We start from the raw sequence: 57,671 nt of genomic DNA on the forward strand, positions 1-57,671 counted from the left end.
TGTCAAAGGCTGCGCCACGCTCCTCAGCGGATCCGGTCATGGTATTGCGCAGTCTGGCATCGTCGCGACGAGGGTCGTAGCAGGCTCTCATCGCAATACGGATGGCATCTTCTTCATCGGCAGAACTGGTAAATGAAATTTTGCTCAGGGCCGGCTCCGGCAAAAACTGACCCGCCTTCTTGCGAACCGGCAGCCCCAAAAAGTGGCTCAGGGCCTGGTAGATCATTTCGGTTCCCTGAACCTTGCCTTCCAGGCTATATCCGGCGATGTGCGGTGTTGCCAACCAGATCCTTTCAACCAGCCCGGGGTGAATTCTGGGTTCCTGCTCCCAGACATCCAGGGCCACAGTGGGCGGGTTGGGCTGTTCAAGGCGGGCCAGCAGCGCTGACGAATCAATCACTTCTCCCCGACCAGCATTGATCAGGAGCTGATTCGAATTCAGGGCCGCAAGCTCGGACTCGCCGATCATATGCAGCGTGGGATGATCCCCCTCGCGGGTCAGCGGAGTATGCAGGGAAACCACATCACACCTCATGGCTTCCTCAAGCGCCACAAACTCCTGATCGCCCTCTTCCCGATCCGCTCTGGGCGGATCGCAGAGGCGCACATCGAAGCCCAGGCGTTCCAGTTTGTGCGCCAGCTCACCGCCAACATTCCCGACGCCGACGATACCGACGCTGAGCTGGGACCAGTCGGCAAGTCCACGCCGTTCAGCATGCAGGGATAACACGGACAGCACATACTCAGCGACACTGTTGGCGTTGCAACCCGGCGCCGCAGAGAACCGGATCCCCGACTGCTCGAGCCAGTCGAGATCAACATGATCGGTACCGATGGTGGATGTGCCCACGAAACGGACCCGACTGCCCTCCAGAAGCTCACGGTTTACCTTCGTGACGGAACGGACCAGCAGTATGTCAGCATCACGGACATCCGCGTTCGACATGGTACGACCGGAGACCCGATGAATCTCTCCGATATCGCCGAAGAAGCAATCCAGTAAGGGAATATTCTCGTCTGCTACGATCAACATGATGGTATCCGGCCCTGTCAGTTCCTGCGCTGACGCTGATTACGACCACCCTGACCACGGCCGCCTGAACCCTGTGGTCGTCGGCCACGTTTGCGGGTAATCGGCGGGTTCTCCATGGGCGCCATAAGCGCCTCATCGGGCACCGCAGTCTTGAGCTTCTGGCTGATGTAGGTCTCGATGGCCGGGAGCGCGAACGAATCATCCTCCCCGGCAAAACTGATGGAAACCCCATGCTTGCCAGCCCTGCCCGTACGCCCGATACGGTGCACGTAATCCTCGGCGTTATCCGGCAGATTGTAGTTGAAGACATGGGTCACGCCGTTCACGTGAATGCCACGGCCGGCCACATCGGTAGCAACCAGCACCTGGATACTGCCCTTCTTGAACTGGTCCAGGGTTTTGAGGCGTTTGTTCTGGGCGATCTCGCCAGACATCAGAGCCACCTTTACGCCCTGATTCCTCAAGTCCTCTTCCAGGTCGCGGCACTGGTCCCGGCGGTTGGCAAACACCAGCGCCTTTTCCACTTCCGGCCGTTTCAGGAAATTAACCAGGACCGGAAGCTTCTCATCGTCGCCCACCAGGTACACGGTTTGTTCAACCCGCTCCGCTGTTTTCTGTTCCGGCTCGATTTCCACGAACTCTGCGTTACTCGTCCACATGGAGGCCAGATTGAGCACGTCCTGGTTGAAGGTGGCGCTGAACAACAGGGTCTGACGCTCCTCCTTGGGGGTACACTTGCGGATGATCCGCTTCACATCGGGGATAAAGCCCATGTCGAGCATTCGATCAGCCTCATCCAGAATCAGGATGTCGAGCTGGTCCAAGAATACATCCTGGGATCCTAGAAAGTCGATGAGGCGCCCAGGAGTCGCAACGAGAATGTCGACGATCTCATTCTGCAACTGGTCCCGCTGCTTGTCATAGTTCATGCCGCCAACGACGGTCACCACATTGTGCCCGGTGTGCTGGCACAGTTGCTCGGCATCCTTTGCAATCTGCATCGCCAACTCCCGTGTCGGCGCCAGGGCAAGTACCCGGGGTTCGGAAGCAAAACGATCTTTCTCGGGAACCGGGGTTTCCAGCAGACTCTGGATGGCCGTAATCAGAAACGCAGCGGTTTTACCAGTGCCGGTCTGTGCCTGACCAATCAGGTCTTCACAGGCCAGTGTCCAGGGCAGTGTTTCGGCCTGGATGGGTGTGCAGTATTCAAAACCAATGGCCGTAATGGCATCCAGCAAACGCTTGTCGAGGTTCAGATCACTGAACCTCAGGTCACCGGTGTGTTTTGGGTCAGATGTCATAGAGTTTCAGTTTTCCTGGGAATGTCCTGATTCAGAATAAGACGGAGCGATACGCCGGGCATCTTCAAGCCAGCGCTCTTCAAGGTTTTCTCCGGTACCATAAAATGTTGCCAGCGCATCAAAAAATGCCTGGGCCCGGCGCGGCAAACCCCGCACCAGATACTCGCCTGCCTGGCTCCGGACGTTGTGTCTGAAACGCGCTTCATTGGCGGCGCCAACTCCGGAGAGGTTGTCCACGCTGATGTGGAAACGGGAACCTGCAGCCACCGAAAACAACCATTCAATGGCTTGCGGTTTAACCTCGACCTGCTCGAAAGCCTCTTGCTGTTGCAGTGTTCGGCCATCCGGACAGTACCAGTAACCATAGTCATGAAGTGTGCGCCGGTGCTCACCAGCAATACACCAGTGGCTTATTTCATGCAAAGCGCTGGCATAATAGCCGTGAGCAAAAATAACCTGAGCGAGGCCCTCGGGCCCGCTGGCAGGCAAGTATTCAGGTTCATCGCTGCCTTTGACCAGAACTGTCCGGTATGCTTCCCGGAAAAGGTCATTGAACAGCATGATAAGATCATTCGGACTGTGATTCATTGGGTGGCTATTGTGCGACTTTACTGCCCCCAATACCAGAGGGAACTTTGATAGGCCCCTCGTGTCCATTGCTGGCGTTGGCCGGCAGCGATTTTGCTGTAACAGTCCGCTTTTAAAAGACTCTGATTAAAGAGACATTAACCGGGAAATCATACAATCGATGATGGCTTTCGCTGCAGTATCAAAGATGAAACGCCAATGGGCGAAATCGCTTGGCCTGTTTCTCGCATTTACCCTCACGCTGTGGGCCTCGGCTTCCTGGGCCCTTGGCAGTAATGGTAGCTCCCTGTTTGGCGGCCAGGGTAACGAGTTCCTGCCGGTAGACGAAGCACTGCCCTTCAGCTTCACCACCGATGCCGACTCCGTGGTTCTTTCCTGGGATATCACTCCCGGGCACTATCTCTATCGAGAACGAGTCAGCATTACCGCCAAAGACTCTAATGTCGCTCTCGGCGAACCGGTTTTCTCGGCGCCGGGAACGGTGACTGAAGACGAATTCTTCGGCAAAACCACGGTGTTTTTCGACCCCATTGAAGCCCGTGTTCCGGTCTCCCTTCCTGCCGGCATCCGGGAAGCTGAGCTGCAGGTAACCTATCAGGGCTGCGCCAAGGCGGGACTGTGCTACCCGCCCCAGACACGAGATGTACTTTTCTATCAGGGCAGCGGCGGCTCAGGCTCGCAAGCCGCCTCGGCAGCCGGCTTTTCCGGGGGCCAGAGCGTCCCCGTGGACACCGAGACCGCCACCGGTCTTGCCGGTTTTCTCGCTCAGCAATCTACCCTCGTAATCGCAGGCGTGTTTCTGCTGCTGGGGCTGGGACTGACCTTTACCCCCTGCGTCCTGCCCATGGTACCGATAATTTCATCGCTGGTTTCTGGCAGGAACACCCGAACCACCGGTCATGCCCTGCTCTTGTCCGGCAGCTACGTTCTGGGCATGGCACTGACGTACGCCGCAGCCGGGGTGCTGACAGGCTTGCTCGGCGCCAGCTTCAACCTTCAGGCACAGCTGCAGTCACCCTGGGTTTTGAGCGTCTTTGCCCTGCTGTTCGTTGTATTCGCCCTGTCGATGTTTGATCTGTTCGAAATCCAGCTTCCCCGCTTCATTCGCGAACCACTCAATGACGCCAGCCATCGCCTCACCGGTAGCCGGGTGTTCAGCATCTTCGGTATTGGCGCCCTGTCTGCCCTCATCGTATCGCCCTGTGTCTCGGCGCCGCTGGCGGGCAGTCTGCTGTATATCTCCACCACCCAGGACGCCGTAATCGGTGGTGTCGCGCTTTTTGCACTAGGTCTGGGCATGGGCATTCCTTTGATTCTGGTAGCCGTGGGAGGGCGGAAACTGCTGCCAACAACCGGCCACTGGATGACCGCGGTGAAACACTTCTACGGGGTAATGTTACTGGCGGTGGCCATCTGGCTGGTTGAGCGTCTGGTCCCGGGCTGGCTGGCGCTGACATTGTGGGGTCTTCTTGTTGCCATCACCGGCGTGCAGCTGGGCGCCTTTGATGCCGCAAAGGCAGGTTGGGAGCGTACCCGTAAAGGACTTGGCCTGGTTCTTTTCGCCTACGGCCTTGCTCTGCTCGCCGGCGCTGTGGGCGGCGCCAACGACCCGCTGAAACCTCTGGCACCCTTCACGATAGCCTCGGCGTCATCCGGCGCCGTTGGCACCTCAGGTCTTCAGCACGCGGATTTCGTGCGCGTCGAACAGCCCGCTGAAATCCGGACAATGTTGCAGCAGGCCCGGGAACAGGGCAGGCCCGTTGTGCTGGATTTCTATGCCGACTGGTGTATCTCCTGCAAGGTCATGGAGCGCAACGTGTTCAGTAAACCGGATGTAATTCAGGCGCTTGCACCCTACACCTTGCTGCAGATCGACATGACCGACAATACACCGGAACAACAGGCAATGCTGGACGAACTTGGCCTCTTCGGACCGCCGGCCATACTGTTCTATGGCACCAATGGAGAAGAGCTGCCCCAGCGAAGGGTACTGGGCGAAATGGATCGGGAGGAGTTTCTGGGGCACCTCCGGACGCTACGCCCGGAGGTTTAACCAACGAGCAGCTCTTCTATCGCCCCCGGCGTATCAGGTAGACAAACAGGTCATCATCTTCGACCTTATTAATCAGCTCGTGGCCGAGGAACTGGCAGAATCTCGGTATATCCCGGGTGGTGGAAGGATCAGTGGCCACAACTCGCAACACGCCACCGGGCTGAACATCGTTTATCCGGTTATGCAGCATCATGACCGGCTCCGGACAGAAAAGGCCGCGGGCGTCCAGCTCCAGGTCGTATTCGGTTGAGCTCACACTAGTTCTCCTGTCATTGAACCTGATTTTTCGTAAAAACCTGCTAAATTATTGTTTATAACCATTAAAACACTTGGAGGTTTGCCATGATCCGGGTTCTGATTGAACGTCATATTGCCGAGACTCTGGAAGAAGCTTACGAAGAACGTTCCCGCAAGGTTCTGCAGCAGGCTGTGAGTGCACCCGGCTTCATTTCCGGAGAAACCCTGGCAGACAGCCATGACCCCAATCACCGGTTTACCCTGGCCAATTGGCGATCCGAAGCGGATTGGGACCGCTGGTTCCACTCCGACGAACGTCGCGAGCTCATGCTGGAACTCATCCCCATGATGGACGAAGACGAGCACATCACCGTCCTGGAACAGAGCGTCTTTTAGCCAGTCCGTTCAATAAAACAGGTGATCTCCTCCCTGTCATGATACAAGTGGCGGGCCTTGAGACGAAAGCCGATGCCCGCCTGGCTCAGGCCATTCACGAGGATATCACGACAGGTTAGCCACTCGTCGTACCGCTTTTTCATCGGCAATTTGAGATTGAATACCGTGTAACGACAAAGGCCTTCGCCGAGCCAGGTCACCGCCAGCTTTGCAGTTTTCCGGGGCTGGTCCACAATATCGCAAACCATCCAGTCGATCCCCCGCCTGGGACGCCAGCCATAACCATCCGCTTCCACATGCTCCACCTGCCCCGACGCCATCAGTTCGGCCTGCATGGGACCGTTATCCACGGCCGTTACCATCATACCCTGGCGTACAAGCTGCCAGGTCCAGCCACCGGGTGCGGCCCCCAGGTCTGCGGCTTTCTTGCCACCACCAAGGTATTCAAGTTCTTGTTCCGGTGGTAAAAACACCTTCCAGGCCTCTTCGAGCTTGAGCGCAGACCGACTGGGCGCTGATGCTGGCAGCCGCAGCCGCGGAATACCACCAACATAACGGGCCCGGTTATCCGTGAGGCTGAAACCGACAACCGCCGAAGAGAAGTCCTGCAGAAGAATTTCCAGACGCGCCGGAGCCTGGGCATTCTGGTCGGCCTTGAGCAGGCCGGCTCCGCGCAGGCCCCGAGAGAGCGGCGATACCCACTTTCGGGCAAAATTTCCAAGATCGCTGTCAGCATTGTTTTCTGGCAACCTGACCTCAAGCCGCGCACATCCGGGATAGCCTCGCCCGAGATCCCGAAGCCCCTCTATGACGGCACCCACCCTGTCAGTTTCGGGCAAGCTGAATTCTCCGAGCACGACGATCCAGTCCCGAATAAATACCAGCTCCTCAAGCATGAGGCGGGCCATCACATCTTCCGCGGTTTCGGGCGCAGCCGGATAAAAACGCACCAGTCCCTGATCTTTAACAGGCTCGAAATAGCCGAAAATACCCTTTTCCGCGGCTGAGTCAGTCATTTCACGGCCGGCTTCGGTTTCAAAGCCAGGCCGGCAAAACACGAGAATCTGTTCCATGCATTTCCTGAAAGAGGGCTGAAAACCAACCCGTAAAAGTTGAATCTGTTTAACAGCGCGGATTGTCCTCTCTGGCTACACTTCCCGCTCTGATAGACGCGGGAAGCCATGAATGACGTCCGTTTTGCGCTTGATTGCCATTCTCAGCCTTTTGCTGATCCCTGCGCTGGCACTGCCAGACGCAGGATCCCGGCCGTCTGGCTGCCCCACACTCGATGCGACCGATCCTGCTACCCGCGCGTCACTGATGCAATACGTTTGCTATTACAGCGCGCCGCCGGGCGCACCCGGCCATCAGGCAAAGGATCCGACCGAGCTTCCTGAAGATCTCGAGTGGACGCCAGCGAACGGGCGGGACCTGGTTTTCAGTCACACCAAATCCGTTTATTGGGTCCACCTGGAAGTCAGGAACCCCGGAACTGAACGCTCCGCCTGGTACCTTAAGGTCAACTATCCCCTGCTGGACGAAGTGACCTTCTGGCAAACGGGCGACGGAATTACGGAAACCCTTGCTACCGGTGATCAGCGGCCTTTCGCATCACGAGCGGTAGACTACCGGTATTTTCTACTCCCCGTCACCCTGGATGGCGGCGAGACACGGTCTTTAACAATCCGGATCCACAGCAATGGCGCTCTCAACGTGCCGCTCAGCTTTGAAACTGCTGCAGAAGTGATTGCCCGCAGCAATCACCTGACACTGACCCACGGGCTTTTCTACGGAGCCCTCCTGGTATTCGCGGTTTTCAACCTGCTACTCTTTTTCAGTTCCGGGACCGGCTATTACTTCTACAACGCGTTCTACCTGGCGGCACTGGGGCTCTTTCTGTTCGCCATGGGCGGCTTTGCGAATCAGTACTTCTGGCCAGACAACGCCAGCTTTGCCAACACTTCAATCCCTCTATCTTTGTCGCTTTGCGCCCTTGCCATGATACTTTTTGGCCGTTCGTTCCTGGAAGTGGAAAGGCGAACCATCTCCGAGACCGTGCTCAAGGGGCAGGCCTGGTTCTGCATCGGGTTTCTGCTTCTCACACTGATCCTGCCCTACAACAAGACCATTCTGCTGAACACGGTGCTGGCGATGACGGTTATTTCGAGCCTGTTCATCATTGCGGCCGTCCGATGGAAGCAGGGCTATCAACCCGCCATCTGGTACCTGATGGCGTGGCTGATCATGCTGGTGGGAGGACTGATCTACGCCCTGGCCGCATTTGGCTATCTCACAGACTTCCTGGCAAGGGAAGCCCTGATGCAATCAGCGGTTGGAGGACAGGTGATTCTACTGAACTATGCGATGGTCCAGAGATGGCGCCTGCTAAACCAAAAGCTCCTCGATGTGGAACACAATGCAAGGACAGAGCTGGAATTCAAGGTGCACGAGCGCACAGCGCAGCTGAGAAATACCATGAGGGAACTGGAAAAGGCCAACCGGAAATTATCGACAATGAGTCTCAACGACGCCCTTACGGGCCTGCATAACCGGAGACACCTGAACAACATATTCCCAGAGCTATGCGCCGAGGCCCGTCGAACCTCCCAACCATTGACCCTGGCCCTGGTCGACGCTGACCACTTCAAGAGCATAAATGACACCTGGGGCCACGGCTTCGGCGATACCTGCCTTCAATTTATAGCCGAAATGCTGACCCGGCATGTAAAGCGTCCGAGGGATGTCGCCATCCGTTTTGGCGGTGAGGAGTTTGCATTGCTGCTACCGGGAACCGATGCCGCAGGCGCCCTGAACGTCTGTTCGGCACTGCTGAAAGACATCGCCAGCACGCCGCTTCTGTCGCCGGATGGCACCGAGGTGAGAATGACGCTGAGTGCTGGAATCGCGTCGCTCAACCCCGGTGAGACCCAGAACCAGCTGTTCGAGCGAGCAGATGAAGCGCTCTATCGCGCGAAAAGCGAGGGTCGCAACCGCGCTCAGCTGTCTGACACGATCGCGGTGGAGTAACGCTCAGAATTCAAACCGCTCATCTACAAAGATCCGGGTTTCCCGGGCAGCCTGCGCAATCAGCTCACTCTGGGTCTGTGGCTGACTTTTCAGGGTCTGGAAATCGTGATTGCCGCCTTCCAGCCAGCGCAAATCGATGGCTTCGAGGTCCCGTTGGTGGTCCGCCAGCTCGTCGGGCTTGCCAAACGGGTCCCGCGTTCCCTGCAGCACCAGAATCGGGCAGTTCAGATCCCGGAAGTGTGCGGTTCGCCAACGGTCCAGCTTCCCCGGTGGATGGAAGGGATAGCCAAAACAGATCACACCATCAATATCGTCCCGACGGCTGGCGAGAATGCTCGCCATGCGGCCGCCCATGGACTTACCCCCAACCAGAATCAGACTGCCGCTTCCAAGCTCTGCCCGAACCCGGTCAATTACCCCGGAAAAGTACTCCAGCAGTACCGGCTCCCGGTCTGGCGGACGCTTCTTTCCATCCTGGCGACGTTTCTGCATGTAGGGAAACTCAAAGCGAATAGTTCCAATACCCTCACGCTCAAGAGCCGCAGACAGCTCTTCCATGAAGGTCGAGTCGGCCGGCGCTCCAGCACCGTGCGCCAGAATCAGCACGACTTTAGAATGACTTTCATAGCCTTTGGTCTTAATCAACTCCACAGAATTCACCTCATCCCTTTAAGCGACTATCATTGCTCTCAGGCAACACATATTCCCTACGCTTAAACAACTCCAATAACGGTACTGAAAAGGAAGCCATGTTGCTGATTTCGGCGCATTTGACGGATGTCAGGAGTTGACCTGAGTCATTGCAAACAGCTTACCGTTTCTCCATACTTGCGCCCGCATATTTCCCCACTATAAACCCATTGGTAAGGCTATGAGCACAGTAAATGCAAACCTGACATACAACTACAAGGTGGTGAGACAATTCGCCATCATGACAGTGGTATGGGGTATTGTAGGTATGGCGCTGGGTGTGCTGATTGCAGCACAGCTGGTCTGGCCGTCCCTCAACCTCGACCTGCCCTTTACCCACTTCGGCCGTCTCAGGCCGCTGCATACCAATGCCGTTATCTTCGGCTTTGGTGGAAGTGCCTTGTTCGCTACCTCGTACTACGTGGTGCAGCGCACCTGTCAGGCCCGACTGATTTCCGATGGGCTGGCTTCCTTCACCTTCTGGGGCTGGCAGGCGATCATTGTCGCCGCAGCAATTACCCTGCCGCTCGGCCTTACCTCTTCCAAGGAATATGCCGAACTTGAATGGCCGATCGATATTGCCATCGCCATTGTCTGGGTAACCTACGCGCTCGTGTTCTTCGGAACGGTCATGAAGCGCAGCACCCCCCACATTTATGTGGCCAACTGGTTCTACGGCGCATTCATCATTACCGTTGCATGCCTGCACATCGGTAACAACATGGCGCTGCCCGCCAGTGCTTTCAAGTCTTACTCTGCGTATGCAGGCGTCACCGACGCGATGATGCAGTGGTGGTACGGCCATAACGCGGTAGGCTTCTTCCTGACGGCCGGCTTCCTGGGCATGATGTACTACTTCGTTCCCAAACAGGCCAATCGCCCTGTTTACTCCTACCGTCTGTCGATCGTTCACTTCTGGGCTCTGATCGCCACCTACGTTTGGGCCGGTGGTCACCACCTGCACTACTCTGCACTGCCAGACTGGGCACAGACCGCAGGCATGGTTATGTCCCTGATTCTGCTTGCACCTTCCTGGGGCGGCATGATCAACGGCATGATGACCCTCTCGGGCGCATGGCACAAACTGCGTACCGATCCGATCCTTCGCTTCCTGGTGGTTTCACTGTCTTTCTACGGCATGTCCACGTTTGAAGGTCCGATGATGTCCATCAAGACCGTAAACGCGCTTTCCCATAACACTGACTGGACCATCGGCCACGTTCACTCCGGTGCCCTGGGCTGGGTTGCCATGATCAGTATCGGTGCCGTTTATCACCTGATTCCCAAGCTTTGGGGTGTTCAGGCCATGTACAGCACAGCCCTGATCAACGCCCACTTCTGGCTGGCTACAGTCGGTACCGTACTGTACATCGTTGCCATGTGGGTCAACGGCATTATGCAGGGCCTGATGTGGCGTGCGGTCAACCAGGACGGCACTCTGACCTACAGCTTTGTTGAAGCACTGGAGGCCTCTTACCCCGGCTACTTCGTCCGCTTCCTTGGCGGCGCTATCTTCCTGACCGGCATGCTTATCATGGCTTACAACGTTTACATGACCGTTCGCCAGAAAGATGCGATTGCGCAGGACAACGCGGCAACCCAGCCGGCGTAACGGGAGAGAGATCAGATGAAACACGAAATAGTTGAAAAGAACCTTGGTCTGATGATCGTGCTGATCGTCCTGACCATCAGCGGCGGTTTTCTCGCCGAAGTAGTGCCCCTGTTCTTCCTGAAGGAAACCAATGAACCGGTGGAGGGTCTTGAGCCCCTGTCGGCCCTGGAACTGGAAGGCCGGGATATCTACATCCGTGAAGGCTGCCACGTGTGCCATACCCAGCAGATCCGTCCGTTCCGGGCGGAGACTGAGCGCTATGGCCACTACTCCGTTGCGGGCGAGTTTGTTTATGACCGTCCGTTCCTGTGGGGTTCCAAGCGCACCGGTCCGGATCTGGCCCGTGTAGGCGGTCGTTATTCGGACGCCTGGCAGCGCCAGCACCTTTATGATCCGCGCAGCGTTGTGCCCGAATCGAACATGCCGGCCTTCCCGTGGCTGTTCGAAGACCGGGTAGATCACACCAAGACCGCCGCAAAAATGGAGACCCTCCAGACGCTGGGCGTGCCCTACACCGATGAGCAGATTGCCGAAGCGTCTGCCCAGGTAGAAGGCAAATTCGAAATCGAGGCTCTGGTCGCGTACCTGCAACAGCTGGGCACAGTGATTTCAGACAAACGGTGAACCCATGGATATTAATGAGTTACGCGGTATTCACACACTTCTGGTAATGGCGGTTTTCCTGGGAATCGTCTGGTGGGCGTACAGCGCCCACCGCAAGAAGGCCAACGACGAGGCAGCCCACCTGCCCTTCGACGATGACGACGTGGAAAAGCGTACGCTCGAACAGGAAAAAACGGAGAAAAAAGAATGAGTACCTTTTGGAGCATCTGGATCAGTGTGATCGTGCTCGGTACCGTATTCGGCTGCTGGTGGCTGCTTTGGGCGACCCGCAAGAGCCAGACGACCGATACCGAAACCGATCGCACCATGGGCCATTCCTTTGATGGCATTGAGGAATACGATAACCCACTACCCAAGTGGTGGTTCTATCTCTTTATCGCAACGTGCATTTTTGCACTTGGGTACCTCGCGCTCTACCCGGGCCTGGGTAACTGGAAAGGCCTTCTGGGCTGGACCGCCGTTAATCAATGGGAAGCCGAAGTAGCAGAGGCCGAAGAGAAATACGGCGAAATCTACGCCCAGTACGGCCAGACCCCCGTCCCGGAGCTGGCAGAGAATGACGACGCCATGAAAATTGGCCAGCGTCTGTTCGCCAACAACTGCGCGGTTTGCCACGGCTCCGCCGCTCGTGGCCAGGTTGGTTTCCCCAACCTGACCGACGACGACTGGCTCTGGGGCGGTACCCCTGAGGCGATTCTGGAAACCCTCCATAACGGCCGTATGGGTAACATGCCAGCCAAAGGCACCATGCCCAGCATGACCAACGAGCAGGTTGACCAGGTTGTGAACTACGTTCTGAGCTTCAGTGGTCGTGAACAAGACGCCGAGGCTGCCAAAGCGGGCGAACAGGTCTTTGCCCAGGCTTGCGTGGCCTGTCATGGCCCCGAGGGTAAAGGTATGCAGGCTCTGGGCGCGCCCAACCTGACCGACAACACCTGGCTCTATGGCTCCACCTACGAGTGGATCAAGGAGACCGTCATGAACGGTCGCCAGAACCAGATGCCAGCTCAGGATCGCCTGCTTTCAGACGATCAGATTCAGATTCTCGCGGCTTACGTTTACAGCCTCTCGAACTGAGTCAGCCGGCCGGGGTTTGACCCCGGCCCGGTCTTTTCAACCCTGTGTCTGCGTGCGGGCACAGGCTTGAAAAGATCAGCAGACTAAAAGCCTGTTGCCCCGCATTACCCTTTTCCTGGAGGTAACGATGAGCAGTGAGATTCCGGTCAAACAGGTTGACCCATCCTCTGACCCCTCCGACAACAATAATAAATCCGGAACCGTCGAGCTTTACGCCAGCCGCAAGAAGATTTACGTCAAGGAAGTCAAAGGCTTCTTTCAGCGTATTCGTAATGTCAGCCTGACGCTGCTAATGGGCATGTACTTTGCGTTCGTCTGGTTCACGCTGGACGGACAACCCCTGATCCATTTTGACCTCCCTGCCCGTGAGTTCCATTTGTACGGAGCCACTTTCTACCCGAAGGATTTCATCCTGCTATCGGGAATGCTGATTATCTGTGCCTTTGGCCTGTTCTTCATTACCACCCTGTTTGGCCGGGTCTGGTGTGGCTACACGTGTCCGCAGACAGTCTGGACGTTCATTTTCATGTGGGTTGAGGAGCGCATAGAAGGCAGCCGAAACAAGCGGATGAAACTGGACAAAGCTCCCAGTTCCACCAGCAAGATTGCCAAGAAATCCGCCAAACACACGGTATGGCTCCTGATCGCCCTGGCTACCGGCCTGACCTTTGTCGGCTACTTTTACCCGATCCGGGAACTGATCGCAGACCTGTTTACCTTGCAGGCCAATGGCTGGGCCTATTTCTGGGTGGCCTTCTTTACTGTCGCCACCTATCTGAACGCTGGCTGGATGCGTGAGCAGGTTTGCCTGTACATGTGTCCTTATGCCCGCTTCCAGTCCGTCATGTTTGACCCCAACACCCGCGTAGTCTCCTACGATCCAAACCGCGGCGAGCCACGGGGTGGCCGCAAAAAGGGCGTGGATCCGACAGAGGCCGGCCTCGGCGATTGTATCGACTGTGGCCAGTGCGTCCAGGTATGCCCAACCGGCATCGATATCAGAGACGGGCTTCAGTACGAGTGCATCGGCTGTGCCCTTTGCATTGATGCCTGTGACGAAATCATGGATAAAATGAACTACCCGAGGGGCCTGATCCGCTATACCACGGAGAATGAACTCGAGGGTAAGACCTCGAAGCTCCTGCGGCCACGAACCTTTGGCTATGGTGCGGTCCTGTCGTTGATGGTTGCGGCCATAATTTTCACAATAGTCACCCGGGTACCGGCGCAAATGGATGCGCTCCGTGATCGCGGCGCCCTTTACAGTTTCAATGGCGAAGGTCGAATCGAGAACTCCTACACGCTGAAAATTGCCAATATGACAGAGGTTCCCCAGACCTTCACTCTCGCCGTGACCGGCCTGGAGGGGATCCGGATCCTGACTGACACCTCGGTAACCGTTGAAAGCGGGGAAAACCGCTCATTGCCGACCGTTGTCGATGTGCCTCCGGAATCCATTACCGAGTCCAACAACGATATCCTGTTCAGGGCGCAATCCGAGACGGATTCTTCGCTCAGCCTTGAAACTGAAAGCCGATTTGTCGGTCCAACGCGCTGATTTCTGATTGCGCGGACCTGACCGCATTAACGAGACACCGATTTATGACAACTGAAACACCCGTAGCACCCTGGTACCGCCAGCCCTGGTTCTGGTTCCTGCTGATATTCCCGGGCGCATCCATTATTTATTGCGCCGTTGCCATTACGATTGCTGTCAGCACTGAAAACGCAATGGTCACCGACGACTGGTCCAAGGAAGGTCGCGGTATCAATATGTCCATTGCCCGGGACCAGAAAGCTGTGGATCTGGGGATGGAAGCCCGGATCGATTTTCAGAACCGGAACATCACCGTGGACCTGAATACCGTTGACGGTCCGGCGGATTTCCCCTATCTGATTCTCAACCTGTTCCATCCAACACTTTCGGACAAGGACCGCACCATCCAGTTCCAGCAAGTTGCCCCGGGACGATTTGCCGGAAAGCTCCATAACGATATTGACGGTCGCTGGTACTACGACCTCCGTGGTCCGGCCAACGAATGGCGTCTCAAAGGAGAAGCCTGGCTGCCTTCCGAGAGCGGCATAACGGTCAAGGCCGGGGAGTCTGCCCAAGGTTGACCAGCCTGGATTGTTTTCACTGCGGTGAACCGGCAGATGGTGAGCCGCCCATTACCCTTGAGCTCGATGGCACAACTCGCCACTTCTGCTGCCAGGGCTGCAAGGCGGTTTGCCAGACCATCCATAGCGAGGGTCTGACGGGTTTTTATGATTTCCGGACAAAACCGGCTGTCACACCAAAGCAACTGACCGCAGCAGAATTGAACCGTATCAGGGAACTTGACCATCCCCTGATTCAGGAATCCTTTGTTGCCCCTGTCAAAGGCGCCCAGGAAGCCCAGCTGCTGATTGGCGGGATTACCTGCGCGGCCTGCATCTGGCTGCTTGAGAACCACATGAAACAACAGCCCGGTGTCGTTTCATTTTCGGTAAACCACACCACACAGAGAGCCCGGCTGGTCTGGTCCCCCGATAAGGCGCCGCTCAGCGACCTTCTGATTGCCATTCATGAGCTGGGTTATACGGCTCGCCCCTACCAGGCAGATGAGGCGGAACAGGCCCTCAAGGCCGAACACCGGTCCATGCTTATCAGGGTCGCCATCGCGGGCATAGGCTCTTTCCAGAGCATGATGCTGGCCTTTCCCCTGTATTTTGAGCTGGTCAACGATCTGTCGCCGGAGTTTGTCAGCTTCTTCCGGTGGTTCAGTTTGCTGGTTGCCACCCCCGTGGTTCTCTACAGCGCTGCCCCTTTTTTCCGAAACGCGCGCCGGGATATACAGAGCCGGCATCTGACCATGGATGTGCCGGTTGCAATTGCTATCGGGCTTGCCTACCTCGCCAGCGCCTGGGTAACCATCGTTGGCGGCGAGGAAGTCTACTTCGAGTCAGTATGTATGTTTACCTTCTTCCTGCTGCTCGGTCGTTATATTGAGGTGCAGGCCCGTTACCGCGCGGGGTTAACCGGAAACGCCCTTGCAGGTTTCCAGCCGACGGTTGCCACACGAGTCAGCGGTGATGATACGGACATAGTGCCGGCCCACCAGATTCGGCCCGGCGATATCGTTCGGGTTCGGCCCGGTGAGACCCTGCCCGTGGATGGCGAGATCGTGCGGGGAGAGTCCACTCTCAACGAGGCTGCGCTGACGGGAGAATATCTGCCTGAAACCCGCTACCCCGGGGATACCGTTCATGCCGGCAGTGTCAACGGCGAGAATCCGCTTGATGTAAGGGTGGTGAAGGCCGGCGCACAAACCCGGCTGTCAGGTATTCTCCGGGTGCTGGACCGGGTGCAATCGGAAAAGCCCGAGGTCGCGATGATGGCCGACCGTATGGCGGGGAAATTTGTCGGGCGGGTACTCATACTGGCTCCGGTGGTCTGGATCGGTTGGTGGCTGGCTGGCGCCGACAACGCCTTCGACATCACCCTGTCGGTACTGGTGGTAACCTGCCCTTGCGCGCTGTCACTGGCAACCCCGACCGCCATCACCTCGGCAACAGTCAGGCTCCGTCGCCTTGGCTTTTTGCCGACGAGGGGCCATACCCTGGAATCAATGAACACCATCGATACCGTCGTGTTCGATAAAACCGGAACCTTGACGCGAGGGGAGCTCAGTCTCACCGGGACAGAGGTTGTCGGTAGCATGGATGAGGAGACCTGCCTGCAGCTTGCGGCCGGCCTCGAGAAATACTCCGAACATCCGATCGCCAGAGTATTCCATCGTCGGACTACCGCCGCAGTTGAAGATGTGGAAAATCATTTGGGTGGTGGGCTCTCAGGCCAGCTGGGCACTATGACGGTGTTCATTGGCCACCGGGGATTTGTCGAACAGCATGTAGTCGCACCCGCACCCAAATCCGGGCAGCATCAAGGCATGGAGATCTGGCTGGCATCAGATCGCGAATGGCTGGCCTGCTTCAGGCTCGACGACCAACCCCGGGATGATGCCCGAGCTGCCATCAAGGCCCTCCAGGAATCCGGCATTCGGACTTTGCTGCTCAGTGGCGACCGCTCAGGCCATGTTGAGCAGGTGGCGGGCATGCTGGGCATCGATGAAGCAATCGGGCAGGCTTCGCCGGAGGAAAAGCTGGCAGTACTGCAGAAGCTGGAATCTGAGGGCCGGCAAATCATGATGGTCGGCGACGGGTTGAACGATCTACCGTCCATGGCCGGCGCCGGAATCTCCGTTGCCATGGGGACAGCCGCAGACCTGACTCAACTGAAAGCTGATGCAGTTCTGCTGAACGGCCAGTTACTGCAATTGGTCGAAGCCCTGAAAACCAGCCGTCAAACACGGCGAATCATCCGACAGAATCTCTGGTGGGCACTTGCCTACAATGTCTGCGCGTTGCCCCTCGCAGCAGCAGGCATGGTTCCGCCCTGGCTGGCAGCAATCGGTATGTCCCTCAGTTCCCTGGTCGTTGTGTTGAACGCGCTGAGGCTCGGCAAGGCACCGAAGCAAACGGTTCAGCCAAACCCGGCGGTTGGCGCCCAGGCCCTGTCCTGATAACGTAAACCCTATACTCTTTCCTACGAGGTTTCGCCGTGCAAATCGTAATGTTCCTGGTACCGGTGATGCTCATACTGGTGGCCCTGGGCATCGTTCTGTTTTCATGGGCGGTCAAGAACGGTCAGTACGATGATCTCGAAGGCCCCGCCCATCGGATTCTTTACGATGACGACAAGGACATGATCCCGGACGACGCTCGCACCGATAAACCGGCTGCCGAAGAACAGCCCCCTGAGCAAGTATCGGAGGTCAGCAAGGCCGCCAATCCGGATGAGGATAACTCCCAGAAAGGATGAATCCGGAACTCTACCTCAGTTATCCGAGCGCCTTCCTGATCGGACTGCTTGGCAGTACGCACTGCCTCGGAATGTGCGGCGGCATCAGCGCGTCCCTGTCAATGGCGCTTCCCGTGGGCCGGGGTTTCCGGTTCCGGCAAACCGTCATGCTTCTGGCTTTCAACTTCGGACGAATCGGCAGCTATGTGCTGATCGCCACGCTGGTCGCGCTGGCCAGTACATCGGCCGCCAGCCAGTGGGCCTCTGCGGGCCTAGTGCTTCGCACCCTGGCGGGGCTTCTGCTGATCTTCATGGGGCTTTCCATGGGGCAATGGTGGCAGGGGATCCGATACGTTGAACGGGTAGGCGCGCCAATCTGGGCACGACTCTCACCCCTGACCCGCCGCTTACTGCCGGTGAACCACGGCGGCCAGGCACTTGCACTGGGAGCGCTATGGGGCTGGCTGCCCTGCGGGTTGGTTTACAGCACGCTGGGGTGGGCAGCACTGCAGCCCACGGTGGGCTCCTCAGCGCTGACCATGCTGTTTTTCGGGCTTGGCACCCTGCCCTCCATGCTGGCCACGGGGTTCGCAGCCAATTGGATTCGCGGCTTGCAGAGCCACCGGTTATTTCGCAAAGTCACCGGCGGCCTGCTGATCCTGTTCGGCCTCTGGACACTGCCTTTCCTGCATCTGGCCGGACACTAGCCGGCTAGATGTTCAGTACATCCAAACGCCCGAAGTCTGTTTGTGCCTCGGGTTCCGCCGTATGAACGGCCTGGCGCTTGCCACCGAGGCGCTTGCCTTCCTTGAAATCATACAGATTGGTATCTGCCAGGTGCGAGGGCTCCACATTGCACATGGCGCGGAACATGGTCTCCAGCCGACCGGGGTGCTGCTTATCCCAGGCCTGGAACATGTCTTTTATCACCTGGCGCTGAAGATTCTCCTGGGAACCGCACAGGTTGCAGGGAATGATGGGGAACTGCCGCAGCCCCGCATAACGGGCGATATCTTTTTCCCGGCTGTAGGCCAGCGGCCGGATAACCGTATTGCGGCCATCGTCGCTGTGCAGAACCGGAGGCATCGACTTGAGCTTGCCGCCATAGAACATGTTCAGGAACAGGGTTTCCAGCAGATCGTCCCTGTGGTGACCAAGGGCTATCTTGGTAACCCCGTGCTCCTCCGCAAAATTATAGAGAATTCCACGACGTAGCCGGCTGCACAGACCGCAGGTAGTCTTCCCTTCCGGCACTTTTTCCTTAACAATACTGTAGGTGTCCTTCTCGATGATGTGATACTCGATACCCATGAAGGACAGGTATTCGGGCAACACCTCTTCCGGAAATCCGGGCTGTTTCTGATCAAGGTTGACGGCTATCAGCTCGAACGCAACCGGGGCGCTCTTCTGCAGGTTGAGCAGAATATCGAGCATGGCGTAAGAGTCCTTGCCGCCGCTGAGGCAGCACATGACTTTATCGCCGGCTTCAATCATCGAGAAATCGGCAATCGCCTGCCCGACTTCGCGGCGCAGACGTTTCTGCAGCTTGTTCAACTCCAGCTTCTGGCGGCGCTCCCGCTCTGGGTTGAGGGACTGTTCGGAACTGGCGATCATTGCTTCGGACATACACACTACGTTCATAGGGCAAATGGACGTGCGATTATACGCGTCACATGGATTCAGGGACAGGATACCGACATGGATATGTTGCAATCGAGCGAAGAGGTCGCAGGCAAACGGGAACAGAACCGGATTCGGAACCGCGGAGCGATCCTGCATGCCGCCCGGGAATGTTTCAGGGAGCGGGGCTATGAGAACTCAACCATCCGTGACATCGTCCGGCGCACGGGTCTTGCCGCCGGCACTTTCTACAATTATTTCTCCAGCAAGCAGGACATTTTCGCCGCTCTGCTCACCGACTTCCTGACCAATCTGAATGACAATCTCACCCGCCACCGGCGCGCGGCGAATAACACCGAAGATTTTATCCACTACGCCTATCTGGCACTTTTCACCGCGACTGCCAGGGATCCGCTGGTCTATGAGCTGGCACACCGCAATGATCGCGCGCTTCGGGAGCTGTTCGGTTCGGACATTCTCGGTCTGACCATGCTCTCTCTGGAGGATGACGTCCGTGAGGCTATGGAGCGAGGCCTGCTTCCCCGAATCGATCATGAGTACCTGTGCGCCGCTTTTTTCGGGGTCGCCTACGAGACCAGCCTGACGCTCGCACGACGCGCGCACAGGAACCCGGAGTCAGCAGAGGCCGAAGCTTTGAGGGCAACGCGGTTTTCGAGCGCTCTGTTCATCGGCGGCCTCCCGAGGTTGGCGGCACTTCCCTGATGGCCGGGAGTGCCCTAACATGGGTCCCATGACAGACCGCCATGCTCCAACGCGCTCCGCTTACCCCGGAGCAGTAAATGAAGACGACTGCCTGGAACAACAGATTCAGCATCTTCTGGTGGCCGTTGAGCACGAGCTCCGGTCGGCACCGGCAGGCATGAACGAATTATCGCTGATCAAGGCCCTTCAGAAACCGCCGTGGGAACTGCTTGGAGCCGTTGTGTTCAGCGAACCGGAAAAGCTCTACCCGGTTCACTTCCTTCTGTTCCATGTGCTCTACCGCCTGCGGGACCAGTTGTCTGAGGCCGGCGAGAGCCTCACAATTTCGCCTCTGAATATTCGCATCGAGGCGCAGACGGTGGTCGGTGGCGAGGGTGTTCCGGACAGTGTCGACACACTCCGCCATTTCTATCTGGACCTGTCCCAGTACCGTCTGCCCGAGGAAGCAATTCAACAGATGATGAATGATTTCTGGGCAGGTTCGTCTGGCCAGGCGCCTGCGCAAGCCGAAGCGAAGGCTGCGGCGGAAGTACTTGGATTCCAGGCCGTGCCCGGGGATTTCCCAACGGTCAAGAAGCGTTTCCGCCGGGCCGTGATGCACGCCCATCCAGACCGCGGCGGCAAGACCGAAACCATTCAGCATCTCAATCAGGCCTTTGCGGTACTGAAAGCCCATTTTCGGCATAGCATCTGACCGGTCCGCTCCAACTGAGCCAGGACACAGAAACACAGGAGACGATATGCAGCTCAAAGCATTCCTGAAATCTTCCATGATCGTCACTTTGATGGCGACTGGCACCGCAGCGCGCGCAGATCTCGTTGTCCTGCAGTACCATCATGTCAGTGATTCAACGCCGCCCGCCACCAGCACGTCTGTGTCTCTTTTCGAAGGCCAGCTGGATATGATCTCGGATCTGGAGCTGGAGGTTGTGGATCTGCACAAAGGCACAGAAGCAGCACTGGCCGGTACCGATGGGCAAGGTAATCGCATCGCCATTACCTTCGACGATGCCTATGACTCCGTCTACCATACCGCGGCGCCACTTCTGGCCGAAAAGGCCTACCCCTATACCATTTTTGTAAACACCGAAGCCGTTGGCCGAAACGGCTATATGACCTGGGATCAGATTCGGGAACTGGCCGAGCGTCCGGGCGTTACCATTGCCAACCACAGCGCCGACCATGGACACCTTGCCCGAGAGCCAAACGAGAGCGAAAGCGACTGGCAGGCCCGGGTTACCAACAGCCTCGATTCGGCCCAGGAATCCCTTGAAGAGGAACTGGACTCGCCTGCACCAATGTTCGCTTACCCGTACGGAGAGTTTGACCAGGCACTGGAACGCAGAATTGCCGAGCGAGGCTGGTATGGTTTTGGCCAGCAATCCGGAGCCATCGGACAACAAACAGAGAAAACCCGATTGCCTCGCTTTCCGATGGCGAACGCCTATGGTCAGTTAGGGAACCTTGAGAACAAGCTACGCAGTAAAGCCTTCCCTGTTAATACCGGAGAGCTGCCAGATGGCGTGATCTCCGAAAATCCGCCCACATTGGTTTTCCCGCTCGTGGACCCCATTGATGCCAACCGACTGACATGCTTTGCGTCCGGTCAGGGACGAATCGACTTTGATGTCATCGACGGCAATGTGGAAGTGAAAGCCCCTGAGGCCTTTAACAGCCGGCGGTTCCGCTATAACTGCACGCACCCTGTCGGTGATGGCAGCTACTACTGGCTGTCCCAGCAGTGGCTGGATCTGAGTAAGCCGGAGGACTGACGCCTCACTCCTCCAACTGCATCAGGCCAATCTCACCATGACTGACATGGGGGATTTTCCGGGGGCCGGTACTGGTTTCGGTAACAGTCTGGCCCTTCAGATCTTCCTCCCTGGTAAAAACGACCAGCCAACGCTCTCCCTGGCGGGGGAATGCAGGTACCCAGGCCTCCAGGTAGCCGCGTCGGTGCCAGTTCTCCGGGGTAAAATCCATGACCAGGTCTGTCATCAGCCTTAACGGCGCCATCGTCTCATCCAGAAATACCAGGGAGGGCACAAACACGCCGTCCCTGGCGTAGGAGCGCAGGCGGATGACCAGACTTGCCTGCTCGTCGGGGTCGGGAAGTGCAATCAGTTGGTAGGGACTGGTTCCGGTGAGAAACGGATGGGTTGCTGAATCCTCACTAAGGGTAACGCCGAACTCCCTTCCTGATTGCCACCCTTGCCGACTTTGAACATCCAGTGACTCGCAGCAGGTGGCTGAAAATCGGGCAAAGAAGTTATCGGTTGGAGCCTCAATGCCGAGTATGGCAAAGGCGTCGGGGTCATAACCCTCCACCGGCGTCTGGTCTGCCCGATCCGGCCCGGCATGGTACACGCTGGCTTCGGTAATCTGGACCGGCGGCTCAACCAGCCCTTTTTCAACGTCAGAGCGGGTATCCGGCTGGTAATAGCTAACCCGGACATTGCCTTCAGCATCGCGCCAGGTGAAATAGGGCTGCCTCTCCCCGGGGCGAACGTAGCCGTCCTTCTCAAGCTCGGTAGCATCAGGGTAGTTTTCAAGGGTGTACTCGGTTTCCTCCTCCAGCCCTGACTCGGAGCTGGCCGGATTTCCGGACCGCTCTGATTCTGCCTTTACCTCCGGATCGAGCTGCTCACTAGCGTTCGAATCAGAGTCGCTACTCCCTGCTCTGGCAATGGGGGAATATCGCACCCTGCCCTGTTCGTCGACCCAGGTAAAATAGCCTTCCCGCTCCGAAACCGTGGAGCCGCCTATCTGGCAGCCCCCGAGAAGCGCTGCCAGAAAGAGAAACAAGGCTGATTTACCTACAGAGCCGTTAATCACTGCGAATGACTACCCTTCGATTAGTGGCATCACTCAGAACTTGGTCCGGAAACTGAGGCCTGCCATGACAACCCTAAGCGACGTCTTGATATCGAGACCCGCATACGGGTTGTAGATAATATTGGTGATGTTGTCGCAGTTTACGTTACAGCTGGTGTCGGCGGGAATCGACTCTACCGAGTGAAGGTAGCTGAGATTCATGTCAATTTCTGTGTCTTTGTCCCACTGGTAGCCCATACCGATGCTGTACAGGTTTGCCCCACCGAAGGGAGCCATTACCTGTCGCTGATCATCCGGGATAACGGAATCCCGTATCTCTACCCCGGCTCGCAGGTCCAGACGGGAAGACGCGTGAAACTCCATGCCGAACGCCCAGTTCCACTGGCTCTTGAAACCGAGCGGCAACCTCAGGGTATTGGGCGTGGCATTGTCTGGGGACAAAATCCGGGCCGCATTGAGAAACTCCAGATTACGGTCAAACCGGAAAACGAAAGCATCCCACTGTTTGTAATCGGTCCAGCCAATGTCGGCATTGAGGGTCAGTTTCGGATGCACGTCAACACTGATGCCGGTCTGGAAATGCTGGGGATACACCAGATCCATACTGACGTTCCCGGATTCCTTGGGCGCGCCGGACGGCAGGCTCAGGATCGCCGAGGTGATGGCTCCGAGGACTGATCCGTTCACGCTTTGCCAGAAGCCGGACCAGTCGTCGGTGTACTGGATCTCGAAGGTGCCCTTCATATTCATTTCGGCTTCCGAGGTGTAGCTCGCACCCCAGCTGAACCAGTCCGTCGGCTCCCACATGACACCCAGAGCATAGGTCGGGGACAGGGTTTCCTGAACATTGATGTTCAGTGCGCCAATGTCGTCCCAGGGGCCAACATTACCACCACAAAGCGCCAGCCAGGGCTGGAGCGGCTCATCACCACTCTCACAGTTGAAGGCGTCCTGCAGGACTTCAGCCACCCCGAGCAACAGGTTCGGCGCGCGCATGTACTGATCCGCCGCGATCCCCATATGGGACAGGTGTATGCCGGCTCCCACCGACCAATCGTCATTGATCTCGTAACCCACCGTTGGTGACAGGTAGGTGGTGCGCTGCAGCGCCGTGGCCTGGGGCTGGTAGCGACCGGGGTCGTCCTTGTCGCGGTAGAAACCGGCCGCCAGCGGCAGGTAGAAGGCATTACCGAACGTCAGCTTGGAGCCCGGCGGGTTGATGCTGATCCCCGCTGAGGGTGCCAGGGCCGGTCCCGGAGGCGCACGCAGAATTCCGTAGCCGGGCAAATACAGCGCCACGTTGTTGGTATGGCTGTGGGTATTGGCAACCGGATCCCGTTGCTTCCCCGTTTGCGGGTCAATCTCAAGCCCGTCGATGCCGAAAATCTCATAGCCCTCTGGCGCTGTGAAATCCGCGTCAATGTCCAGATAGACGCTCATCAGGTTCACTTCCAGCTGACGCCCGTCCAGTTTTGTCAGGCCCGCAGGATTGTAGTGAATCGCCATGATCCCCGGAGGATCGGCGGTCACGGCGTTGCCGAGCGCCAACGCCTTGGGATGAATGGTCAGGTTCTGCGCCAGCTGGGCCTGCGCGCCACAGGAGATGGTCGTGGCGATCAGGGCCGCGAGAATCTGACGGTTGTGGCTTTTCTGTCCCATGAAGTCCTTCCCTTCCCGTAGATCGTCAACGACACCAATCACTCTTTGAGTCCGGAGAAGTTAATGGGCAGGGAAACCCCCAGGGAGAAGTCCGGTGCGTCCTCGGTAAGGCCAATACCCAGGCTGGTATTCACAATCGTTGTGTCGCTGACACGGGTACCCAGTGACATACTCAGGAAACCGGTCATCTGGTCCTGGGCGACAGCCTGGTCGCCATTGGAGAAGGTGAGAATGGTTTCATCGCTGTAACTGAGCTGGGCCGAAATGCTCAATGAAATGTCGTACGACAGGGAATAGGCGAAACCAGCCGAGCCGGACAGTCCGAAACCGGGATCTACTTCTTCCAGCAGGCGTGCGCCTCGCACCTGCTGCAGGTTTTCTGCCGGCAGGTTATAGGTGGCACTAACAGAACCGAAAACCACCACTGGATCGAGAACCTTCGAAAGACTGGCCCCTCCCCCGATGGAGTAGTATCCGCTGCCAGTAGACAGCTGCTCGTTGATATCGATCTCATAGGGGCTGACACCGGTCTTGGTGGACAGGGTTCCGAACAGGGTTGTCGACATCTTGCCCGGCACGTAGGCAAACGGTTGCCAGCGCCCGGTAAAGGAGATATCGCCAAAATCGTAAACGTTTAACTCGTCCTGGGTATCATATTTGACCACCAACGGAATCCGGGTACCCACCGTGAGGTTGTCCAACAGGCCGTAATCGTAGGAAAAGGAATTCGTAAAGCTGTGGGTTGCCGATGGCACCACGTCCAGATTTCTGACTGATCCATTGGTGATGGCCAGATCCAGCCGCTGGTCCGCGGTATAGGAATAGTCGAATGAATAGTTCAGGGAATGGGAGCCCTTCTTCTGCAACGAGTAGTTCTTCTCTGCAGCCTGGAACACCTCCTCAAGCTGTTGTGAAGCGTCCTCGTCTCCCTCCTGCTTGGCCAGCGCTTCCCGCGCCTGATCCACACTTCCTTCCTGCGCCAGGGCCATGCCCGGAAGCAGACCTGCCGTGGAAACAAGGATAAAACCTCGCACAAACCAACGATTCATCCTGACTCCCTTATTTTATTTGTAGTGTTCCTGACCGGGGGATTGCCCGGTGAATTAGTTTCGACGGTAGTGCAACTGCTTTCGGGTGTTCTCTACACTGCCGTCGGGATTGTTTTTCTGGCGTTCCAGCAGATTCTGGATCCGCCTCTGGGTGGACTCGTGAAACGCCGGTATCCGTTCCAGCGCCAGAAGTGTCATTGTCTGGTCATCCACAAAACGAAGGTCTTCCTCCTTCAGCTCGAGGTTGTCCAGCGGCTTGTCACTGCCCGGAAAGACAATGAAGAGCACGTTGTCATCCCACTTCTCCTCGAACTGGGCGAGGGTGAAAGAGATGTTGCCTACTGAAGGATCGGCCAGGTAGGCGCGCCCGTCGCGGATCGTTCGTAACACAACGAAATGTTTGAAGCCCGCGTGATGGATAGGCACGATTGCCGGGTGATCAAGGTCCTTGAGGTCATCAATGGTGGCCCGGAAGCCACCTGATGGATAGCCGAGTGCGGTAACCAGTCGCTTCATGTCGAGCATGGAAAACGCGCGTCGCTCAACAATGCGCTCGCTTTCGCCGTAATGCAGCAACCCCTCCATGACCTGTCGTTCTGACAAAGTCCGGCCGAGGTAGAAATTCAGTACGGTGGTCAGCGCGGCACTACCGCAGCTGTAGTCATAGGCCTGACGCACGATGTTCCGGAATTTCTGCTCAACCAGCGGCTCGACCCTGACGTCGGACCTCAGCTCAACCGGACTGGAATCCACATCCTGCTCGATAACGATCTGGCCCTTCTCGAAAGGCTCCACCACGGTGGCTTCCTGCACCATGGTGAATGTAAGAATGGATCCGGCGAGCACCAGCAGCATGTCAGACGAAGTCCCTGTTTTTATTGGCCACGTTATAAATCGGGTTACATGTTGTTACGGTAAGATACCGAAAAGCCTGCGCCCTGAAAGATAACTGTGCCTCAAATCTGTCGCTGCAGGAGGGGCCTTGCGAGGTGGATTTGAGAACTGGTTCAAGGCGCTGATCGAAGAAGCCTCGAGAGTTGACTCAACGGGCCAAAAGGGGGTATCAACACCAGTCCTGACACTCAAATTCCTGATGTAGATCCTGATGACAACAACTCTGAACCCGGGACAGATCACCTTTATCACTGCCAAGAACCAGAGCCCGGTGTCCCCACCCGCACTACTTCCAAGAGAGAAGTTCAACGATCTTCTGCATGGCCTTGAGCCGGTGAGTCTGCTCCTGGTTCATGCACCGGCCGGGTATGGCAAAACCACCACCATTGCCGAGCGACTGGCCAGCCTTGAGGCACGTTCAGCGTGGTTCCGCCTGGAAGCCAGTGACAACGCCCCGGGCCGTTTTGCCGGGTACCTGGCCAATGCCCTTGCCAGCGCCACCGAGGGGAGCTGCCAACCGGTTCTGGAAAGACTCCAGACCGAAGGCTATGACAGCCTCGAATCTTTCCTGACTGACCTACTCGCCGCCCTGCCCCAGGATGACGAGCCGCTCTACCTGGTGCTCGATGATTATCACCTGATCAGCAACGGCGAAATCCATGAAGCGCTACGCTTTCTTCTGCGGCATCTGCCAGGGTATCTGACTCTGGTTCTCATCAGCCGAACGATGCCGCCGGTGGGGGTAGCCCAGCTCCGTATGCAGGGGCGTCTTACTGAAATAACCAGCCGGGCCCTCGGTTTTGAAGCGGACGAAGCCCAGCAGTATCTCCAGAGCCGGCTGCCTTTTGAGATTGCGCGTGAAGACATTGAGCGGGCGGTCCGCCGGGTTGAAGGCTGGATCTCCGCCCTGCAATTGCTCGCCGCTTCATCCGCCACCAGTGTCGAATTCAGCGAGTTTGTCGATCAGCTGGAACACGGTAACCAGAATATCTTCGATTACTTCGATGAGCTGGTGGGCAACGACCTGAGCGAAGAGCAAAGGCGGTTTCTCATGCGCACGAGCATCCTCGACCGGTTTAACGCGGGAATGGTAATGCGGGTCATGGACGACGCGGACGGCCAGGCACTGCTCAGCAGCCTGCTGTCCATGGGGCTGTTCATAACCCCCGTGGATAACTCAGCACTCTGGTTCCGGTACCATCCGCTATTCTCGGTTTATCTGCGCCATCTGCTCACCTGCACCACTCGCGAGAACCAGAGAGACCTCAATCAACGGGCCGCCGACGCCTGGCTCGAACTGGACCATGCGGAGGAGGCTGCCAAACACGCCATTGCTGCGGAAGATCCCGAGCGAATTACCCGCGTGCTCTCCATCCACGGGCGCAAATTCTTTACCGAAGGTCAGTTTCACCTGCTTCAACGCTGCCTGGACACGCTGCCACAGGAAATCATCGCCGAGGATCCCACGCTGACTCTGCTTAGGGCGTGGGTTGCCCAGGGGCAGTACAAGTTTGATGAAGTCGAAAACTGGCTCTCAGCAGCGGAAGCCCGTCTGAGGGCATCCCTGAACGAGGACACGCAGCGCGCCGTTCACGGCGAATTCAGTGCCATTCGCGCCCAGGTGGCGATGAATTATGGCGACGGCGAACGCGCCCTGACGCTTGCCCGCGAAGCCATCGAACAGGAAGCGCGCTTCCTGCCCACTTCCAGAGTAGCCGCCGCCTCGGTCATTGGTGAGGCGCTGTTTGTGCGCGGAGAACTTGAGGAAGCCCTGGCCCGCATGCAGGATACCGAGCATCTCGCCCGGGCCCATCAGGCCCACCAGAACGTGATCTGGGCGCTCTGCCAGCAAAGCGAAATCAGTGTCGCCATGGGTCTCCTGCAAAAGGCCTACAACATTCAGGAACGTGCTTTCCAATACGCGGAAGAAAACCAGCTGAACCACCTGCCGATCCTGGAATTCCTCTTCCGCATTCGCAGCCAGATCATGTGGGAGTGGCACCATCTGGAAAGCGCCGAGCGGTGTGCACTTCAGGGCATCGAAATTCTTGAGGCCCAGGGAGAACGCTGGTATGTCCAGAGTTACACCTCCCTGGCCAAGGTTGCCCAGGCACGGGGCCGACAGAGCCTGTGTGCGGATTACATCGCCAAGATCCAGAAAATGCTGGCGGCGGAAGACTACCACCTGGATTGGGTGGCCAATGCCCAGGCCACCATGCTGTCATACTGGGATGCAGTTCGGGATCACGACTCTATCCAGCGTTGGCTCACAGTTGCCCCACACTGCGATCCGGTGAAGGCCACTAACCATTTTAATCAGTGCAACGGCCGCAACCAGGCCCGGGCGTTAATCAGCCTCGGCCAATACGAACTGGCACAACCACTCCTCGAAGAGCTAACCACGGTAGCGCGGGAGTTTGGCCTTAAAACAGACCTGAATCGCAACCACATAGCCCTCGCCTACCTTTACTGGCAACTGGATGAACGCGAACTGGCCCTCGATCACATGAAAACAGCGCTGGAACTGGCAAGTACCACAGGTGCTGTCGGCAGCTTCCTGCGGTTGGGTAAAGAGCTAATTGTACTGCTTAAGGCTCTGATCAACGATGAAACCATTGAAGGTATGGAACTCCAGCGGGCAGAGCGTCTGATTCAACTGGCCCAGCAACAGCGGGACTTCAGCCGCGCCATCCGGATTTCGCTGGATGAAGCGATTATCCAGGACATCATCGACCGGCCGGATGTCCCGGAACTGATCCGCACATCGCCGCTCACCCGCCGGGAGTGGCAGATCCTCAGCCTGATACATGCCGGACTGTCCAATGACCAGATTGCGGAGCACCTGAAAGTGGCCTCGACAACGGTGAAGACACACATCCGCAGCCTTTATCAGAAGCAGAACATCAGCCATCGTTCAGAGGCCATTGAACTGGCCAAAGACCTCCTGAGCAAGATCCAGGGAGACTAGGCTCGGCTGGCCTACATGGAGAAAACCACACCAAGAAGCAGATAACTGAGCAGTGTCACCACCACAATACCCATCAGATTGAGGGCAAATCCGGCTCTGATCATATCGCTGATCTGCATATGGCCGCTGGAGAACACGATGGCATTGGGTGGCGTGGCCACAGGCATCATGAAGGCGCAGCTGGCCGCGATCGCAGCAGGCACTGTCAACAGCAATGGTGACACTCCCTGACTGAGGGCCAGTGCCCCCAACAAGGGCAGAAACGCCGCTGCCGTTGCCGTATTGCTGGTCACTTCCGTCAGAAAGATGATGATGCCCGCCACCAGCACAATCATAACCAGTGTTGGCAGAGCGCCGGCTACACCCAGGCTCTGGGCGATCCATTCAGCAAGACCTGAACTGCTGATCACGCCAGCCATGGCCAGCCCGCCACCGAACAGAAGCAGCACGCCCCAGGGAATTCCCTTCGCGGTCTCCCAGTCGAGAACGAATTCTCGGCTGCGGGTATTGACGGGTATGAGGAACATGGCAATGGCCGCGGCAATGGCGATGCCGGTGTCACTCAGCCAGGGCATGAGGTTCTCGGACAACAACGGTCTGAAGATCCAGGCGGTGGCCGTGATCAAGAACACCAGGGCCACGAGTTTTTCCCCTTTTCCCAGTGGCCCCAGGGCATCAAGCTCCTCGCGTATCGCTTCAGCACCACCTGCAGTATTACCCAATCCGAAGTCGCGCCGGGTCAGCCACCACCACGCAAGGGCCAGCATGACGACCGTGACCGGAACCCCCAGCAGCATCCATTGGGCAAAGCCCACGAAAACCCCCTGGTTTTCGCTCAGGTAGGCCGCCAGCAAGGCATTTGGCGGTGTGCCAATCAGCGTGGCAATGCCCCCAATACTGGCGGAATAGGCAATAGCAAGCAGGAGGGCTGTGGCGTAACGCCGAATACCCTCGGGATTGTCATTGCTGTCCATCATTGCCACCACCGACAGGCCTATTGGCAACATCATGATGGCCGTTGCGGTATTGCTGACCCACATGCTCAGAAAAGCCGTTGCCAGCATGAATCCGGCAATCTGCCTGCGAGGTTTGCTGCCCACGGCCTTCAGCGTCAGCAGTGCGATCCGCCGATGCAGGTTCCATCGCTGCATGGCAAGCCCCAGCGTAAATCCCCCAAGGAACAGGAAGATGATCGGATTGGCATAGGGCTCTGTGGCTTCACCAACCGTGCCAAGCCCGAGCGCCGGGACCAGAACGATTGGCAGCAAAGCTGTGGCCGGAATCGGAATGGCCTCGGTGGACCACCAGGTCGCCATTAGCAGCATCAGGCCGAGGGCGGCCCAGGCTTCCGCCGCCATGGTTTCGGGAGGTGGAAGAAGGATGCTTGCCAGCAGAAACGCGGCGCCGAGGATCAGCCCGATCACCTGGCTGCGGGGCAAGCCCCGGGGTTGGTTGTCTGCGCTGAGCTCTTCGGACATACCATTTTGTTCCGTTATTTAGACTTTCAAAATTTGCGGGCAAGAAAAACGTCAGAGCTTCTGAAGCTGGCGATCATGCAACCGCCCGAGCAGGATAAGAGCCAGGATCGCGCCGGACAACGCCCAGGCCATATCCGACTGGGTATCCCAAACATACCCCTGGGTGCCCAGAAAAGCCTCGGCGGCTTCGTCGCTGAGTAAGGCCACCCACCATTCGATCAACTCATAGAAGGCACTCAATGCCAGACAGAAACAGACGATGAAAAATGCAGCCCAGCGAGGGCCGGAGAATACGTCGAATCGAATGACCAGTTCCCTGGCGACCATTGCCGGTATAAAACCCTGCGCCAGGTGGCCGAGCTTGTCGTAATTATTGCGCTGCCAATCAAACCAGTCCCGAAACCAGTCAAACAGAGGCACTTCCGCATAGGTATAGTGCCCCCCAACCATCAGGATGACGGCATGGATCAGAATCAGGAAATAGACCAGCGGCGTCAGCGGATAACGGAAGAAACACCAGACAACCAGTGCAAATCCGATGACCGCGGGCAGAACCTCAAGTACCCAGGTCGCCCGATCCTTCGGCCCGATGGCAGACCAGACAAAGACTGAAAGAAAGACAACCACCCAGACTGCGGGCGCAAATCGTTGGTTCATAGGTTTCCTTTTATCCGAAACTACCCAGACGCCTCGGCGCGCAGGAAGTGGCCGTATCCGGGTTCTCTGCCCAATGCAGGTTCCACCTCACCATCCGTTACTGCAGCTCGGCCGTTGATCAACACCTCTCTGACACATCCAGACACCCGGTTCACCATTCGCTCCAGCCCGAAGTTTTCCATTTCGGCCCATTCGACCTGTTCCAGATCCTGATCAAGGCCACGGGGGTCCAGTACCGTTATATCAGCCCGGTCTCCTTCCCTTATATGACCCGCATCAACCCCCAGCCAATCTGCCTGCTCTCCCGTCAGCCTGTGTACGGCACGTTCCAGCGACATAACTGGCTCACCGTCTTCATGGCTTTCACGGACCAGCTTGAGAAACCGTAACGGCAGATTGTAAAAAGCCATATTCCGGATGTGGGCGCCGGCATCGGAAAAGGTGATCAGGGCACCGGGATTGGCGACCATTTTCCGGAGCCGATCCTTTCTGTGGTTACCTACCGTGGTGAACCAGCGCAGCGAACGGCCATGGGCAACCACCATATCGAGAAAGAAATCGACCACATGGATGCCACGGTCAGCGGCAAGCTCTGCAAAGTTTCGCCCGACCACGGTTTTATCCGGGCAATCGAGAATCACAGCATCGCCGAAATCCCTCTGCCACACCCGGGGCGACAGCTTTTCCTTGTAGAATTTCCGGAACTTCCGGCGGTATTCCTCGTCTTTCAGAAGCTCATTGCGCTCGAGTTGGTCGCGGATATCGAGGGCCATCTCACCGGCACCGAATTCCTCAAACAGCACGATATCCATGCCATCGGCGTAGACCGTGAACGGCGTTGGTAGCAGCTGCCACCGAAAGTTGCCGCCAAAGCTGTTGGCCAGCCACCCCACCAGGCTTGCCATGGGTTTGACCGTGGGATTGCCTTTCAAATCGATCATGGCAATCAGGGTGGTTTTCAGGGGCTTTCTCAACCAACCCAGGGTCTCTTTCAAATACTGGGTTACCTGAAGGGGATTCGCCGCATTGGGTGCGCCCTGGTGCACCCGCCCGTAACGACGCAGAAGGGCATTCAGACGGCTGACCTCACGCCAGCGGGCGTAGGTACTTGGCAGACTCTTGGACCACTCCCGGTCACCATCCACCTTGTCCCATTTCAGGCACATGGTGGAAAGCCCAAGAAAGCCTTCCTGCAGGGCTTCCTCAAGCAGACGTTCCATTTTTCGCTGCTCCTCTGCTGTCGGAGTCACGCCCCGGTCGGTGGCGCGATGCAGACCCATGACTGCCGTCCGCAGATCACTGTGACCGAGAAAGCTGATGACATTGGGCCCCAGTGGGTGCCCGTCCATGAACTCCACCCACTCTTTGGGTGTCTGCCAGGACTTGTGCTGTTCCAGGATAGGCAGCACTTTCTCTCGGGGCACGGTTTCAACCCGGGTGAAAATATCCGAGGCGTCTTCCGCATCGGAGCACACCATGCTCAGGGAACAGCTGCCGATAAGCACTGTGGTGACACCGTGACGCACAGATTCAGACAGAGAGGGCGCTACCAGCAACTCAGCATCGTAGTGGGTATGGGTATCGAGAAATCCCGGCGTTACCCAGCAACCGCTGGCGTCGATCGTGCGAGTGGCCAGACCGGTGTCAGGCTGTTCATCAAATATCCGGGCAATCCGGCCTTCTTTGATGCCCACGTGGGCTATGCGGGAGGGACCGCCGGTACCATCGAAATAACGACCACCGACAATAAGAGTATCGAACTGGTTCACCTCGCCAGGCTCCTTTTTGTTGTTTTATGTCGTCAGTCTAGCCAGCAGAACGTGATATGTCCTCTCATATTAGTGGGCGGGCCCTGCAATACGGGCCATTAACGAACCCTGATTCTGCTGCCGTCTTCAAGTTGGCGATCAGGGTGGCGCACCACTCTATCCGAGTCTGCCAGCCCCTCCTGAATCACCGTTTGAAATCCATTGGTACGCCCTACCGACACGTTGGTCAGGACCGCCCTGTCATCGACCACGCGGAACACCTGATGCTGCCCGTCACCGATGAAGATCGCGGATTCCGGAAGCTGCAGGACATTGTCTGACTGCCATAGCAGAAATTCGGCGTCCACACGGTAACCGTCACCGAGGCTCTGCCACGCTTCGGGGGGACTGGTAATGTCCGCAACCACCTGAACCCGCCTTTCCTCGACCCCCAGGGCCGATACGTCTTCAAAGCCCACCGGCTCAACCCGCCGGACTCTGGCATCAAGACTGCCCCCGCCCCACCCAGTCAATCGTACACGTACCCCAGGGCTCAGCTTGACCGCATCGAAACTGAGCACGTCCACGACCACTTCCAGAGCGCCGGGATCACCCAACTCAAGGATGGGCTCACCCGCCTGGATGACGCCTTCACTTTTGCGGGCAACGCCCAGTACAGAACCATTGACCGGCGACCGGATTGGCACTCTCTCCATGTTGCCATTGCCAGTCTCCCGGGCCGCCGATACCTCCAGACGAGTCCTTGCTGCGGCCAGCTCATGGGCCATCACCTCCTCATCAAAACGGGCCGACCGAAGGATTGCCTGGGCCCGGTCTGCGGCCGCCCGGGCCTGCTGTAACCGTTCATCGGACACGAAGTGGTCATCGCTGAGAGCCTGCAATCGCGACAGCTCGCGGATTGCCAGATCGGCTTCCGCTTCGGCTGCCGCCACTTTCTGGCGCGTTGAATTCAGAGCGGAACGAGCTGATTGCACTTTTGCTTCCGCTTCAGCCCGGCTTCTGGCATCCAGGGTACTTGCCGGCATCGGATCCACTTCGGTAAGCAGCTCGCCTGGTATAACGGTATCCCCCACTTCCAGAGGTACCCGATGCAGGTAGCCCGCCACCGGGGAAGACACAACGTAACGATCCCGGACGCGTGTTCTGCCCTCTTCCTTGATGGTGATTTCCAGAGGACCACGGCTCACGGGCGCCAGATCGACCCACACGGGCTCCGGACGGATCGTATACACCAGTGTCGCCAGTGCGAGCAGCGCAAATACGCCCCAGAACAGCCATTTTCCAGAAAACCCTTTTACCGTCATGATATTCACTCACCCCCTGCTTCCAGATGCTTTTATTCCCGGGTTTTCAGCACGGCAACCAGATCCAGCGCTTTCAGGCGCCACCACGCAATCACTCCGGACGCCATCGCTGACACCACCACGACCATCGCAGAAATTGCCAGTGTCTGGCTGGTGATGGTCAGAGGTACCCGGTAGAGCTCTGTCTGCATGGCCGTAACAATGGCCAATGCCAGTCCCTGCCCGATCAACCAACCCAGCGGCACACCCAGCATGATCAGCAACGCCACCTCGCCGAGCAGTATGTGCGCAACTTCGTTATGGGTGTATCCCAGCACCCGGAGACTGGCCAGTTCTCTACCCTTTTCGGCCAGGGATATCCTGATGGTATTGTAAACAACGCCGAATGCGATGATGCCGCCCATCAGGCTGTTGAAGAAAGTGAACGTCAGGAAGGTCTTGGCCAGGGTGTCATAGAAGCTGTCCAGCATGGCCTGGCGAATGCTGAGCCCCAGAACACCGGGCGTTTCCCTCAGACTGTCATAGATCTCGCCGGCTCTTTCCGGATCAAGATTAATCATGGCCTGATTGATCAGGGGGCCGTCGCCCAGAGCCCGGTTGAGAGCATCCAGGTTCATGTAGGCACCCACACCGAGAAATTCACTCGTAATGCCTGCAACAGGCACCGGAATCGTCCGTCTATCACCCTCCAGCACTTCCAGTTGGACAATGTCCCCGGGAGTAACGCCCAGCTCTTCGGCGAGAAAATCCGTCAGCAACAAGCCTTCCTTTGGCAACTGGACCCGCGCCAGATTGCTGTCCACAACGAACTGGAGTCTTGCATCCGAGGGGATGCCGGTTACGGCGCTGCGCCACTGACGGTGACCAAACGTGAGCCGCGCCGGCACCAGTCGTTTTCCCTCGACATAGAGAATACCGGGCTGTCGCTGAAGCGTGTAAATAGCGGAGCTGTTGACCGGATCTATGAACGCCGCCGCCAGATCCTGTTGCTGCACCCGCGCAAACTGGGTGTGAACCATCAGGGACACAGAATCAAACTGAAAATTGCCCACCATCACGATGGCGGTTGCCATCGCAATGCCACTCATTGAGAGCAGGGTTCGACCGGGACGTCGATCCAGCTGACGCACAATCATTCTCGACGGCTGAGAGAAACGAATACCGGAGAGCAGCTTCTCGGCACCGGCAATCCGGTACCTTGCCGGCCCCTCTGGTCTCATGGCCTCGGCCGGGGGCAAGGCCGCGGCTTGACGAATTGCCCTCCAGGCCCCTGCCCAGGCCACCAGTATCGTCAACAGGCCAAGCAACACCAACCAACCCGGATGAATACGGAACAACAGCCCCGGAAAACGGTAGTAATCCATGTAGAGCTCCGCCAGCCCCCGACCTAGCCAAAATCCAAGTGCGAGCCCCACCGCCAGACCAATCACCGCAATCAGTATCACCAGTTTGCTGTAGTGCCAGGCAATCTGTCGGTTGCCGTATCCAAAGGCCTTGAGCACCGCGATGATATCCCGCTGGGTACTGATTAAACGGCTGATGACGACATGCAGAAGAAACATGGCGACCGACATGAAAATCAGGGGAAACACCGTCGCCATGGTCTTCAACTGGTCCAGTTCGTCACTGAGGAACCTGTGCGAGAACTGATGCTCCCTGCCATAGGCGCCTGTCGCCCCGTACCTGGCCAGGGACCGGTCCAGATGATCAATCACTGTGGCATCCGACATGTTGGATCGCAGGGTCACCACAAGGCTGTTGAAGGCCCCGACCATATCAAACCCCGCAGCCAACGCTTCCCTGTTCATCCACAGCACGCCATAACGCTCATAGTCCGGCAGCATCCCCCCCGGGGGAATCACATAAATAAACTCCGGCGATTCGACAATACCGGTCAGGACCAGCGACTGGCGCCTGCCATTGATGATGCCCGTAAACCGGTCACCGGGGGACAGATCGTGGGCTTCGGCAAAGCTTCCGATGGCCACGACCTCCTGGTTGCGTCCCGCCATCGGCAGTCGTCCCTCACGGATGAAAAGCCGGTTGATATCAGGTTGCGTGTTCGGTGGCAGTGACACCAGGCGGGCCGACACGGGATCCGTATATCCGGGCATCTCAAGCTTGGCGATGCCCTCAACCCGGCCTTCGGCGCGGGCCACCCCGGGGATCTTCGAAATCTCCTGCAGGACATGACGCGGGGCACGTTTGACGGCTGCAAACACTTCGGCAAACCGGTGCTGCTCGTAGTACTGCGCGCGCGTCTCCATAAGAGAGGAATAGTTCAGAACGGACATGACACACACGGCTACACCACCGGCGATCACCAGAGCGATGGCCACCACCTGGCCACGCAATTGCCAGAGTTCGCGCCGCAGTTTGATGTTGAGTGCGTTTCTGCCCATCAACTTACCTGCTCAGTCTTTTCACCATGACAGGGTCCGGGGATCCTGGCGCTCAGAATTGCGGTGTTCGCCGCTGATGTTGCCATCGGAAAGGGTTATGACCCTGTCGCCCATGGCCGCGATCGAAGCGTTGTGGGTGATAATAACCGTCGTGGTACCGGTCTCCCGGTTTGCCGTCGCCAGCGCCTCAAGGACCAGCACGCCAGTGGCTGAATCAAGCGCTCCCGTGGGTTCATCACAAAGCAGCACAGCCGGACGCTTGGCGACAGCCCGGGCAATGGCAACTCGCTGCTGCTCACCACCCGACAACTGAGCGGGAAAGTGATCAATGCGCGCTTGCAGGCCCACCAGGGCAAGAGCCTCCTCGGGCGCCATGGGGTTGGATGCAATCTCGGTAACCGCCGCCACGTTTTCACGGGCAGTCAGGCTCGGAATCAGGTTGTAGAACTGAAATACAAAACCGACGTGTTCCCGGCGATAACGGGTCAGTTCCCGATCGCCGGCCTTGCTGAGGTCTATATCCCGGTAGCGGACCTCCCCGGAGGTGGGAACGTCCAGCCCACCCAGGATGTTGAGGAGCGTGGATTTACCCGAACCGGAGGCGCCAAGCATGACGACAAGTTCACCGCCAAAAAGGTCCAGATCGACGCCACGTAGCGCATGCACCTGAACCTCGCCCTGATCGTAAGTCTTGGTCAGCCCTCGGGTATGAAACACTGGCAGTTCTGAACTGCCTGCCGTCCCTGGTTTCACTGTGTCAGTCAGTCTTCGGCACAGTCGACACAGACCGTGGTATAGGGCAGCACCTGCAAACGGCGCGGGTCGATGGCTTCGCCGCAGGATTCACACTCGTCGCCCACACCGCTCTCGATACGCGCAAGGGCGTGTTCAATCTGCACCAACTCTGCACGGGTTTCCGTTTCGAGCGAGTCGACCACCTCGTCATTCTGGGTCTGGGTAGCCTGTTCCTCGAAATCCTTGTCCAGCGCACCAGCCTCCCGGTGCTGATGGGCTTCATAGCGGGAAAGTCGGGCCGTCAGGTCTGCCTTCAAGGTTTCCAGTTCGGATTTCCGGTCAGTCATGTGGTGCCTCCTGCCTTGCCGGGAAAACATTCTCTTACAGTAAAGCATAAGCTGAACCCGGGATTGATGCTTGTCAAAATTGCGTCACGCCGGCTGAGGCAGAATGGAACTCCATCGATTCTTCATGCAAAGGAGTTGTGACCATGAACACTGAGCTTTTTGAAAAAGCGACCCGACTGAACGAGACCCTGGTTGAGCAGTTCGGAAAGGCCGCGGAAATGCAGATGAACGCCTTCCGCCTCTATGCCGATGTCACCATGGAGCAGGCCAAAAAGGTGTCTGAAGTCCGTGATCTGGAAGGCCTGAAAAGCCTTACTGGCGATCAGGCGGAAACTTTGAAATCCCTGAGCGAGCAGTTCACGGCAGACTGGAAAGCCTGGCAGGACTACTTCAATGAAAGCCGGGAGCAGATTCAGAAGGTGTTCGAAAAAGCGCCGGAAGAAGTCACCAAGGCCAGCCCGAAAGCTGCCAAATAGGGGATACCCATGTTCGGTCTGGATACGCTCGGGAAAGCGGTTGGTCAGCTCGTCAACGTTTTTGAAACGAACGTCCGCCAGGGACAGCAGCAATTGGAGAAATTGCTGGGGGACGCTGGCGTCCTGGATGATGCAACCCTCTCCACGATCACGGAAATGTCTGACGCTTACCGGACAATGGCCGAGGATCTTCTTCTCCATCCGCTCCGGTTCGCCGGCGCGGAGCTGGATCTGGCCCGCAAACATGCTGCGCTGGGGTCTTACACCCTCGCCCGGCTGATGGGTAAGGACAAGAAGCCCGTTGTGGAACCCGAACCCGATGACCGGCGCTTCCAGGCCGAAGACTGGCACAAGCATCTGCCGTTTGATGTGCTTCACCAGGCGTACCTGATCAATTCCCGCACGTTCCTGAACTGGGTAGCCGGCATGGAAGGGTTGCCCCAGGCCGGGCGGGATCAGATGCTGTTCTACGCCCGGCAACTGACCAGCGCGCTGTCACCGTCCAATTTCCCGGCCACCAACCCGGAAGTGCTTCGGATTACCTGGGAACGCAAGGGGATGAACCTGGTCGACGGTGGGCGTCAGCTCATCGAAGATCTGCGCCAGAACCCATCCCTCTTCAATGTTGGCATGACGGATCGCTCCGCCTTCGAGGTTGGGCGTAACCTGGCAACCACGCCGGGCAAGGTGGTCTTCCAGAACGAACTGATGCAGCTGATCCAGTACTCGCCAACAACCGAAACCGTCAGCAAACGCCCCTTGCTGATTGTGCCGCCCTGGATCAACAAGTATTACATCCTGGACCTGACGGCCAGGAACTCCTTTATTCAGTGGTTAGTGAACCAGGGGCAGACCGTTTTCATTATCTCGTGGCGCAATCCTGGCCCTTCCCTTCGGGACAAAGGCTGGGAAGACTATATGGAGCTCGGGCCGCTGGCTGCCATGGAGGCTGTAACCGAAGCCACCGGCGAAGAACAGATGAACGTGATCGGTTACTGTATCGGTGGCACCCTGCTGGGCTCAACACTGGCCTGGCTGAAGAAAAAAGGCCGCGATCCGGTAGCCAGCGCCACCTATCTGACCACCCTGCTGGACTTCTCGGATCCGGGTGGAATCGGGGTGTTTATCAACGATCACTCGATCCGGGGCATTGAGAGAATGCTTGAACGCAAGGGCTACCTCGACGGCCGTGCCATGGCGTTCACATTCAATCTGCTGCGGGAAAACGAGTTGTTCTGGTCGTTCTGGACCAATAACTACCTCAAAGGCGAGAAGCCTGCGGCGTTTGACCTGCTGTACTGGAACACCGATGGCACCAATCTGCCTGCACGCATGCACAGTTACTATCTGCGCCAGATGTACCTGAATAACCGGTTGGTGCAACCGGATTCCCTGAACCTGCTCGGGGAATCCATCAACCTGTCCGAGATCGAGGTGCCCTCGTTCTTCCTGTCTGCCCGGCAGGACCACATCGCCAAATGGAAAACAACTTATAAGGGAGCCCTGGCCCACGGCGGCGATGTCCGCTTTGTGCTCTCCGGCTCAGGCCATATCGCTGGCGTGATTAACCCGCCCTACAAGGAAAAGTACGGCTACTGGACCAACGACAGACTGGTGCCGGACGCAGACGCCTGGTTCGAGCAATCCGAACACCATCCGGGCTCCTGGTGGCCCCACTGGCTTGAGTGGATCGGGCGCTTTTCCGATGGAGACGTACCGGCCCGAGTACCTGGAGAAGGCAAATTGCCCGCCATTGAAAATGCTCCGGGTAGCTATGTGAAGGTCAAGGCAGCCGATGCTGCTAAACAGTAACCCAAACGCTTTACCTCTAAAGGCAAGAACAAGACGCCCGACCCAAAAACGACAAAAACCAGGAGTGACCATGGGGCGACCGCTACCGATATCCCGCATCATGCACAGCGGTCTTCTGTTGCGTTGCCCTCCGCAAACGTCCATCGCGGAGGCGGCCGCGCGTATGGCTGAAAACTCGGTCAGTTCGATTCTGATTTCCGAGAATGACAAGGTTATCGGCATCTGGACCGAACGGGATGCCCTGACCGTCGATTTCTCCAGACCGGAAAGCTTTGAGCGACCGGTCAGTTCCGTTATGAGTGCCCCGGTGCTGACACTCCCCTGCGACATGGATGCTGGCGAAGCCGCACTGCGTTTCCGGGAAACCGGCAAACGCCATTTTCTGATCGTCGATGAGTCCGGCACCCCGTCCGGCATTCTTTCCCAGACTGACCTAGCCCTGAATCAGGGGCTGGAACCCTACCTGCGCTTGCGGGAAGTAAGTACTGCGATTACCCACCCCCCGCTCGTCACTGATGGCAAGCTGCCACTCTCCGAAGTGGCTGCGATCATGCACCGTCAGCAGGCAGATGCCATCGTGGTGGATTGCCACGACGGCGGTCTCGGGATCCTGACCGAGCGGGATATTGTGCGCCTGATTGCACGTAATACCGGCAACGCATTGGCTTCTGATCTCGCCACCCGGCCGCTGTTAACCGTTGGCGAGTCGGACCCGTTGATTCACGCCAGGGACCTGCTGATCAACCACCGGATTCGCCATCTGGCAGTGATCAATAGCCAGGGAGAGGTGACCGGTCTGATTGGCTACAACGATATGCTTGCTGGCGCCGAACAGATGTATCTGGACGATTTGCGAAACGCTCTTGAGCAGAGAGACCGCGCCCTTGCCCAGTCCCGAAAGACTCTCCAGTTGGCAGAGCGAGTCATCGAGTCTTCTTTCGAGGGCATTATGGTAACGGACAGGAACGTGAACATTGAGTTCGTTAACCCTGCATTCACGCACCTGACCGGCTACAGCCAGGACGAAGTTATCGGCAAAACGCCGCAGATTCTCTCGTCAGGACGACACGACACCGAGTTCTACCAGCGGATGTGGAACTCTCTGGTTACCCATGGCTATTGGCGGGGTGAAATCTGGAACCGGCGCAAAACCGGAGAACTCTACCTCGAGCTGCTGACAATCACCGCCATTACCGACAACGAGGGTAACACCACCCACTACGCCGGCCTGTTCACCGATATCACCCAGAACAGGAAAAATGAGGATCAGATTCGCCAGCTGGCTTATTACGACGCGCTTACCGGCATTCCGAACCGACGCTTGCTTGAAGACCGACTGGAGCACGCTATTCGGCATGCCCACCGACGATCCTCACTGCTTGCCGTCATGTTTATGGACCTGGATCATTTCAAAAACGTGAACGACCAACTTGGTCACGCCGCAGGCGACGAACTGCTGCTTCAGTTCACGAGTCGGGTCCAGAGCTGTCTGCGTGAGGACGATACCCTTGCCCGATTGGGTGGGGACGAATTTATTGTCCTGCTGCCCGATCTGGAGCATGTTGAAGATGCCTATCGGGTTGCGGAACGCCTGATTGCCCAGAACCAGGAACCCTATCGCATAGATGGCACGACTCAGCGTGTAGGTTCGAGCATTGGCATCAGCCTTTACCCCCAGGATGGCTCGACGGCATCCGAGCTGCTGCAAGGTGCGGACATCGCCATGTACCGGGCCAAGCAGGACGGTCGCAATCTGTTCCGGCTGTTCACCCCCGAGGTTGCTGCGGGCGCCTGATCTCGCCCCGCCTTTGCCATTGTGGCACTATAGCCCGCTCGAAGAATGGCGGAGAATCCCCCGATGTTTTATACCACCCTTGCGGCGATTGCGGTTGCCATGATCCTTTTTGCCTGGCTGGGACTCAGGGCCCGACTTGCAGACGGCGGCCTGGATGATTACGTAACAGCGCGGAACAGCCAGGGGGCCAGGGCCCTGGGACTCTCTTTTCTTGCCTCCGGCATGGGTGGCTGGATTCTATTTGCACCGCCTGAGGTAGGTGCACTGGTCGGGCCTTTGGCGCTGGCAGGCTATGCCCTGGGTGCCGCCCTGCCGTTCATTGTGTTCGCCTTCTGTGGCCCAGCCATCCGCCGATTCCTGCCCGAGGGACGCAGTATCGGCGAGTTCGCCAACGCCTGCTATGGCAATGGCGTGCGCCGCTATGTCTCAATGATCTCGGTACTCTACATGCTCTGCTTCCTGACCGCGGAGCTCACCGCCATCGGTGCCATTACCGCGCTGCTCTCCGGCATAGACGGTGGCATTGTGGTTATTGGCGTGGCGGTCACCACACTGATATACACGGCCGTCGGCGGCCTCCGGGCAAGCATCGTCACCGATCAGTGGCAGGCATTATTACTGATCGGCTTGCTCGCCATTGTCAGTTTCGTCGCCCTGGGCAAACTCCCGGACGCAACACCCGCCGCCCTGCCGGACATACCAACTTCTGCATCTCTGAGCGTGGCGCTGACGTTGGTAATCGCGGTAACCGCCGCCAACCTGTTCCACCAGGGATACTGGCAACGATTGTGGTCAGCCCGTGACACCGGTGCCCTCAGTCGTGGGGCTCTGCTAGGCGGCGCAGTCACCATCGGCGTTGTCGCCGTAGTGGGCGGGCTCGGAATCCTGGCCGCCATGAGTGGCGCCGACCTGGGCAGCCCTCCAATTCCGTTCTTTGCCTTGCTCGCTGATGCTCCGGCATGGCTTGCTTTACCGGCTCTTATTCTGGCCATCACCCTGGTCGCTTCGTCGGTGGATACCCTGCAGAACGCGCTTGCTTCCCTGGCGGTTACCGAGAAACAGGGCCTGTCCATAATCAGCGCCCGTTGGTTCACTGTGCTGCTGATGATTCCGGTCGTTCTGGTAGCGCTTCAGGGCATTTCCGTACTACGGCTGTTTCTGATCGCCGACCTGCTGTGCGCCACGGCGGTGCTGCCGGTGCTGATGGGGCTTTGGAGAAAGATGACCACTCGGGCGGCGATTCTGGGCTGCCTGGCAGGGCTTTTCGGAGCGATTCTGCCAGGCTGGATTTCCGGTGGCAGCCTGATGGCAGGTCTGGAAGCTGCGAGTTTTCCGGGCAGCATTCCGACCCTTATGCCATTCGTTGGAGCCCTTGCAGGCTCCGGCCTGGTGAGTCTCGCGATTGCGGTTGTGACCCCGAAACGCTAGGCGGAGGTTATGCTGTCCAGTCGGTTAACTGGACAGCAATTCAATCGGGTACCTGATCTTGGTCTGGTCGACGCCCGGCCGCGCCCCGAAATCCACCAGCCTCAACCGGTTACAGATCTTGTTCTCGAGCGCCGGCTCATTCAGCGTTGATTCAACCACTGAGCAACTGGACACCGCACCGTTAGGTTCGATGACCAATTCCGGTGTGATACTCCCCTGGAGCGAAGGCTTCCGTCGCAGCTCCCGGTTGTAGATGCTGTATATTGCCGATTTGTTGGCGTCCATGGTTCGACGCAACTCTTCCTTGCTTCGGGTTCGGGCGGCGGTCTCCTGCTTTTCCTTTCGGGCAGCTTCTTTCACTGCGGCAACCCGCTCTGTCTCCGCAACCTCTGCGCGCTCGCGCTCAGCAAGCGCAACCTGACGAGCCTCCCGGTTCAGAGCCTCTTCGTTGACACCACTGCTCCGGGTATTTTCCGTAGCACGGGTTGCGAGCGTATCGCCGGTTTTCCGCGCAATTGGTTCAGCAGTCTTCGCTACCGGCCCATCAAGCTTGACCGACTCTGCCAGGGAGCTGAGTTTTGACAGCTCGTTCCCCATCGCGAGAATACCGGTGTTCTTGGCCTTTTCCCGGGCTTTGGCCACCTCCTCAGGTTTCGGTTCCGGCTTGGGCTCAGGTTCTTCTGCTACCTGTGGTTCCGGCTCAGGTTCCGGAACCACCGGCTTTGGAATGGGCTCCGGTTCGGGCTCAGGCTTCGCCTGCTCCACGGGCTTTTCCTCGGGTTTCGGTGGTTCTGGCTCAGGCTCGGGCACAACCGGTTTTGGCGGTTCCTTTTTCTCGATGATCAGTTTGGCGAGTTGGGGTGGCAAGGCCTCCTGTTCCTCACGGTCCCGCTCTGGCAGTTCTATCCAACTGACATAGCCTGCAAAAGCCAGGAACAAAGGCACCACAACAACGGCTGCGGCAAGCAGCCGCTTTCGCTCACCGCGTTCCTGATTCCAGGGCAATCCATACCGGTAATCCATAAGACTCAGGCTCCCTGTTCCGTACGCTGATTAACCGCCAGGGAAATGCTGGCATAACCGGCGTCCACACAGGTGGACATGATTTTCTTGAGCAGCTCGTAAGGAAGTTCCCGGTCCGCAAGAATGGTAATCGGACGCCCTGCATCCGGCGCTGGCGCCGACGACCGGCTGGCCTGGTAGTCGAGCTCCTGCTTCAGGGATGGCTCAACCTGCCCGTCGAAGGTCTGGAAGGCGTCGCGTTTTACCACCAGTCGACCATTGACCAGAATATCCCTGTCGGTCACCGTTAATGCCAATACATCACCCGGGGGTTGTTGGGCAGTCGAATCGGGCAATTTGATGGTGCTGTTCTGGTTGAGTACCTGCACGTCAGACGAAGAGTTCACCATCAGGAAGAACACGAGGATGGTAAAAATATCCATCAGCGACACCAGGTTCATTTTTCCCTGGCTTTTGTTGCGCCGGTAATGACGCTTCAGACGGCGGGCTTTCGCGGATTCTTTCATGAACTCACCTCCGCGGAGCCCGAGGCCTGGGCAGGCGCATCTCCGAGGGAGATTTCGGGGAACAGCTCCGCCTCTACAACACTCCCAGCCACTACGGCTTCATAGGAGCGCACCGTATCCATCACGGAAACCAGGGACTGATAGGAGGTCTGGCGGGACGGCATGATGATCACATCCTTCTTGTCCGGCACCCGACTCTTGATCTCTTTCATGACATCCTTGAGCAGAGCAAAATCATACTCGCCCTCACGTCGGGGTATGTCCTTGATGACGCCGCCCTGGTTATCTGCAACAACCAGCCGATCTTCATAGATCACAACCTGGATCTGCAGTTCTTCGGCCTGCTCTGCCGACAGGCTCTCGCCGGTCGGGAAGTTGAGTTCCAGAACGCTGGTGTGGGCAAACACCATGTTCAGCAGCAGTACCGGCACCAGCACAATCATGAGATTCATGAAGGGCGTGATGTCGAGATCTGCCTCACTTTGTAGGCGACGATGCTTCCGTCTCATGGCCTGACATCCTTCTGGCTGGTTATCAGGCCGGGCTACCGGCCGGTGTCGCTACCTGTGCCGGCGCAGCGGCAGTCTGACCCTGAGTTTGTGCACCGGACTTATTGCCGGAGCCATCGCTGAGAAGGTTCAGAACCTTGATGCCGGCCATTTCGAAGCTATCAACAATCTCGTTGGTCTTGGTCTGCAGCAGCGAATGGATCAGGAGCATCGGAATGGCTGACATCAGGCCAAACGCCGTGGTGTTCATGGCGACCGAGATACTCTGGGACAAGAGGCTTGCTTTCTGGGCCGGATCCGCTGCGGCTACTGCGGTAAAGGCGGCAATCAGACCGATGATGGTACCAAGCAGGCCCAGCAGCGTGGCAATGTTGGCCAGCGTTGCCAAATACTGTGTGCGCTTTTCCAGCCGGGGCATAACATCCAGCAGCCCCTCTTCCATGGCGTATTCGATCTCTTCGCGACCCTGGCGGCGGGCCAGACGCTGGAGGCCGAAGCCAATCATGGTGGACATGGCACTACCGGACTCCTGAGTGTAATTCAGTGCGCCCTTCAGATCGCGCTTTGCAATCATCTGGTGGAGGCGGTTGAAATCCCGACGGTTGGTCAGTTTCTGGGCGGAAAGGTAGACGTAACGTTCAATGGCAACAATGAGTCCGATGATCAGCACAACGGCGATCGGAAACATAAAAAAGCCACCTTCCTGGAAGAAGCGAACGGCGGTATCGATCATTTTCTGGGCACTCCATGGTCCGGTTTTCAAATCAGTCTATGCGCGTCCTGCCCCTGTGCGGGTAAGTTCGCGAAAGTCTGTGTGAGGGTTTGTTTAATCTTGCGCAGGTACACACACAGGATGTGACAGGCATCACATCCTATTCCCCGGTTTCTGCCTGATTCTGTTTGATAAACGCCTGGTGGTAGCTGATGAACCGCTGAAATTCATAGCGCTCCAGCGGCGTGAGGCCCTGGTCGACCATCAGGCGTTCTTCCGGCGCTCGCAACTCGTCGACTTGCGGTGGCTGCCAGGGCACCAGATACATCACAGTAGGCACTTCCTGGTCACCACGGATGCGGGTGCCTTCCATGGTTACAACACCCGGGGCGTCCTGGGCATACAGCATAGGCGCTGCAGGCAGCAGCGCGGACGCAGCCAGAGTGAGCAATACGAGACGTTTCATATCACCTTCTCCCCATCAGATTCGGTTTTTCGCATCGAAGATCCAGTCTTCCAGTCTCGGGTGCGGCTCGCTGGCAACCGATTGATAGCGCTCGTAAAGCTCAACGGCATCAGCAGGATTCCCCAGGTAGATATCGAGCAGAAAGGCGAGATTAAGGATCGCCGGGGCGTATTTCGGATCCGAGGACAGTGCGGCGCGATAAAACTGCTCCGCTTGGTCGAATTCTCCGGCATTCCGGGCAATCACGCCCAGATGATTCAACGCCTGGACATGGTCGGGATTTACCGCCAGCGCCGCCTCAAACCATTTCGTGGCTGTCTCGGTGTCGCCTTCGTTGAAAGCAATGATTCCCAGGTTGACCATGGGCCCTGCCTTTTCCGGGTAGTCGCTGGCCAATTGCTCGAATCGGGACCGAGCTTCGGCAACGTCTCCCCGCTCCATAGCTTTTACTGCTTCGCTGAATGACGCCTCAAGAACCGCCTGCTCGGCTTGTTCGTCTGACTCCGGCTGCGGCGGGGCGGTCACACATCCAGACAGCACGGATATCACGACAAGACAGATTCCGAAGGTCTTAATCGAGCTCATAGACAATCCCCGAGGTTACTTCTTCTTTCCGGTAGCGCCCTGGCAACAGCACTTTCAAGGCCTCGTAACTGCGCCTGACCCACTCATCGAAAATGCCCTCCCGGGCACGCCGGATATTCTGCTCGTGAATATCAATGGCGTTGTCTTCGAATGGATAGGCCTGCTCTTCCAGCAACAGCTCGTACTGGGCCAGTTCAAGCTCGCTCAATCCGGTAGGCCGCTCAGAATCCATCAGATCTGCGCCGAGGCGTCCATAGATATGGGCAATCTGATAGCCCGCCTCGGTCGAGAACGAGGAGAGTCCGTAACTGGCGGTTTTCTGATAGGCATTCACCGCCCTCTCCAGCGCATCGGTTTTCGCAGTCATGCTCTCGTTCAGAGGGAGCGTCAGGCGAATGCTGTCATACCGGGCAAGAGCCTCCCGGGCAAGGGTCGCCGAGGCTGACGCCGCAAGGTAACGCATGCGATCGTCCGCCGCCTCAGGGGCGTCGTCCACCGTTTCCATCTGCTTGCGCAGCCAATAATCCCGTCTTTCTGTGTCCCCCTCTTCCTGATAGAGCTCGGACAGTCGATTGGCCGCTTCCATATAGACATCCGCCGGCTCGGGATGGCTGTTGGCGTAGTCGCGCCAGGTGTCGATCGCCTTTTCCCGGTTGCCCGCCTGATCGTAGAGTTCTGCGGCAATCAGCAGATTTTCCCGACGCTCTTCGGGCGTTGTCGCCAGGGCTACCATTTGCTGAAGTTCGTCTGCGGCTCGCTCCCACTGCTCCGTTTCGCGATAGGCCAGCGCCAGTTTTGCCGGGACAGTGTCAATCAGTTCGTGATCCGGGAAAGCCCTCCGGAAACTGGTCAGCACACTGATAGCCTGATCCCAGAGATTGGCGGTGATCAGAAGTGAGGCAGCATCGTATTCCGCATTTGCCCTCAAAACGGACTCGGGGACGGCACTACCGACTCGCAGGAATTCGCTGACTGCCGCCTCCACATTGCCGGCATCTGCCAGCTGCTCCGCCTGCCGATAGACTGCTGCGGCGAGATTCTCGCGCACACTACCTCTGCGTTCATCGTTTTCAGCCATGGTGGCGAGGGCATCACGATAGGCCTGCTCCGCCTCCGCGTATCGCGCCAGTTCAGACAGACTGTGGCTAGACAGTAACAGGGCTTCGGTGGTCAGGTCAGACGGAGGCGCCGGCTGCCAGGTAACAAGACGGGCTGCCATGTTGACCGTCTCTTCCCAGTTGTTCCGATCAAACTCCCGTTGCAGCGCAATGTAATACACGGCCGGAGCCCGGGGATCATCCGGGAACGCGTTTGCAAATCGCAGCCGATTCAATTGCTGCAACTCCTGATAGGCCCTCTGGTCCGATACGGCCTGGTTGTCCCATGTCTTTGCGTACTCCCGGAAGGCCAGCACAGAGGCATAGCCTGCTTCAGCGGCGCGCTCGGGCACCCTGTCCCCGGGGTAGTCATAGGCAACCCGCTCAAACGCTGCGATGGCTGCCGGCCAGTCTTCCAGTTCCAGATAGGTCTCTCCGAGGAGGAAAAGACGCTCAGGTGTCCGGGGGTGATCGGGGAATGTGGCTGCAAATTCTGCGTAATAACGGGCGGCATTGCGGTAGTGACCATCCGCCCGCTGATCATCTGTGGCCTCCCCTGCCAGCAGATACTGACGGTCTGCCAACTCTGGCAAGAGCTGTTCCAGTTGCCGTTCGATGAAGGCGATCGCATCGGGGTCTGCTGACTGCCAGTAATCACTGTAGATACCGTAAAGGCTGACAAAGCCGGCCTTTCTATCAGGAATAGTCCGGGTGAAGCCGGCGAGCTCCAGGGTATCGATGATCCGTATGTGGTAGCGTGGCGCCCAGGGGCTTGCCGGATGGTCTTCTATATAAGCTTCATAGACATCGATCGCGTCAGTGTACTGCTCCCTTTCCAGCAGGAGCTCACTGTAGCGGTCGTAGACCAGAATTTCGTATGGACGCCCACCAGTCTGGCGAAACAGCGCCTGAAGGGTTTCCGCTCCGTCCAGGTACGACAGTGACAGACCCACTACCCTGAACAGGTCCTCGATCAGGGTCTGGCTCCGCTGGTCCACATCTTCAACCGGTTGCCCATCGGGCATCACCAGGTCGAGTACTTCAACGTAGCTGAACAGGGCCTCCTGATATTGCGCTTGCTTGAACAGGCTCCAGCCTTTCATGTAATGCGCGTTCACAAGAAACGAGGCATCGGCCATGCGTTCCTGGCTGGCAAGGGTAACCTCGTCGAAGGCCTGCTCAGCATCCCGGTACCGGCCATCGATGAACAGCAGATCGCCCCGACGGAACTGGGCTTCAATCCAGTATTCCGAATCCGGATAACGGCGGACCAGCGTATTCAGCGCCTCCAGCTGCTGGGGCGTCGCACCCCGAAGTTCCCAGGCCCTGGCAAGCTGATAGTAGATCTGGTCATTGCCCTCGCGTTCTGGATATTCAGACAAAAGACGCTGATAGGCATCGATCGCACCGGAGAGCTCATCAACGGCTGTATCCGCCATTTTCCGCTCCGCTCGCTGGAACTCCAGATCAGCCAATCGATGCCGAATCGTGACCTGTTTACGGGGATCGTCCACGAGCGGCAACAGCGCGTTGTAGCTTTCCATCACCGTCTCGATGGAGACATCGCTCGCTGGTTCACTATCAGCTTCCAGACCGTCAGGGGATTGCCGAATGTCGGTTGCCGGCAGCGCTGCCAGGGTGCCCTCACGCACCCGGGGCATTTCCTCGTCGCCGACGGGCATTATCGACTGCCACATCTGGCAGCCACTGACCAAGACAAGGGCGCCGGCAATAACAAGCCCTCTAACGATGTTTCCAGGCGTCCAATTATTCATCTGCAACACCTGCACTCTGCGATGCACGGAACAGCTGATCCGCCAGCCTCGCCTGGGCATGGCGGGAGGCCACCAGATACCCGTTCAGTTCTTCCTGCTGGGCTGCAAGCATGTTGTCTACCTGGCGCACGAGAGCTCGCCGGGCATTCCCCAGTGCATCGGCTACCTCTGCCCCAAGGTTCGCGAGTTCCCGCTCACTGGCAGCGATACGTCGAGCCAGTTCGGCATGGCGGCTGTCATCGGCCATCAGAGCTTCAACCCGCTGCCGTTGGACCTGGAAGCGTTCCATTTCACTGTCCAGCTCACGCAACTGCTTTTGCGCCGCCCAACGGTTCACCCCGTAATCATCAGCAATCCACCAGTCGAAGTAGGCACGCATCCTCTGATAGGTCGCGCGCTGGCTGTCGGTGGTCGCGTCGTCAGGCAAGCCCGCCAGGGTTTCTTCAACCTCATCGAGCTTGTCCCTCAGTGCTTTCTGTTTTGTGGTCATGAAGAAACCGGCGTCTTCCTCGGACACCGCAGCAGATATCTTGTCTCTGAACGCCTGATGTAGCTTTTGCCATTGGTCAGCTTGCTGGTTTTCCAGCTCCCGACGGGTCTGGGCAATGCGAACCTGACGTTGCTGTTCGCGGGTCTGAAGCATGACTCGGAAGGATTCAAACCGGGACTGCCGTTCAGCAATGAAGGACTGCATCCGGTAGAGTTCGTTCAGTTCGGCCAGGGCCTGCTGGAACGTCTCCGATGCCAGCACTTCCGCCATGCCGAAATCGGTCGGCTCCACACGCAGTCGCCCGTAGGAATCCGTAAGAATCCCGTCGCTATCACGGCTGAAATCCAGCTGCGCCATCAGGCTCTCTTCACTGAGTCTATCCCGGATTCCGTCGAGCTCCTCGATCCGGGCCTGGTAATGATCGGCTGCCTTTTGAAAAGCGGGCAATGCACTCTTCGGCCGGTTCATCTGCTCTAGAACGTAGGCCCTGGCAAACGGCACTTGTTGGCGCCAGGGGAGAAACAGATCGCGATTCGCGAGGGTATCGAGAGCATCCAGTGCCCGCTCCGGCCTGCCCTGCCCGGCGGCAGCTACCGCGTAGTCAAAGAGGGCCTGATCGGCAAATACCCCGTCCAGGGGTATGTTCCCAAGAACCTCCAGGGCCATGTCGAACCGATTGTCCCTGAGATACAGCCTGGCCAGTGACAAGCGGGCCCGGCCCAATAGTCCCTCGCGCTCGTCCTCTGGTTCGGCAACATCGATAGACTGTTCGATGATGGCAATGAGTTTCTGCAGTTCCGACTCGGCCGCGACTGCTTCTCCCGCAGCCAGAGCCGAAACCGCCGAATTGTAGCGGAGGTAAAGGGACCAGATATCAGTGTCTTCCAGTTGCGCGCGAAGCGACGCAAGTCCCGATTCCTCTCCGAACTTCGAAGACATCATGGCCAGCCGGGCTTGCAGATAAATCCACTCGCGGAACAGGTCATGGTTGGCCTCAGCCAGAGTGTCGCCATCCACGCGACCCAGATTCTCGCTGGCCAGCTGGTAATCACCTTCCAGGTAGAAAACCTTGCCCAGGTAGAACCAGGCCTGATTGCGAACATCGGGCGAGAGCGTGCTGCCCGAACCTTCATCGCCTAGCAGCTGCGTGAACAAACGGCTGGCCTCACGAGTCATTCCCCAGGAGAGCATCAGCCCGCCCTCTACCAGAGCCGGGTGGTCACCGTGACCCTCAATGCCACCCTGTTCCCGGGCAACCGCCAGCTGAGTCAGTGCCTCGAAGGCGTTGCCCTGATGGTATTCATAGAGTACCCAACCGTAACGAAGGTCCTTCGCACGCTCTGGTTGAACATCTTCGGCCTGAGCCGGAGAAACCATCGTCAGCCAGAGCAAAGCACCGGTGAAAAAAACCGGAAGCGCTCGAAACGACGTGATCACGATCAATCCCACGACGCGATTTACTCCCACTCCACGATGGATACGGAAGGCTGATTGTTGGAAGAGCGATCCTCAACGCGGATCTCCAGAGCGGCCGTACCGGTGCCCTTTTCAAATTCCAGGGACGCGGCCTGCTTGTAGGGACGCTCATCCGGACCGATTCCCTCGATGAACGCCGTCATCTGGTGAACTCCGGTTTTCAGGTTACCCACGTACAGCCGCTGCATGCCACCGCGTTCAAGAGCCGTGACCTGGCGCTGCGTGTAGAGATGAGAGGCGACGATCTCGTCATTGACCTTCAGCTTCACTGCATCGAGCTTCAGGAACTTTCCGGCATCCACGCTGAGAAACACCGCAACCTGGGTGTTGGCCGGAAACAACAGATCCTCTTCAAGGATGAACAAGTCCCGGTTCAGCCGGATCACCTTCTTTTTCAACGCCTCCACCTGTTCGGCGACGGCCGTATCATCGTCATCTGCTCCGGTATCTGTCTGGGCGAACACGGGCCCTGTCAGTGCAAGTGTCAGTGCTGCCAAAAGAGCCGGAAATCGATGGTTCAAGCAAGTGGCCATGGTCGTTCTTCCTGCATGCTCAGTATTCAAGAATCAACGACGCCCGGGTGACCAGCGCGTCGAAGGAATAAAGGGGTTCTTCTCCGGGGAGATAGTCGCCGGGTGCGGTTACATCCCGGAAGTTGTCATAATCAAAATTCAGCCAGTCCAGCAGAAGGCTGAACTGCAGGCGATCAATGCCGGGAAGCGACGTCTGCTTCCATTCATAGACGGCGCCCGCTGCCAGGGTTGTCCCCGAGAGAGAGCTGAGCTCCTTGTCCCGTGCAAGATGAGTCTGGGAGTTCTCGAACGGAAAAAGATCGCTGTAAAAATCCGCCTCATTCTGGCTGTAAAAGCGGATTGAGCCCTCAAGGGTCCAGTGCTGGTTCAATCCGTGAACGTATCCGAGTTCGACAGTATGGGCATTGATGCCCCAGGTATCGGAAAAATAGCGGTATTCCCCTCGGATCGAGGCCCGGTACGGTAGATAGTACAACGCTCGCAAAGCCACGGAAGTACTGGTTCGGGTTTCCGGATAACGCTCCGGCTGGTAGAGGAACGCAGTGGAATCGTTGGGATCAATGTAGCGATTCTGACGATAGGGGTTCTGCAGAAAGCCCTCATCCGTGACCACTTCAAGATCGACACCTACCAGGCTATTGCGAGTAACAACCTGGCTAAGGCCCAGCTGATAGTTGCGACGATCGGCCTCTTCGCTGAAGGAATCGTTGCCAACCCGGCCCACTTCGTCCCAGCCACTGGCATAGCCCATGGTAACCGTGGACATGCCCCCGAAGAATTCCTGGCTCACCGAGAAATAGACGGTATTGGCTTCGTAATCGTTTTCCGTGCTGTTGGTAAAGCCCAGACTCAGAATGGATTTATCGTGCAGATAATCGACGCCAAAGGTGTATTCGTTGCGCTCTTCCTCATAAGGGCTGGCCGTTGCCAGAACGTCTACCGAGGCCGCTGAAACGGAATCGACATAGTACTGGCCTGACAGGGAAACCTGGGAACCGATACCCTTTCGAACCAACACCGATGGGCCATCGATGACCATGCCCCCGCCGTCATAGCGGTGATACAGAACGTCAACGTTGTCGACAGGAAGGGTGGCTGCAATCGCAGAATGCCCAAACAGTGCCAGTGCAAGCAGTAGGCACCCTGACCGCACCAACTGTCTTCTGTCAGTTGCAGCCACAACCACCTCCCGAACCGCCTTCAGCCCCCCGGGCAGATTCCCGAGCCTGATAGACGTGGTGCATGTAGGAATCCGCTTTGCCATGACGACTCAGGCTCATGACCGGGTCCGCCAGATTATCCCGCTCGTAAGGTTTCACCCATGGCTTGACTGAGCTGCATCCGGAAACCGCGAACGTGGCGGCCAGAAGAGCGGAGACAGTGAAGATCGACAAACTACGCATAAACGTCCCGTCCGAAAATTACTCGCGCACCAGTTCGCGAATCTGCTGTTCGTACTCGTCTTCGTAACCGGGCTGGTATCCGTAATGGAGATACCGCGCATTACCATCACGATCAATCATTACGGTCGTCGGCATGGCCTGCACTTCGTACAGTTCGCTAACCGAGCTCTCCGGATCGTAGAGGATCGGATAATTCACGGGCACCTTGTCCAGAAAACGATGTGCCTCCTGCCGATTCTCATCCACATTCACTGCCAGAATCGTGAAGCCAAGATCCTTGTACTGGCTATACAACTCATCCATCAGTGGCATCTCCTGGCGGCAGGGCCCACACCAGGAAGCCCAGAAGTTCAGCATCACCACTTCCCCACGGTGATCTTCCAGCCTCAGGTTCTCTCCGGAACGGCTTTCAAGAGTGAAATCCGGAGCCGGAACATTGATTGCCTCGGCGCCCGCCAACGGGCTCAGGCAGGCCAGAATGCCTGCGACTGCGAGTGATTGAATGGATGCTTTCATAACCATTGCTCCTGTATTCAGAAAAAGACGGACAGGCCAGTGCTGACCTCGGTGTTCATGGAGGTTTTCTCGGCCCCCAGAACGTCGATTCGGTAGTAGTGCTGTCGCACGCCAATGTGAACGGCAACGCTGTCCGTCAACAGCACCTGGTAGCCCGCACCGGCGTTCAGGGTAAAGCGGGTATCACCGGCAAAATCGGTGGCTCCTGCCCCTGCAATCAGATAGAAATTGGTGTTGAACGCGTAGTTTTCGGTGAGGAAGGCCTCCCCCGGCAGCACGTTGTAGCCCAGATTGATGTTGTAATAGCTGTAATCCCGCTCACTATCGGTGAGCACTTCAACGTTACCCGCCAACTTTTCGAAACTGGTTTCTCCGCCCTCCGCGAAGCCGATTCCGGCCTCAAAGAAGAAAGACTCACTGAGGTGATAAGTGAGCTTGCCACCATAGAGCAGTGACGACTCGAAGTCCTCGATGTTCAGGACACCCACAAACGCGCCGACTTCAAAGTTCTCGGTGTCGATCATTGCCTCGGTAACCGGTACCGGGGTTACGTCAGGCTCGATCAGCGGCCGATCATCCTGGGCCTGGGCAACACCCGCTACACATAGCCCTGCCGCGAGGCACGCTGGTTTCAGAAAAAGATGCTTAGTCCGATTTTCCATTCTGTCGCTTCTTCGTTGGTGGACCGGGTAGTGAACACTTTGTAGTCCTTCACTTCGGCACGGATGAAATATCGATCGGTGATGTAGGCCCGGATGCCAAGGCCGGCATGGCCGATAGCGTTGTCCCGCTCTTCCGGCTCAGCCAGGGTGGCCTTGGGATCCACCCAGATATGCCCGACCCCGAGGGTAAAGAAGGGGGATACCCGCCAGTGTGGAAATGGCTGATGCACCAGATTGGCATCGACCTTCCGAATCTCCGACGCACTGCCCAGAATCTGGGAGGCCCACAGCTCGGCAGACAGGTTCCGAGTCATCCAGAAACCACCGTAACCGGCGGTGACGGCGGCACCATCAAATTCGCCCATCATTAAACCGGCCTCGAACCTCCGATCACTGAAAGAATCAAAATCCGGGACCTGAAGATCCACCCGGTTACCCGTGGCGTCCACGGTCTGGGCGATATCGGCAACAGCTACCCAGCCTTCCCGACCCCGGGAGTCAGTAACCTTTAGCCAGCTTGTTTTGCGCTGAAGAATGGTCAGCCACTCCCCTTGCTCGCTGGTGTGAAAAACCGGATAGCCAGTTGCCGGGCCGGTTCGCCATTCAATGTAAGGTTCGGTCACCTGCACTTGCGCGACGTCCTCGTCACCCTGACCCCACAGCCAACCAGCCCAGCTCTGGGCCGGAAAAAACAACAGAAACACGAGAATGGCAATGGGCATGGCGCGAGTGTCAGTCCTTGAATCAGTCTTCCGGGGCATCGAACGGGTTGTTGAAATACTGGCCGCCAACATCCAGCCATTCCGCGATCAGTCTGAGCTCCGACGGTGTCAGGAAATCGCGGTGCGTTCCCCCCTCGGCAAACACATCAAAGAAATTACTGGCACGGGCGCCGTTGACAGACATTGAAGCCTGCACAGGCACTGTCACGAGGATGGGTTGCTCATTGCCATTGGCATCCAGAATGGGGTTGCCCTCTTCGTCCCTCAAAACATCTCCCGAGTCCACGAGTACGTCGATCAGGGCTCCGTTAACAAGTTCTTGCTCGCTATCAGGGAAAAGCAATTCACGGTAAGCGTTGAAGTGCAGCGGTTCATCGGGTGACGGGCCATCGCCCAGATCCAGCTGTCCAGCCGGCACCTGCTGAGCGTCGGCCGCATCGGTGTCGGTATGACAACTGGTACAGGTATAGTCATCCACAACTGCCATCGTATTCGGATCCAACACCTCCCGATTCAGGCTCCAGAGCGGATGAATATGCTGCTCGTAGTTAATTACAATCCGACAATTCGGCGCCCAGTCGCTGGCGCAAACGCCGGATATGGGCTGCGGGGTCTGCAGCTCGCCATAGGCATAGGAAAAGCTGTCAGGCTTTGGATCCACCGCATCACCGGACCACTCATCGGCATAGATCACATCCGGCGTCGGTCGGCGAATATCGTTGATGCGAGCAAACACCTCGGCCATGGTTTCACCCATATCGGCGAACAGGCCCGGGTCGGTATTCGGAAACGGAATACCGGTGGTTGCCGCCCCACCCCATACGGGATCAGGTCCGGCATCCGGCCTGCCATGGGGCGTAGGACTGTTCGGGTTGTGGCAGCCTGCGCACTCGAGGGCTTCACCGGGACGCACCGTCAGCCAATTCTGGTGCCGCGCACCGATTCGCTGGCCTTGCTCATCCAGCACACTGATGGCGAACGCGACATTGGCCGGCACTGCCACCTTCACGGAGCCGTCCGGCTCGATCGGCACGTAACCCAGGATTTCCCGCATCAGTTGAGCGCGGCTCCGGCCAAACGCGCTGTTATCAAAATCCCGGACGTTTTCATCGGGGATGGCGACGGGTTTTTCCAGACGCAAAAATCTGGCGGGACGATCTTCGGGCGGTGTCTGCAGCGGATCGGCCATAACATCGATGCCTGCAGGAGTGGTATCGACACCATCGATATCATACACACTGCGGATGTGCAGAACGCCGTAACCGGCATCCTTCAGCGCGCCTTCTGGACCAGCAAACTGCGATTCAGGAATGAAGCCTTCCAGGGGCCGTTCTTTCATCAGGACCGCTTCATCAAACTGGACACCTTCCACCGGTGGAACCACCGGCCGCTGCGTTTCGCTGTTGATATCAAGAAGCCAGAGACCGTAGACGGGCTCTGCGGGCAGATACGCTTCCGACTCCAGGCGATCATCCGTGCAATTCACAATCCGGTCGGTTGCTACCTCCCGCAAACGGCAGGGAGTCCAGCTCACAAGATAACGGTTGGTCCCGTCCAGCAAGGGAGAAACCGATGCGTAGCTGCCCTTCAACGATAGCTGCCCGTCCAGACCCACTCCGGGAACCAGAGGTTGTTGACCCGTGCCCTCGGTTCCGTCGATGCGGAGATTGGCCTCGACAAACTGCTCGACGTCTACCTCCGCCAGCACAGAGGCGTAATCATCACTCTCAAAGGGACGCAACTGAACCAGCAGATTGCCGCTGTCCG

The 57,671-nt window shown here is 57.6% G+C and carries 53 protein-coding genes (2 of these 53 running past the window's edge); 20 read left to right on the forward strand and 33 right to left on the reverse strand.

Going from position 1 to position 57,671, the window contains the following annotated elements; all coding sequences use genetic code 11:
* The 3 genes in view from pdxB to NUW46_RS11765 are tightly spaced (at most 17 nt apart) and all read right to left on the reverse strand, a layout consistent with a single transcriptional unit that may run on beyond the window.
* On the reverse strand, positions 1–1,033 hold the 5' portion of the coding sequence (gene pdxB, locus NUW46_RS11755; protein ID WP_418140174.1) for a 4-phosphoerythronate dehydrogenase PdxB. It extends 119 nt beyond the left edge of the window; only the first 1,033 of its 1,152 coding nucleotides appear in the window; it begins with the start codon at positions 1,031–1,033; the stop codon falls past the left edge of the window.
* Between the two features lie 17 nt (positions 1,034–1,050).
* Entirely contained in the window at positions 1,051–2,334 is a 1,284-nt protein-coding gene (locus NUW46_RS11760; RefSeq protein ID WP_069183369.1) for a DEAD/DEAH box helicase, read from the reverse strand.
* A 6-nt stretch (positions 2,335–2,340) separates the two neighbouring features.
* Positions 2,341–2,895 carry an elongation factor P hydroxylase gene (locus NUW46_RS11765; RefSeq protein ID WP_418140175.1) on the reverse strand — a complete coding sequence of 185 codons (555 nt, stop codon included), beginning with the start codon at positions 2,893–2,895 and terminating at the stop codon, positions 2,341–2,343.
* Positions 2,896–3,082: 187 nt separating this feature from the next.
* On the opposite strand from NUW46_RS11765, the gene dsbD reads away from it, so the two are divergent.
* Positions 3,083–4,975, forward strand: coding sequence for a protein-disulfide reductase DsbD (gene dsbD, locus NUW46_RS11770; protein ID WP_418140176.1), 1,893 nt, complete (start codon positions 3,083–3,085; stop codon positions 4,973–4,975).
* Between the two features lie 16 nt (positions 4,976–4,991).
* On the opposite strand, the gene tusA is transcribed toward dsbD, so the two are convergent.
* Complete coding sequence (gene tusA, locus NUW46_RS11775) at positions 4,992–5,231, reverse strand: sulfurtransferase TusA (protein WP_305967203.1); 240 nt, start codon at positions 5,229–5,231, stop codon at positions 4,992–4,994.
* 86 nt (positions 5,232–5,317) lie between these two features.
* Between tusA and NUW46_RS11780 the strand changes: the two genes are divergently transcribed.
* A complete protein-coding gene (locus tag NUW46_RS11780; protein WP_069183365.1) occupies positions 5,318–5,608 on the forward strand; it encodes an antibiotic biosynthesis monooxygenase family protein in 291 nt (96 codons plus the stop codon).
* Here NUW46_RS11780 and rlmM read toward each other — a convergent pair.
* Positions 5,605–6,681, reverse strand: a complete 1,077-nt coding sequence (rlmM, locus tag NUW46_RS11785; protein ID WP_153633536.1) for a 23S rRNA (cytidine(2498)-2'-O)-methyltransferase RlmM — start codon at positions 6,679–6,681, stop codon at positions 5,605–5,607. The genes NUW46_RS11780 and rlmM overlap by 4 nt on opposite strands.
* 112 nt (positions 6,682–6,793) lie before the next feature.
* Here rlmM and NUW46_RS11790 point away from each other — a divergent pair, with 112 nt between their 5' ends.
* Entirely contained in the window at positions 6,794–8,635 is a 1,842-nt protein-coding gene (locus NUW46_RS11790; protein ID WP_418140177.1) for a sensor domain-containing diguanylate cyclase, read from the forward strand.
* 3 nt (positions 8,636–8,638) lie between these two features.
* Here NUW46_RS11790 and NUW46_RS11795 read toward each other — a convergent pair whose 3' ends face one another.
* Entirely contained in the window at positions 8,639–9,286 is a 648-nt protein-coding gene (locus NUW46_RS11795; RefSeq protein WP_418140178.1) for an alpha/beta family hydrolase, read from the reverse strand.
* A gap of 220 nt (positions 9,287–9,506) precedes the next feature.
* Here NUW46_RS11795 and ccoN point away from each other — a divergent pair, with 220 nt between their 5' ends.
* From ccoN to NUW46_RS11840, 9 genes are all read left to right on the forward strand, one after another.
* On the forward strand, positions 9,507–10,937 hold the full coding sequence (gene ccoN / locus NUW46_RS11800) for a cytochrome-c oxidase, cbb3-type subunit I (protein ID WP_136631816.1): 1,431 nt from the start codon (positions 9,507–9,509) through the stop codon (positions 10,935–10,937).
* Between the two features lie 15 nt (positions 10,938–10,952).
* Positions 10,953–11,561 (forward strand): cytochrome-c oxidase, cbb3-type subunit II, encoded by a 609-nt coding sequence (gene ccoO, locus NUW46_RS11805; protein WP_064230201.1) that lies wholly within the window; start codon positions 10,953–10,955, stop codon positions 11,559–11,561.
* A gap of 4 nt (positions 11,562–11,565) precedes the next feature.
* Complete coding sequence (locus NUW46_RS11810; protein WP_064230202.1) at positions 11,566–11,751, forward strand: CcoQ/FixQ family Cbb3-type cytochrome c oxidase assembly chaperone; 186 nt, start codon at positions 11,566–11,568, stop codon at positions 11,749–11,751.
* Positions 11,748–12,638 carry a cytochrome-c oxidase, cbb3-type subunit III gene (ccoP, locus tag NUW46_RS11815; protein WP_418140179.1) on the forward strand — a complete coding sequence of 297 codons (891 nt, stop codon included), beginning with the start codon at positions 11,748–11,750 and terminating at the stop codon, positions 12,636–12,638. Before NUW46_RS11810 ends, ccoP begins: the two co-directional genes overlap by 4 nt.
* Before the next feature lie 127 nt (positions 12,639–12,765).
* Positions 12,766–14,196, forward strand: a complete 1,431-nt coding sequence (gene ccoG / locus NUW46_RS11820; RefSeq protein WP_418140180.1) for a cytochrome c oxidase accessory protein CcoG — start codon at positions 12,766–12,768, stop codon at positions 14,194–14,196.
* 44 nt (positions 14,197–14,240) lie between these two features.
* A complete protein-coding gene (locus tag NUW46_RS11825; RefSeq protein WP_069183356.1) occupies positions 14,241–14,756 on the forward strand; it encodes a FixH family protein in 516 nt (171 codons plus the stop codon).
* Complete coding sequence (locus NUW46_RS11830) at positions 14,753–17,200, forward strand: heavy metal translocating P-type ATPase (protein WP_418140181.1); 2,448 nt, start codon at positions 14,753–14,755, stop codon at positions 17,198–17,200. Before NUW46_RS11825 ends, NUW46_RS11830 begins: the two co-directional genes overlap by 4 nt.
* A 38-nt stretch (positions 17,201–17,238) precedes the next feature.
* On the forward strand, positions 17,239–17,499 hold the full coding sequence (ccoS, locus tag NUW46_RS11835; protein WP_349342985.1) for a cbb3-type cytochrome oxidase assembly protein CcoS: 261 nt from the start codon (positions 17,239–17,241) through the stop codon (positions 17,497–17,499).
* A complete protein-coding gene (locus tag NUW46_RS11840) occupies positions 17,496–18,185 on the forward strand; it encodes a sulfite exporter TauE/SafE family protein (RefSeq protein ID WP_418140182.1) in 690 nt (229 codons plus the stop codon). Before ccoS ends, NUW46_RS11840 begins: the two co-directional genes overlap by 4 nt.
* Positions 18,186–18,189: 4 nt before the next feature.
* Here the strand turns inward: NUW46_RS11840 and ttcA are convergent, their stop codons facing one another.
* Positions 18,190–19,104: a tRNA 2-thiocytidine(32) synthetase TtcA gene (gene ttcA, locus NUW46_RS11845; RefSeq protein ID WP_418140183.1), complete on the reverse strand. Its 915-nt coding sequence runs from the start codon at positions 19,102–19,104 to the stop codon at positions 18,190–18,192.
* Positions 19,105–19,176: 72 nt separating this feature from the next.
* On the opposite strand from ttcA, the gene NUW46_RS11850 reads away from it, so the two are divergent.
* Genes NUW46_RS11850 through NUW46_RS11860 form a run of 3 tightly spaced genes read left to right on the forward strand, consistent with a single transcriptional unit; the run spans position 19,177 to position 21,593 of the window.
* Complete coding sequence (locus NUW46_RS11850) at positions 19,177–19,821, forward strand: TetR/AcrR family transcriptional regulator (RefSeq protein ID WP_136631822.1); 645 nt, start codon at positions 19,177–19,179, stop codon at positions 19,819–19,821.
* A 28-nt stretch (positions 19,822–19,849) separates the two neighbouring features.
* Complete coding sequence (locus NUW46_RS11855; RefSeq protein ID WP_418142032.1) at positions 19,850–20,515, forward strand: DNA-J related domain-containing protein; 666 nt, start codon at positions 19,850–19,852, stop codon at positions 20,513–20,515.
* Positions 20,516–20,561: 46 nt separating this feature from the next.
* Positions 20,562–21,593, forward strand: coding sequence for a polysaccharide deacetylase family protein (locus NUW46_RS11860; protein WP_418140184.1), 1,032 nt, complete (start codon positions 20,562–20,564; stop codon positions 21,591–21,593).
* Positions 21,594–21,597: 4 nt separating this feature from the next.
* Here the strand turns inward: NUW46_RS11860 and NUW46_RS11865 are convergent, their stop codons facing one another.
* The 4 genes from NUW46_RS11865 to NUW46_RS11880 form a co-directional block, all read right to left on the reverse strand.
* The gene (locus tag NUW46_RS11865) at positions 21,598–22,626 is read right to left on the reverse strand and encodes a MalM family protein (RefSeq protein WP_418140185.1); all 1,029 of its coding nucleotides are present in this window, start codon (positions 22,624–22,626) and stop codon (positions 21,598–21,600) included.
* A 63-nt stretch (positions 22,627–22,689) separates the two neighbouring features.
* Positions 22,690–24,315, reverse strand: coding sequence for an OmpP1/FadL family transporter (locus NUW46_RS11870; RefSeq protein ID WP_069183690.1), 1,626 nt, complete (start codon positions 24,313–24,315; stop codon positions 22,690–22,692).
* Between the two features lie 38 nt (positions 24,316–24,353).
* The gene (locus NUW46_RS11875; RefSeq protein WP_069183349.1) at positions 24,354–25,364 is read right to left on the reverse strand and encodes a flagellar protein FilC; all 1,011 of its coding nucleotides are present in this window, start codon (positions 25,362–25,364) and stop codon (positions 24,354–24,356) included.
* Positions 25,365–25,418: 54 nt separating this feature from the next.
* Complete coding sequence (locus NUW46_RS11880; protein ID WP_053112284.1) at positions 25,419–26,219, reverse strand: C39 family peptidase; 801 nt, start codon at positions 26,217–26,219, stop codon at positions 25,419–25,421.
* A gap of 250 nt (positions 26,220–26,469) precedes the next feature.
* On the opposite strand from NUW46_RS11880, the gene malT reads away from it, so the two are divergent.
* Positions 26,470–29,226 carry an HTH-type transcriptional regulator MalT gene (malT, locus tag NUW46_RS11885; RefSeq protein WP_418140186.1) on the forward strand — a complete coding sequence of 919 codons (2,757 nt, stop codon included), beginning with the start codon at positions 26,470–26,472 and terminating at the stop codon, positions 29,224–29,226.
* Between the two features lie 11 nt (positions 29,227–29,237).
* Here malT and NUW46_RS11890 read toward each other — a convergent pair whose 3' ends face one another.
* From NUW46_RS11890 to NUW46_RS11920, 7 genes are all read right to left on the reverse strand, one after another.
* A complete protein-coding gene (locus NUW46_RS11890) occupies positions 29,238–30,704 on the reverse strand; it encodes an SLC13 family permease (RefSeq protein WP_418140187.1) in 1,467 nt (488 codons plus the stop codon).
* Positions 30,705–30,755: 51 nt separating this feature from the next.
* The gene (locus tag NUW46_RS11895) at positions 30,756–31,361 is read right to left on the reverse strand and encodes a DUF2238 domain-containing protein (protein ID WP_418140188.1); all 606 of its coding nucleotides are present in this window, start codon (positions 31,359–31,361) and stop codon (positions 30,756–30,758) included.
* 20 nt (positions 31,362–31,381) lie between these two features.
* Positions 31,382–33,130, reverse strand: coding sequence for an N-acyl-D-amino-acid deacylase family protein (locus NUW46_RS11900; RefSeq protein ID WP_418140189.1), 1,749 nt, complete (start codon positions 33,128–33,130; stop codon positions 31,382–31,384).
* Positions 33,131–33,228: 98 nt separating this feature from the next.
* On the reverse strand, positions 33,229–34,434 hold the full coding sequence (locus tag NUW46_RS11905) for an efflux RND transporter periplasmic adaptor subunit (RefSeq protein WP_418142033.1): 1,206 nt from the start codon (positions 34,432–34,434) through the stop codon (positions 33,229–33,231).
* A 32-nt stretch (positions 34,435–34,466) separates the two neighbouring features.
* A complete protein-coding gene (locus NUW46_RS11910) occupies positions 34,467–36,836 on the reverse strand; it encodes an ABC transporter permease (RefSeq protein WP_418140190.1) in 2,370 nt (789 codons plus the stop codon).
* A gap of 21 nt (positions 36,837–36,857) precedes the next feature.
* A complete protein-coding gene (locus NUW46_RS11915) occupies positions 36,858–37,559 on the reverse strand; it encodes an ABC transporter ATP-binding protein (RefSeq protein ID WP_319823023.1) in 702 nt (233 codons plus the stop codon).
* Between the two features lie 38 nt (positions 37,560–37,597).
* A complete protein-coding gene (locus NUW46_RS11920; protein ID WP_305967191.1) occupies positions 37,598–37,918 on the reverse strand; it encodes a TraR/DksA family transcriptional regulator in 321 nt (106 codons plus the stop codon).
* A gap of 143 nt (positions 37,919–38,061) precedes the next feature.
* Here NUW46_RS11920 and NUW46_RS11925 point away from each other — a divergent pair, with 143 nt between their 5' ends.
* The 4 genes from NUW46_RS11925 (at position 38,062) to NUW46_RS11940 (ending at position 43,429) form a co-directional block, all read left to right on the forward strand.
* Positions 38,062–38,394 (forward strand): phasin family protein, encoded by a 333-nt coding sequence (locus NUW46_RS11925; protein WP_418140191.1) that lies wholly within the window; start codon positions 38,062–38,064, stop codon positions 38,392–38,394.
* Positions 38,395–38,403: 9 nt separating this feature from the next.
* The gene (locus NUW46_RS11930; RefSeq protein ID WP_418140192.1) at positions 38,404–40,206 is read left to right on the forward strand and encodes a PHA/PHB synthase family protein; all 1,803 of its coding nucleotides are present in this window, start codon (positions 38,404–38,406) and stop codon (positions 40,204–40,206) included.
* 70 nt (positions 40,207–40,276) lie between these two features.
* Positions 40,277–42,001: a diguanylate cyclase domain-containing protein gene (locus NUW46_RS11935; RefSeq protein WP_418140193.1), complete on the forward strand. Its 1,725-nt coding sequence runs from the start codon at positions 40,277–40,279 to the stop codon at positions 41,999–42,001.
* Between the two features lie 63 nt (positions 42,002–42,064).
* Complete coding sequence (locus NUW46_RS11940) at positions 42,065–43,429, forward strand: sodium:solute symporter family transporter (RefSeq protein WP_349342974.1); 1,365 nt, start codon at positions 42,065–42,067, stop codon at positions 43,427–43,429.
* A 24-nt stretch (positions 43,430–43,453) separates the two neighbouring features.
* On the opposite strand, the gene NUW46_RS11945 is transcribed toward NUW46_RS11940, so the two are convergent.
* The 15 genes from NUW46_RS11945 to NUW46_RS12015 all read right to left on the reverse strand — a co-directional run.
* Positions 43,454–44,452: an AgmX/PglI C-terminal domain-containing protein gene (locus NUW46_RS11945; RefSeq protein WP_069183337.1), complete on the reverse strand. Its 999-nt coding sequence runs from the start codon at positions 44,450–44,452 to the stop codon at positions 43,454–43,456.
* A gap of 5 nt (positions 44,453–44,457) precedes the next feature.
* Positions 44,458–44,958 (reverse strand): ExbD/TolR family protein, encoded by a 501-nt coding sequence (locus NUW46_RS11950; RefSeq protein WP_064228964.1) that lies wholly within the window; start codon positions 44,956–44,958, stop codon positions 44,458–44,460.
* Positions 44,955–45,467, reverse strand: coding sequence for an ExbD/TolR family protein (locus NUW46_RS11955; RefSeq protein WP_023009970.1), 513 nt, complete (start codon positions 45,465–45,467; stop codon positions 44,955–44,957). Before NUW46_RS11955 ends, NUW46_RS11950 begins: the two co-directional genes overlap by 4 nt.
* Before the next feature lie 25 nt (positions 45,468–45,492).
* Positions 45,493–46,200, reverse strand: a complete 708-nt coding sequence (locus tag NUW46_RS11960; protein ID WP_069183336.1) for a MotA/TolQ/ExbB proton channel family protein — start codon at positions 46,198–46,200, stop codon at positions 45,493–45,495.
* A 139-nt stretch (positions 46,201–46,339) separates the two neighbouring features.
* Entirely contained in the window at positions 46,340–46,645 is a 306-nt protein-coding gene (locus NUW46_RS11965; protein WP_418140194.1) for a hypothetical protein, read from the reverse strand.
* A 15-nt stretch (positions 46,646–46,660) separates the two neighbouring features.
* Positions 46,661–47,230: a tetratricopeptide repeat protein gene (locus NUW46_RS11970; protein ID WP_136631836.1), complete on the reverse strand. Its 570-nt coding sequence runs from the start codon at positions 47,228–47,230 to the stop codon at positions 46,661–46,663.
* Positions 47,217–50,102 (reverse strand): tetratricopeptide repeat protein, encoded by a 2,886-nt coding sequence (locus tag NUW46_RS11975; RefSeq protein ID WP_418140195.1) that lies wholly within the window; start codon positions 50,100–50,102, stop codon positions 47,217–47,219. The genes NUW46_RS11970 and NUW46_RS11975 overlap by 14 nt, the downstream gene beginning before the upstream one ends.
* A complete protein-coding gene (locus NUW46_RS11980) occupies positions 50,095–52,029 on the reverse strand; it encodes a hypothetical protein (protein WP_418140196.1) in 1,935 nt (644 codons plus the stop codon). The genes NUW46_RS11975 and NUW46_RS11980 overlap by 8 nt, the downstream gene beginning before the upstream one ends.
* Before the next feature lie 20 nt (positions 52,030–52,049).
* Positions 52,050–52,601, reverse strand: a complete 552-nt coding sequence (locus NUW46_RS11985; protein WP_418140197.1) for an AraC family transcriptional regulator — start codon at positions 52,599–52,601, stop codon at positions 52,050–52,052.
* 19 nt (positions 52,602–52,620) lie between these two features.
* Positions 52,621–53,781, reverse strand: coding sequence for a DUF3570 domain-containing protein (locus NUW46_RS11990; RefSeq protein ID WP_069183332.1), 1,161 nt, complete (start codon positions 53,779–53,781; stop codon positions 52,621–52,623).
* Positions 53,768–54,004, reverse strand: coding sequence for a DUF4266 domain-containing protein (locus NUW46_RS11995; protein WP_069183331.1), 237 nt, complete (start codon positions 54,002–54,004; stop codon positions 53,768–53,770). Before NUW46_RS11995 ends, NUW46_RS11990 begins: the two co-directional genes overlap by 14 nt.
* A gap of 18 nt (positions 54,005–54,022) precedes the next feature.
* Entirely contained in the window at positions 54,023–54,526 is a 504-nt protein-coding gene (locus NUW46_RS12000) for a TlpA family protein disulfide reductase (protein ID WP_305967181.1), read from the reverse strand.
* Positions 54,527–54,537: 11 nt separating this feature from the next.
* Positions 54,538–55,182, reverse strand: a complete 645-nt coding sequence (locus NUW46_RS12005) for an outer membrane beta-barrel domain-containing protein (RefSeq protein WP_305967180.1) — start codon at positions 55,180–55,182, stop codon at positions 54,538–54,540.
* On the reverse strand, positions 55,152–55,904 hold the full coding sequence (locus NUW46_RS12010; protein ID WP_209396992.1) for an SH3 domain-containing protein: 753 nt from the start codon (positions 55,902–55,904) through the stop codon (positions 55,152–55,154). The genes NUW46_RS12005 and NUW46_RS12010 overlap by 31 nt, the downstream gene beginning before the upstream one ends.
* Before the next feature lie 22 nt (positions 55,905–55,926).
* Positions 55,927–57,671, reverse strand: partial view of a hypothetical protein gene (locus NUW46_RS12015; protein ID WP_418140198.1) — the 3' portion only. Its footprint extends 946 nt past the window's final position; the window shows 1,745 of its 2,691 coding nt (coding positions 947–2,691); its start codon lies off the right edge, out of view; its stop codon occupies positions 55,927–55,929.

This window comes from Marinobacter sp. MA (genome assembly GCF_048298425.1).
Lineage (GTDB): Bacteria > Pseudomonadota > Gammaproteobacteria > Pseudomonadales > Oleiphilaceae > Marinobacter > Marinobacter salsuginis.

Bases quoted from the DNA above. Each gene is read 5' to 3' on its own strand.
- NUW46_RS11760 (WP_069183369.1), bottom strand. From the start codon at position 2,334: ATGACATCTGACCCAAAACACACCGGTGACCTGAGGTTCAGTGATCTG.
- NUW46_RS11765 (WP_418140175.1), bottom strand. From the start codon at position 2,895: ATGCTGTTCAATGACCTTTTCCGGGAAGCATACCGGACAGTTCTGGTC.
- dsbD (WP_418140176.1), top strand. From the start codon at position 3,083: ATGATGGCTTTCGCTGCAGTATCAAAGATGAAACGCCAATGGGCGAAA.
- NUW46_RS11780 (WP_069183365.1), top strand. From the start codon at position 5,318: ATGATCCGGGTTCTGATTGAACGTCATATTGCCGAGACTCTGGAAGAA.
- rlmM (WP_153633536.1), bottom strand. From the start codon at position 6,681: ATGGAACAGATTCTCGTGTTTTGCCGGCCTGGCTTTGAAACCGAAGCC.
- NUW46_RS11790 (WP_418140177.1), top strand. From the start codon at position 6,794: ATGACGTCCGTTTTGCGCTTGATTGCCATTCTCAGCCTTTTGCTGATC.
- ccoN (WP_136631816.1), top strand. From the start codon at position 9,507: ATGAGCACAGTAAATGCAAACCTGACATACAACTACAAGGTGGTGAGA.
- ccoO (WP_064230201.1), top strand. From the start codon at position 10,953: ATGAAACACGAAATAGTTGAAAAGAACCTTGGTCTGATGATCGTGCTG.
- NUW46_RS11810 (WP_064230202.1), top strand. From the start codon at position 11,566: ATGGATATTAATGAGTTACGCGGTATTCACACACTTCTGGTAATGGCG.
- ccoP (WP_418140179.1), top strand. From the start codon at position 11,748: ATGAGTACCTTTTGGAGCATCTGGATCAGTGTGATCGTGCTCGGTACC.
- ccoG (WP_418140180.1), top strand. From the start codon at position 12,766: ATGAGCAGTGAGATTCCGGTCAAACAGGTTGACCCATCCTCTGACCCC.
- NUW46_RS11825 (WP_069183356.1), top strand. From the start codon at position 14,241: ATGACAACTGAAACACCCGTAGCACCCTGGTACCGCCAGCCCTGGTTC.
- NUW46_RS11840 (WP_418140182.1), top strand. From the start codon at position 17,496: ATGAATCCGGAACTCTACCTCAGTTATCCGAGCGCCTTCCTGATCGGA.
- ttcA (WP_418140183.1), bottom strand. From the start codon at position 19,104: ATGTCCGAAGCAATGATCGCCAGTTCCGAACAGTCCCTCAACCCAGAG.
- NUW46_RS11850 (WP_136631822.1), top strand. From the start codon at position 19,177: ATGGATATGTTGCAATCGAGCGAAGAGGTCGCAGGCAAACGGGAACAG.
- NUW46_RS11855 (WP_418142032.1), top strand. From the start codon at position 19,850: ATGACAGACCGCCATGCTCCAACGCGCTCCGCTTACCCCGGAGCAGTA.
- NUW46_RS11860 (WP_418140184.1), top strand. From the start codon at position 20,562: ATGCAGCTCAAAGCATTCCTGAAATCTTCCATGATCGTCACTTTGATG.
- NUW46_RS11870 (WP_069183690.1), bottom strand. From the start codon at position 24,315: ATGGGACAGAAAAGCCACAACCGTCAGATTCTCGCGGCCCTGATCGCC.
- NUW46_RS11875 (WP_069183349.1), bottom strand. From the start codon at position 25,364: ATGAATCGTTGGTTTGTGCGAGGTTTTATCCTTGTTTCCACGGCAGGT.
- NUW46_RS11880 (WP_053112284.1), bottom strand. From the start codon at position 26,219: ATGCTGCTGGTGCTCGCCGGATCCATTCTTACATTCACCATGGTGCAG.
- malT (WP_418140186.1), top strand. From the start codon at position 26,470: ATGACAACAACTCTGAACCCGGGACAGATCACCTTTATCACTGCCAAG.
- NUW46_RS11890 (WP_418140187.1), bottom strand. From the start codon at position 30,704: ATGTCCGAAGAGCTCAGCGCAGACAACCAACCCCGGGGCTTGCCCCGC.
- NUW46_RS11895 (WP_418140188.1), bottom strand. From the start codon at position 31,361: ATGAACCAACGATTTGCGCCCGCAGTCTGGGTGGTTGTCTTTCTTTCA.
- NUW46_RS11905 (WP_418142033.1), bottom strand. From the start codon at position 34,434: ATGACGGTAAAAGGGTTTTCTGGAAAATGGCTGTTCTGGGGCGTATTT.
- NUW46_RS11910 (WP_418140190.1), bottom strand. From the start codon at position 36,836: ATGGGCAGAAACGCACTCAACATCAAACTGCGGCGCGAACTCTGGCAA.
- NUW46_RS11920 (WP_305967191.1), bottom strand. From the start codon at position 37,918: ATGACTGACCGGAAATCCGAACTGGAAACCTTGAAGGCAGACCTGACG.
- NUW46_RS11925 (WP_418140191.1), top strand. From the start codon at position 38,062: ATGAACACTGAGCTTTTTGAAAAAGCGACCCGACTGAACGAGACCCTG.
- NUW46_RS11930 (WP_418140192.1), top strand. From the start codon at position 38,404: ATGTTCGGTCTGGATACGCTCGGGAAAGCGGTTGGTCAGCTCGTCAAC.
- NUW46_RS11935 (WP_418140193.1), top strand. From the start codon at position 40,277: ATGGGGCGACCGCTACCGATATCCCGCATCATGCACAGCGGTCTTCTG.
- NUW46_RS11940 (WP_349342974.1), top strand. From the start codon at position 42,065: ATGTTTTATACCACCCTTGCGGCGATTGCGGTTGCCATGATCCTTTTT.
- NUW46_RS11945 (WP_069183337.1), bottom strand. From the start codon at position 44,452: ATGGATTACCGGTATGGATTGCCCTGGAATCAGGAACGCGGTGAGCGA.
- NUW46_RS11950 (WP_064228964.1), bottom strand. From the start codon at position 44,958: ATGAAAGAATCCGCGAAAGCCCGCCGTCTGAAGCGTCATTACCGGCGC.
- NUW46_RS11955 (WP_023009970.1), bottom strand. From the start codon at position 45,467: ATGAGACGGAAGCATCGTCGCCTACAAAGTGAGGCAGATCTCGACATC.
- NUW46_RS11960 (WP_069183336.1), bottom strand. From the start codon at position 46,200: ATGATCGATACCGCCGTTCGCTTCTTCCAGGAAGGTGGCTTTTTTATG.
- NUW46_RS11965 (WP_418140194.1), bottom strand. From the start codon at position 46,645: ATGAAACGTCTCGTATTGCTCACTCTGGCTGCGTCCGCGCTGCTGCCT.
- NUW46_RS11970 (WP_136631836.1), bottom strand. From the start codon at position 47,230: ATGAGCTCGATTAAGACCTTCGGAATCTGTCTTGTCGTGATATCCGTG.
- NUW46_RS11975 (WP_418140195.1), bottom strand. From the start codon at position 50,102: ATGAATAATTGGACGCCTGGAAACATCGTTAGAGGGCTTGTTATTGCC.
- NUW46_RS11985 (WP_418140197.1), bottom strand. From the start codon at position 52,601: ATGGCCACTTGCTTGAACCATCGATTTCCGGCTCTTTTGGCAGCACTG.
- NUW46_RS11995 (WP_069183331.1), bottom strand. From the start codon at position 54,004: ATGCGTAGTTTGTCGATCTTCACTGTCTCCGCTCTTCTGGCCGCCACG.
- NUW46_RS12000 (WP_305967181.1), bottom strand. From the start codon at position 54,526: ATGGTTATGAAAGCATCCATTCAATCACTCGCAGTCGCAGGCATTCTG.
- NUW46_RS12005 (WP_305967180.1), bottom strand. From the start codon at position 55,182: ATGGAAAATCGGACTAAGCATCTTTTTCTGAAACCAGCGTGCCTCGCG.
- NUW46_RS12010 (WP_209396992.1), bottom strand. From the start codon at position 55,904: ATGCCCATTGCCATTCTCGTGTTTCTGTTGTTTTTTCCGGCCCAGAGC.